The organism is Clostridium frigoris (assembly GCF_018861865.1).
Lineage (GTDB): Bacteria > Bacillota > Clostridia > Clostridiales > Clostridiaceae > Clostridium_AD > Clostridium_AD frigoris.
The window spans coordinates 57,672-115,342 of the sequence record NZ_JAHLDV010000003.1; the positions used below are offsets into that span (position 1 = coordinate 57,672).

Annotated in this window: 63 protein-coding genes (1 of these 63 only partly in view); 15 read left to right on the plus strand and 48 right to left on the minus strand. The window is 29.2% G+C overall.

The window, feature by feature from the left end; all coding sequences use genetic code 11:
- Positions 1-97: 97 nt before the first annotated feature.
- Both KPL37_RS02245 and KPL37_RS02250 read right to left on the minus strand, forming a co-directional pair.
- Entirely contained in the window at positions 98-1,126 is a 1,029-nt protein-coding gene (locus KPL37_RS02245) for an AI-2E family transporter (protein ID WP_216145736.1), read from the minus strand.
- The gene (locus tag KPL37_RS02250; RefSeq protein ID WP_216145739.1) at positions 1,113-1,619 is read right to left on the minus strand and encodes a PRC-barrel domain-containing protein; all 507 of its coding nucleotides are present in this window, start codon (positions 1,617-1,619) and stop codon (positions 1,113-1,115) included. Before KPL37_RS02250 ends, KPL37_RS02245 begins: the two co-directional genes overlap by 14 nt.
- Before the next feature lie 220 nt (positions 1,620-1,839).
- Here KPL37_RS02250 and nagZ point away from each other — a divergent pair, with 220 nt between their 5' ends.
- Positions 1,840-3,117 carry a beta-N-acetylhexosaminidase gene (gene nagZ, locus KPL37_RS02255; protein WP_246578095.1) on the plus strand — a complete coding sequence of 426 codons (1,278 nt, stop codon included), beginning with the start codon at positions 1,840-1,842 and terminating at the stop codon, positions 3,115-3,117.
- A 60-nt stretch (positions 3,118-3,177) separates the two neighbouring features.
- Here nagZ and nifU (KPL37_RS02260) read toward each other — a convergent pair whose 3' ends face one another.
- The 5 genes from nifU (KPL37_RS02260) to KPL37_RS02280 form a co-directional block, all read right to left on the minus strand.
- Positions 3,178-3,561, minus strand: a complete 384-nt coding sequence (nifU, locus tag KPL37_RS02260; protein WP_216145742.1) for a Fe-S cluster assembly scaffold protein NifU — start codon at positions 3,559-3,561, stop codon at positions 3,178-3,180.
- Positions 3,562-3,724: 163 nt separating this feature from the next.
- Positions 3,725-4,801 carry a tRNA 2-thiouridine(34) synthase MnmA gene (mnmA, locus tag KPL37_RS02265; RefSeq protein WP_216145745.1) on the minus strand — a complete coding sequence of 359 codons (1,077 nt, stop codon included), beginning with the start codon at positions 4,799-4,801 and terminating at the stop codon, positions 3,725-3,727.
- Positions 4,802-4,811: 10 nt separating this feature from the next.
- On the minus strand, positions 4,812-5,240 hold the full coding sequence (nifU, locus tag KPL37_RS02270) for a Fe-S cluster assembly scaffold protein NifU (protein ID WP_216145748.1): 429 nt from the start codon (positions 5,238-5,240) through the stop codon (positions 4,812-4,814).
- Between the two features lies 1 nt (position 5,241).
- Positions 5,242-6,426: a cysteine desulfurase NifS gene (gene nifS, locus KPL37_RS02275; protein ID WP_216145751.1), complete on the minus strand. Its 1,185-nt coding sequence runs from the start codon at positions 6,424-6,426 to the stop codon at positions 5,242-5,244.
- On the minus strand, positions 6,419-6,859 hold the full coding sequence (locus tag KPL37_RS02280) for an RrF2 family transcriptional regulator (protein ID WP_216145753.1): 441 nt from the start codon (positions 6,857-6,859) through the stop codon (positions 6,419-6,421). The genes nifS and KPL37_RS02280 overlap by 8 nt, the downstream gene beginning before the upstream one ends.
- A gap of 624 nt (positions 6,860-7,483) precedes the next feature.
- Between KPL37_RS02280 and hisS the strand changes: the two genes are divergently transcribed.
- Together hisS and KPL37_RS02290 are read left to right on the plus strand one after the other, a co-directional pair.
- Positions 7,484-8,803 (plus strand): histidine--tRNA ligase, encoded by a 1,320-nt coding sequence (gene hisS, locus KPL37_RS02285; RefSeq protein ID WP_216145755.1) that lies wholly within the window; start codon positions 7,484-7,486, stop codon positions 8,801-8,803.
- A 94-nt stretch (positions 8,804-8,897) separates the two neighbouring features.
- Complete coding sequence (locus KPL37_RS02290; protein WP_216145757.1) at positions 8,898-10,247, plus strand: aminotransferase class V-fold PLP-dependent enzyme; 1,350 nt, start codon at positions 8,898-8,900, stop codon at positions 10,245-10,247.
- A 63-nt stretch (positions 10,248-10,310) separates the two neighbouring features.
- On the opposite strand, the gene KPL37_RS02295 is transcribed toward KPL37_RS02290, so the two are convergent.
- The 4 genes from KPL37_RS02295 to KPL37_RS02310 form a co-directional block, all read right to left on the minus strand.
- Positions 10,311-10,811, minus strand: a complete 501-nt coding sequence (locus KPL37_RS02295; RefSeq protein WP_216145759.1) for a flavin reductase family protein — start codon at positions 10,809-10,811, stop codon at positions 10,311-10,313.
- Between the two features lie 51 nt (positions 10,812-10,862).
- The gene (locus KPL37_RS02300) at positions 10,863-11,771 is read right to left on the minus strand and encodes an AEC family transporter (RefSeq protein WP_216145761.1); all 909 of its coding nucleotides are present in this window, start codon (positions 11,769-11,771) and stop codon (positions 10,863-10,865) included.
- Positions 11,772-11,903: 132 nt separating this feature from the next.
- The gene (locus tag KPL37_RS02305) at positions 11,904-12,674 is read right to left on the minus strand and encodes a histidinol phosphate phosphatase (protein ID WP_216145763.1); all 771 of its coding nucleotides are present in this window, start codon (positions 12,672-12,674) and stop codon (positions 11,904-11,906) included.
- A gap of 135 nt (positions 12,675-12,809) precedes the next feature.
- Positions 12,810-14,048, minus strand: coding sequence for a serine hydroxymethyltransferase (locus KPL37_RS02310; RefSeq protein WP_425514018.1), 1,239 nt, complete (start codon positions 14,046-14,048; stop codon positions 12,810-12,812).
- Between the two features lie 423 nt (positions 14,049-14,471).
- On the opposite strand from KPL37_RS02310, the gene KPL37_RS02315 reads away from it, so the two are divergent.
- Positions 14,472-15,245, plus strand: coding sequence for a threonine/serine exporter family protein (locus KPL37_RS02315; RefSeq protein ID WP_216145767.1), 774 nt, complete (start codon positions 14,472-14,474; stop codon positions 15,243-15,245).
- Positions 15,242-15,667, plus strand: coding sequence for a threonine/serine exporter family protein (locus KPL37_RS02320; RefSeq protein WP_216145769.1), 426 nt, complete (start codon positions 15,242-15,244; stop codon positions 15,665-15,667). Before KPL37_RS02315 ends, KPL37_RS02320 begins: the two co-directional genes overlap by 4 nt.
- Before the next feature lie 108 nt (positions 15,668-15,775).
- On the opposite strand, the gene aspS is transcribed toward KPL37_RS02320, so the two are convergent.
- From aspS to KPL37_RS02415, 19 genes are all read right to left on the minus strand, one after another.
- On the minus strand, positions 15,776-17,557 hold the full coding sequence (aspS, locus tag KPL37_RS02325) for an aspartate--tRNA ligase (RefSeq protein WP_216145771.1): 1,782 nt from the start codon (positions 17,555-17,557) through the stop codon (positions 15,776-15,778).
- Positions 17,558-17,636: 79 nt separating this feature from the next.
- The gene (locus KPL37_RS02330; RefSeq protein WP_216145773.1) at positions 17,637-19,064 is read right to left on the minus strand and encodes a coproporphyrinogen III oxidase; all 1,428 of its coding nucleotides are present in this window, start codon (positions 19,062-19,064) and stop codon (positions 17,637-17,639) included.
- A gap of 53 nt (positions 19,065-19,117) precedes the next feature.
- Positions 19,118-19,726 (minus strand): MBL fold metallo-hydrolase, encoded by a 609-nt coding sequence (locus KPL37_RS02335; RefSeq protein WP_216145775.1) that lies wholly within the window; start codon positions 19,724-19,726, stop codon positions 19,118-19,120.
- 10 nt (positions 19,727-19,736) lie between these two features.
- Positions 19,737-20,183: a D-aminoacyl-tRNA deacylase gene (dtd, locus tag KPL37_RS02340; protein ID WP_216145778.1), complete on the minus strand. Its 447-nt coding sequence runs from the start codon at positions 20,181-20,183 to the stop codon at positions 19,737-19,739.
- 32 nt (positions 20,184-20,215) lie between these two features.
- Entirely contained in the window at positions 20,216-22,399 is a 2,184-nt protein-coding gene (locus KPL37_RS02345; protein WP_216145781.1) for a RelA/SpoT family protein, read from the minus strand.
- A 116-nt stretch (positions 22,400-22,515) separates the two neighbouring features.
- Positions 22,516-23,034 (minus strand): adenine phosphoribosyltransferase, encoded by a 519-nt coding sequence (locus KPL37_RS02350; RefSeq protein WP_216145784.1) that lies wholly within the window; start codon positions 23,032-23,034, stop codon positions 22,516-22,518.
- Between the two features lie 136 nt (positions 23,035-23,170).
- Positions 23,171-24,070 carry a DHH family phosphoesterase gene (locus tag KPL37_RS02355; RefSeq protein WP_216145787.1) on the minus strand — a complete coding sequence of 300 codons (900 nt, stop codon included), beginning with the start codon at positions 24,068-24,070 and terminating at the stop codon, positions 23,171-23,173.
- A 138-nt stretch (positions 24,071-24,208) separates the two neighbouring features.
- Complete coding sequence (gene secF, locus KPL37_RS02360; RefSeq protein ID WP_216145790.1) at positions 24,209-25,075, minus strand: protein translocase subunit SecF; 867 nt, start codon at positions 25,073-25,075, stop codon at positions 24,209-24,211.
- Positions 25,076-25,079: 4 nt separating this feature from the next.
- Positions 25,080-26,318: a protein translocase subunit SecD gene (gene secD, locus KPL37_RS02365; protein WP_216145793.1), complete on the minus strand. Its 1,239-nt coding sequence runs from the start codon at positions 26,316-26,318 to the stop codon at positions 25,080-25,082.
- Between the two features lie 79 nt (positions 26,319-26,397).
- Complete coding sequence (scfB, locus tag KPL37_RS02370) at positions 26,398-27,762, minus strand: thioether cross-link-forming SCIFF peptide maturase (RefSeq protein WP_216145796.1); 1,365 nt, start codon at positions 27,760-27,762, stop codon at positions 26,398-26,400.
- 61 nt (positions 27,763-27,823) lie between these two features.
- Positions 27,824-27,961 (minus strand): six-cysteine ranthipeptide SCIFF, encoded by a 138-nt coding sequence (gene scfA / locus KPL37_RS02375; RefSeq protein ID WP_216145797.1) that lies wholly within the window; start codon positions 27,959-27,961, stop codon positions 27,824-27,826.
- 69 nt (positions 27,962-28,030) lie between these two features.
- Positions 28,031-28,399, minus strand: coding sequence for a TIGR04086 family membrane protein (locus tag KPL37_RS02380; RefSeq protein WP_216145799.1), 369 nt, complete (start codon positions 28,397-28,399; stop codon positions 28,031-28,033).
- A gap of 102 nt (positions 28,400-28,501) precedes the next feature.
- Positions 28,502-28,792 (minus strand): preprotein translocase subunit YajC, encoded by a 291-nt coding sequence (yajC, locus tag KPL37_RS02385; RefSeq protein ID WP_216145801.1) that lies wholly within the window; start codon positions 28,790-28,792, stop codon positions 28,502-28,504.
- 99 nt (positions 28,793-28,891) lie between these two features.
- Entirely contained in the window at positions 28,892-30,022 is a 1,131-nt protein-coding gene (gene tgt / locus KPL37_RS02390; RefSeq protein ID WP_216145803.1) for a tRNA guanosine(34) transglycosylase Tgt, read from the minus strand.
- A 57-nt stretch (positions 30,023-30,079) separates the two neighbouring features.
- A complete protein-coding gene (gene queA / locus KPL37_RS02395; protein ID WP_216145805.1) occupies positions 30,080-31,105 on the minus strand; it encodes a tRNA preQ1(34) S-adenosylmethionine ribosyltransferase-isomerase QueA in 1,026 nt (341 codons plus the stop codon).
- An 88-nt stretch (positions 31,106-31,193) separates the two neighbouring features.
- Positions 31,194-32,192 (minus strand): Holliday junction branch migration DNA helicase RuvB, encoded by a 999-nt coding sequence (ruvB, locus tag KPL37_RS02400; protein WP_216145901.1) that lies wholly within the window; start codon positions 32,190-32,192, stop codon positions 31,194-31,196.
- Positions 32,193-32,215: 23 nt separating this feature from the next.
- Positions 32,216-32,815: a Holliday junction branch migration protein RuvA gene (ruvA, locus tag KPL37_RS02405; protein ID WP_216145807.1), complete on the minus strand. Its 600-nt coding sequence runs from the start codon at positions 32,813-32,815 to the stop codon at positions 32,216-32,218.
- Between the two features lie 266 nt (positions 32,816-33,081).
- Complete coding sequence (locus KPL37_RS02410) at positions 33,082-33,849, minus strand: hypothetical protein (protein ID WP_216145809.1); 768 nt, start codon at positions 33,847-33,849, stop codon at positions 33,082-33,084.
- 97 nt (positions 33,850-33,946) lie between these two features.
- Positions 33,947-34,942 (minus strand): YbgA family protein, encoded by a 996-nt coding sequence (locus KPL37_RS02415; RefSeq protein ID WP_216145811.1) that lies wholly within the window; start codon positions 34,940-34,942, stop codon positions 33,947-33,949.
- 208 nt (positions 34,943-35,150) lie between these two features.
- Between KPL37_RS02415 and aat the strand changes: the two genes are divergently transcribed.
- Positions 35,151-35,819, plus strand: a complete 669-nt coding sequence (gene aat, locus KPL37_RS02420) for a leucyl/phenylalanyl-tRNA--protein transferase (protein WP_216145813.1) — start codon at positions 35,151-35,153, stop codon at positions 35,817-35,819.
- A gap of 96 nt (positions 35,820-35,915) precedes the next feature.
- Here aat and splB read toward each other — a convergent pair whose 3' ends face one another.
- From splB to KPL37_RS02445, 5 genes are all read right to left on the minus strand, one after another.
- A complete protein-coding gene (gene splB / locus KPL37_RS02425) occupies positions 35,916-36,926 on the minus strand; it encodes a spore photoproduct lyase (protein WP_216145815.1) in 1,011 nt (336 codons plus the stop codon).
- 83 nt (positions 36,927-37,009) lie between these two features.
- Complete coding sequence (locus KPL37_RS02430) at positions 37,010-37,243, minus strand: hypothetical protein (RefSeq protein ID WP_216107090.1); 234 nt, start codon at positions 37,241-37,243, stop codon at positions 37,010-37,012.
- Between the two features lie 107 nt (positions 37,244-37,350).
- Positions 37,351-37,842: an LURP-one-related/scramblase family protein gene (locus KPL37_RS02435; RefSeq protein WP_216145817.1), complete on the minus strand. Its 492-nt coding sequence runs from the start codon at positions 37,840-37,842 to the stop codon at positions 37,351-37,353.
- 139 nt (positions 37,843-37,981) lie between these two features.
- The gene (locus KPL37_RS02440) at positions 37,982-38,863 is read right to left on the minus strand and encodes a methyltransferase domain-containing protein (protein WP_216145819.1); all 882 of its coding nucleotides are present in this window, start codon (positions 38,861-38,863) and stop codon (positions 37,982-37,984) included.
- A 39-nt stretch (positions 38,864-38,902) separates the two neighbouring features.
- Complete coding sequence (locus tag KPL37_RS02445) at positions 38,903-39,943, minus strand: AI-2E family transporter (protein ID WP_216145821.1); 1,041 nt, start codon at positions 39,941-39,943, stop codon at positions 38,903-38,905.
- Positions 39,944-40,196: 253 nt separating this feature from the next.
- Between KPL37_RS02445 and KPL37_RS02450 the strand changes: the two genes are divergently transcribed.
- Entirely contained in the window at positions 40,197-40,457 is a 261-nt protein-coding gene (locus KPL37_RS02450; protein WP_216145823.1) for a thioredoxin family protein, read from the plus strand.
- A gap of 69 nt (positions 40,458-40,526) precedes the next feature.
- Here KPL37_RS02450 and KPL37_RS02455 read toward each other — a convergent pair whose 3' ends face one another.
- Both KPL37_RS02455 and KPL37_RS02460 read right to left on the minus strand, forming a co-directional pair.
- Complete coding sequence (locus KPL37_RS02455; RefSeq protein WP_216145825.1) at positions 40,527-41,243, minus strand: hypothetical protein; 717 nt, start codon at positions 41,241-41,243, stop codon at positions 40,527-40,529.
- Positions 41,244-41,594: 351 nt separating this feature from the next.
- Positions 41,595-42,869, minus strand: a complete 1,275-nt coding sequence (locus tag KPL37_RS02460; RefSeq protein ID WP_216145827.1) for a DEAD/DEAH box helicase — start codon at positions 42,867-42,869, stop codon at positions 41,595-41,597.
- 449 nt (positions 42,870-43,318) lie between these two features.
- Here KPL37_RS02460 and KPL37_RS02465 point away from each other — a divergent pair, with 449 nt between their 5' ends.
- The 5 genes from KPL37_RS02465 to KPL37_RS02485 all read left to right on the plus strand — a co-directional run bounded on the left by KPL37_RS02465 (position 43,319) and on the right by KPL37_RS02485 (position 47,654).
- Complete coding sequence (locus KPL37_RS02465; protein ID WP_216145829.1) at positions 43,319-44,188, plus strand: SDR family oxidoreductase; 870 nt, start codon at positions 43,319-43,321, stop codon at positions 44,186-44,188.
- A 335-nt stretch (positions 44,189-44,523) separates the two neighbouring features.
- Positions 44,524-45,459: a M15 family metallopeptidase gene (locus tag KPL37_RS02470; RefSeq protein WP_216145831.1), complete on the plus strand. Its 936-nt coding sequence runs from the start codon at positions 44,524-44,526 to the stop codon at positions 45,457-45,459.
- 15 nt (positions 45,460-45,474) lie between these two features.
- The gene (locus KPL37_RS02475; protein ID WP_216145834.1) at positions 45,475-46,590 is read left to right on the plus strand and encodes an amidase domain-containing protein; all 1,116 of its coding nucleotides are present in this window, start codon (positions 45,475-45,477) and stop codon (positions 46,588-46,590) included.
- A 43-nt stretch (positions 46,591-46,633) separates the two neighbouring features.
- On the plus strand, positions 46,634-46,933 hold the full coding sequence (locus tag KPL37_RS02480) for a hypothetical protein (protein ID WP_216145836.1): 300 nt from the start codon (positions 46,634-46,636) through the stop codon (positions 46,931-46,933).
- Between the two features lie 274 nt (positions 46,934-47,207).
- Positions 47,208-47,654: an RrF2 family transcriptional regulator gene (locus KPL37_RS02485; protein WP_216145838.1), complete on the plus strand. Its 447-nt coding sequence runs from the start codon at positions 47,208-47,210 to the stop codon at positions 47,652-47,654.
- 36 nt (positions 47,655-47,690) lie between these two features.
- Here the strand turns inward: KPL37_RS02485 and KPL37_RS02490 are convergent, their stop codons facing one another.
- Positions 47,691-47,918, minus strand: a complete 228-nt coding sequence (locus KPL37_RS02490) for a hypothetical protein (RefSeq protein ID WP_216145840.1) — start codon at positions 47,916-47,918, stop codon at positions 47,691-47,693.
- Positions 47,919-48,123: 205 nt separating this feature from the next.
- Between KPL37_RS02490 and KPL37_RS02495 the strand changes: the two genes are divergently transcribed.
- Both KPL37_RS02495 and KPL37_RS02500 read left to right on the plus strand, forming a co-directional pair.
- Positions 48,124-48,738, plus strand: a complete 615-nt coding sequence (locus KPL37_RS02495) for an MntP/YtaF family protein (protein WP_216145842.1) — start codon at positions 48,124-48,126, stop codon at positions 48,736-48,738.
- A gap of 247 nt (positions 48,739-48,985) precedes the next feature.
- Positions 48,986-49,444 carry a hypothetical protein gene (locus tag KPL37_RS02500; protein WP_216145844.1) on the plus strand — a complete coding sequence of 153 codons (459 nt, stop codon included), beginning with the start codon at positions 48,986-48,988 and terminating at the stop codon, positions 49,442-49,444.
- Between the two features lie 59 nt (positions 49,445-49,503).
- Here the strand turns inward: KPL37_RS02500 and KPL37_RS02505 are convergent, their stop codons facing one another.
- The 3 genes from KPL37_RS02505 to KPL37_RS02515 all read right to left on the minus strand — a co-directional run bounded on the left by KPL37_RS02505 (position 49,504) and on the right by KPL37_RS02515 (position 50,921).
- A complete protein-coding gene (locus KPL37_RS02505; RefSeq protein ID WP_216145846.1) occupies positions 49,504-49,923 on the minus strand; it encodes a hypothetical protein in 420 nt (139 codons plus the stop codon).
- Positions 49,924-50,160: 237 nt separating this feature from the next.
- Positions 50,161-50,511 carry a hypothetical protein gene (locus KPL37_RS02510; RefSeq protein WP_216145847.1) on the minus strand — a complete coding sequence of 117 codons (351 nt, stop codon included), beginning with the start codon at positions 50,509-50,511 and terminating at the stop codon, positions 50,161-50,163.
- Between the two features lie 257 nt (positions 50,512-50,768).
- A complete protein-coding gene (locus KPL37_RS02515) occupies positions 50,769-50,921 on the minus strand; it encodes a hypothetical protein (RefSeq protein ID WP_216145849.1) in 153 nt (50 codons plus the stop codon).
- 161 nt (positions 50,922-51,082) lie between these two features.
- On the opposite strand from KPL37_RS02515, the gene KPL37_RS02520 reads away from it, so the two are divergent.
- A complete protein-coding gene (locus KPL37_RS02520; RefSeq protein ID WP_216145851.1) occupies positions 51,083-51,283 on the plus strand; it encodes a hypothetical protein in 201 nt (66 codons plus the stop codon).
- Between the two features lie 192 nt (positions 51,284-51,475).
- On the opposite strand, the gene KPL37_RS02525 is transcribed toward KPL37_RS02520, so the two are convergent.
- From KPL37_RS02525 to KPL37_RS02555, 7 genes are all read right to left on the minus strand, one after another.
- Complete coding sequence (locus KPL37_RS02525; protein WP_216145853.1) at positions 51,476-51,892, minus strand: hypothetical protein; 417 nt, start codon at positions 51,890-51,892, stop codon at positions 51,476-51,478.
- Positions 51,893-52,174: 282 nt separating this feature from the next.
- Entirely contained in the window at positions 52,175-52,915 is a 741-nt protein-coding gene (locus KPL37_RS02530) for a YebC/PmpR family DNA-binding transcriptional regulator (RefSeq protein ID WP_216145855.1), read from the minus strand.
- A gap of 151 nt (positions 52,916-53,066) precedes the next feature.
- Positions 53,067-53,750, minus strand: a complete 684-nt coding sequence (locus KPL37_RS02535; RefSeq protein ID WP_216145857.1) for a YigZ family protein — start codon at positions 53,748-53,750, stop codon at positions 53,067-53,069.
- A 38-nt stretch (positions 53,751-53,788) separates the two neighbouring features.
- A complete protein-coding gene (locus KPL37_RS02540) occupies positions 53,789-54,454 on the minus strand; it encodes a HEAT repeat domain-containing protein (RefSeq protein WP_216145859.1) in 666 nt (221 codons plus the stop codon).
- Between the two features lie 26 nt (positions 54,455-54,480).
- A complete protein-coding gene (gene pdxR / locus KPL37_RS02545) occupies positions 54,481-55,884 on the minus strand; it encodes a MocR-like pyridoxine biosynthesis transcription factor PdxR (RefSeq protein WP_216145902.1) in 1,404 nt (467 codons plus the stop codon).
- Between the two features lie 137 nt (positions 55,885-56,021).
- On the minus strand, positions 56,022-56,918 hold the full coding sequence (locus KPL37_RS02550; RefSeq protein ID WP_216145860.1) for a nucleotidyltransferase domain-containing protein: 897 nt from the start codon (positions 56,916-56,918) through the stop codon (positions 56,022-56,024).
- A gap of 371 nt (positions 56,919-57,289) precedes the next feature.
- A protein-coding gene (locus tag KPL37_RS02555; protein WP_216145861.1) for a hypothetical protein crosses the window boundary here: on the minus strand, positions 57,290-57,671 show its 3' portion. The gene runs 134 nt beyond the window's last position; only the last 382 of its 516 coding nucleotides appear in the window; its start codon lies off the right edge, out of view; its stop codon occupies positions 57,290-57,292.

Genomic DNA, 57,671 nt, shown 5'->3' on the forward strand with positions numbered 1-57,671 from the left:
TAACGTATTTTATCTAAATACCTTATTATATATAAATTATAAGTAATAATCTATTTCTTGTCAATATTTAAGAAAATTTAATAATTGATTTCCATAGCTAAAATAAATAATAATTTAAGTCCTCGTATATAACTTTAATTACTACACCTATTGGAACTGCTAGTATCATGCCTATAATTCCACTCACTTCTCCACCTATCATTAATAATAATATTACTGTAAGCGGATGCATACTTATACTTTCTCCAATTATTTTTGGTGACAATATACTTCCTTCAATTTGTTGAAGTACAAGCAACCATACTATTGTATATAAAGCTGCCTTTGGTGATTCTAGTAATGCAATTAAAACTATTGGTATTACCCCAAAAATAGGACCAAAATAAGGAATTATATTAAAAATTCCATTTATTAATGATAGTATTAAAGGAAAATCAACTTTCATAAACATTAATATCAAAAATGTAGCAATAGTTATAATTCCACACAAAATAAGCTGACTTATAATATATCTACCTAATACCTTATCAATATCATCTATAATTTTTTTTATTATATTTCTACTCTCAGGCGGAAAAATTATTAAGGATTTATTTATCATGTTTTCACTATCGCATAAAAAGTAATATATTATTAAAGGCGAAACCATGTAAGTTATTATATTCTGCCCAAGTCCCATGATAAAATCAAGTAACTTGTTGAATATCAAAATGATTTGTGTATTGGATTTATAATATATGGTATTAATAATACTACTCATTATTTTGTTCGTACTTAATACTTTCATTTTTGTTTTTGCATTAACTAAATAACTACCCAAATCGTTTATTGCTTTGTTTATGGACACACTTTCTCTAAATATTGATGGTATTACCACTACAAATGTTAGTAATATTAAACATAATAAACCAACAATTATTAAAGCAGATGCTGCTTTTTTATTTAATCCTCTTCTAATTAAAACCATATATAATGGTTTTAAAATATACGCTATAATAAATGATATAACTATTAAATTTATTAATTGTTTAATAATTGGTATTCTTATGGCTATAACGATTATGACTAGTACTATAAAAATACTTACTACACATATAAGAAGCTTCTTTTTATTAATTTTTTTCATTAGATTTCTCCTGTACAAAAAAGTTATGAGGCATACTTTTAAAACAATATTGATCATGATTTGGGATATAAAGAATATTTTCTTCACCAAGTATTAATTCATTTATTAATATTATTCTTTTTCCACGAAGTAAATTCGTAATAAATCCAGAAGACACTATAACCCCTTTTACTTCAAAATTATTACCTGTAAAATTAATATCCTCAACCATACCCAATATATTTCTAGATATATCTATTACATCCATACTAATGAAACTACGCAAGCATAAATGTGTACTTTTTTCTACTTTTTTAACCACCATGTGTTTATTAAAGTATACGATGTCTTCTTTTAATACAATCATATTTCTTTGAAAAAAATTATATGGCGATATTAAAAATCCTATTACTTTACCTTTATTAAAATCTATTAACAAATCTTTGATAAACCCTATTTTCTTACCCTCCACACTCAAAACATTCATAAATATAAAATCTTTGCTTTTAAACATATTATCTCCTACATCAAAAGAACTTAATTATTTTTTGTTGTACTTATGTTTTCCAATTAGTATGAAAAATATTACATAAAACATATATAAAAGATTAAAATAATATTTTTGTTTATAAAATCAAATTGAATATATAACTTTCATTTTCTATAAATTGTCATTAATACTATTGCTTATATATATTTAAAATAGTATAGTTAATTAGTAATTTTGAATTTTAATGATTTTTTTATTTGATTTATTTTTAGAAAAGAGGTTAAATTTAATAATGCAAAAATCCATTATAGGTATCCTAATAATTAGTAGTTTATTGCTATCTGCTTGTAATAATTCAGTTCCGAGTCCTATACCCAAGGTCAAGATTAACGATGAAATTCATAATGTAAAAGTAAAACCTATTGATTTAGTTCAAAAAAAGGTTGATTCTATGAGTTTAGATGAAAAAATAGGTCAGCTAGTAATTGTTGGAATGGATGGTTATACAATAAACAATAATATAACTAATTTAATTAAACAGCATAAAGTTTCTGGAGTTATCTTATTTCGCAAAAATGTAGAAAATTCTAATCAACTACTTAGCTTAATTAATTCAATTAAAATCAATAATTCTTTAAATAAAGCTCCTCTGTTTGTCTCTGTTGATGAGGAGGGCGGAAGGGTATCAAGAATGCCTTATGAAATAAAAGAACTTCCCTCAAATCAAATAATAGGCAATAAGAATAATCCCGACTTAAGTTACAACATTGGAAAAATTATTGGAGAAGAACTTAAAACTTATGGGTTTAACATGGACTTTGCTCCAGTACTTGATATAAATAGTAACCCTAATAATCCAATAATAGGGGATAGATCCTTTGGTAATAATGCAAAAATCGTGAGCAAACTAGGAATTAAAACCATGAAAGGCATAAGTAATAATAATATAATTCCTGTTGTAAAACATTTTCCGGGACATGGTGATACATCAGTTGATTCTCATGTAGGTCTTCCGCTAGTAAGTAAAGATTTAAAAACGCTTAATAATTTTGAACTATTACCTTTTAAGGAAGCTATAAAAAATAATGCTGATGCTATTATGGTTGCACATATTTTGCTTAACAAAATAGACAATTCAAACCCTGCTAGCATGTCAAAACTTGTTATAACTGATATACTAAGAAAAAAGTTGAAATTTAACGGGGTAGTTATTACTGATGATATGACCATGGCAGCCATAATAAAATATAATGACATTGGTGATGCTGCCATTAAATCTTTTAATGCCGGTAGTGATATTATTTTAGTATGTCATGAATATAATAATGAGCTAAAAGTAATTAATTCACTAAAAGCTGCAGTCCAGAGTAAAACAATATCAGAAAAAAGGCTTAATGACAGTGTGTACCGTATACTGAAACTTAAAGAAAAGTATAAAATCAATAATGATATGTTAAACACAATAAATACCAACAAAATCAATAGAATTAATAATAAGATAAAATCATTCTCAAATTATTAAATAAAAATGGAACTACATTGATTAGTCCTCAATGTAGTTCCATTTTTATTTAAACTTATACTACCAAAGCTTCAGATTTTGAGACTCTCTATAATTATTTATTGCATTGTGTATAGTTTGCTCTGCAAGTACTGAGCAATGCACTTTTACAACTGGTAGGCCCTCTAAAGCTTCAATAACTGACTTGTTGGTTAGCTGCCAAGCCTCTTCTAATGTTTTTCCTTTTATAAGTTCTGTAGCAATGCTGGATGATGCTATAGCAGAGCCACAACCAAACGCCTTAAATTTAACACTATTTATTATATTGTCCTCTACCTTGATATAGATTTTCATTATATCTCCACAATTAGGATCTCCTGCTTCTCCAATACCATTAGCATCACCTAATACACCCATATTTCTTGGACTATAAAAATGCTCCATAACCTTATCACTATATTCCATAGTATTACTCCTTTCCTTTCAATAAAACTGTTGATAACAGCATCCTAATCGTTACTTTATAATATTAACTATTATTTCTTATAAATACATAGGGATATCTAGTTTTTTAACTAGACATCCCTATGTTATAATCACTAATTAAAGTAACTTCATTTAATTTAATTTATAAAATCTTCTCTATTATTCCTCCGCCAACCACTAAGTTTTTTAAATAAAAAACTACTGATTGACCTTTGGTTATAGCTCTTTGTTTCTCATCAAAAATAACCTTTACTCTATTATTTTCCATAGGAATTAAAGTAGCCGGTTGTGGAATTGCCGAATATCTTATTTTAGCTGTAACTTTTAAATTTGAAGTTAATGTATCAAAAATAATAAAATTCAAATCCTTCGCTATGAGCCCAGTTTTAAATATATCCTCTTCATCACCTACTACTACTTGATTAGTAATAGGATTAATACCACTCACAAATACAGGTTTTCCTAGGGCAATGCCTAGCCCCTTTCTCTGGCCTATAGTGTAGTATACTATCCCTTTGTGTGTTCCCAAAATTTTCCCTTGCTTATCAACAAAGTTTCCTTGCTTTATCTCACGACCACTATATTTTTTAATATAATTTCCATGGTCATTATCAGGTATAAAACAAATTTCTTGACTATCCCTTTTTTTAAAAACCTCAAGCCCAATTTTTTCTGCAATTTTTCGTATTTCTGGCTTAGTGTATTCTCCACAAGGCATTAGAGTACGGCTTAGTTGATCTTGCGTTAAACTATATAAGGCATAGGTTTGATCTTTCTTATTATCTTCTGAATTTTTAAGCACATATCTATCATCTTGCTTTTCTATTATAGCATAATGACCGGTAGCTATATAATCAGCACCAAGGGCTCTCGCTTTTCTTAAAAATTCATCAAATTTAATAGTCTTATTGCATACAATACAAGGGTTGGGAGTTCTACCCTCCATATATTCATCTACAAAATTATCGATAACATTTTTTTTGAATATATCTTTAAAATTCATAACATAAAATGGTATATCTAATACATCTGCAACACGTCTTGCATCATTTGCAGCTGAAATAGAACAACAGCCACCTTCATTTTCCTCATAATCAGGATTATCTGGTGAGAGCTTCATCATAATTCCTATAACCTCATACCCTTGCTCTTGCAAAAGATATGCCGCTACAGAACTATCTACTCCTCCACTCATTCCAATAACTACTTTTTTTTTCATTTAAAATCACCTATTCTTCTGGTATTTCACCATGTATGTCATCGTGTTCTTTATAATCAAATTCCTCTAAACCAGCTTTTTTTCTATAATCATTTATTGCCATATGAATAGCTTCTTCAGCTAGTACTGAGCAATGCATTTTTATTGCTGGAAGTCCATCTAGAGCTTCAGCTACAGCTTTATTTGTTAATGTCCATGCATCATCTATAGATTTACCTTTAATAAGTTCTGTTGCCATACTTGAAGAAGCTATAGCTGATCCACAACCAAAAGTTTTAAATTTTGCATCTACTACTATATTATCTTCAACTTTCAAATAAACTTTCATAATATCTCCACATTTAGCGTTTCCAACTTCACCTACACCACTAGCATTTTCAATTTCTCCTACATTTCTTGGATTAGTAAAATGATCCATAACTTTTGCACTGTAATCCATATTATTTTTCCCCCTTCTTTAAGAAGTCATCATATAATGGTGACATATCTCTTAATCTTTTTATAACATTCGGAACTGTTTCTAATACAAAATCTACTTCTTCTTCAGTGGTTTCATCGCCTATTGTTAATCTTAGTGACCCATGAGCTATCTCATGAATAAGGCCTATTGCAAGCAACACGTGAGATGGGTCTAAAGAACCAGATGTACATGCACTTCCACTTGATGCTGCAATACCCTTTGCATCGAGCATTAACAATATAGATTCACCTTCAACAAACCTAAAACAAATATTTGAATTCCCTGGAAGTCTTTTTTCTCCTATTGGTCCATTAAGCCTTGTGTAAGGTACTTTTAATAGCCCATTCATAAGTTTATCTCTTAAATAAACTAGTTTTTTGTTATTTTCTTCCATGTTTGTAACGGCTAGTTCAAGAGCTTTACCAATTCCAACTACGCTAGCTACATTTTCAGTACCAGCTCTTTTGCCTCTTTCCTGTCCACCACCATGTATTAAATTTTCTATTTTAATACCTTTTCGTATATATAAAGCTCCTATGCCTTTAGGTCCATAAAATTTATGACCCGCAAGTGATAATAAATCTATATTCATTTCTTTTACATCAACCGGTATATGTCCTACCGCTTGAACTGCATCTGTATGGAAAAGTATTTTTTTGCTTCTACATAATGCTCCTATTTCTTTTATAGGTTCTATTGTTCCAATCTCATTATTAGCAAACATTACTGATACTAAGATAGTTTTATCTGTAATTGCATTTTCTAAATCTTTAATGTTAATAAATCCATATTCATCTACTGGTAAGTATGTAATATCAAATCCGTTTTTTGCTAAATACTCACAAGTATGAAGTACTGCATGATGTTCAATAACAGTAGTTATTATATGATTTCCCTTTTTCTTATAAGCAGAAGCAATACCCTTTATAGCCCAATTATCTGCTTCTGAACCACCACTTGTAAAAAATATCTCACTTGAATCAGCATTTATTGCCTTTGCTACCTTGTCACGTCCAATATCAATTGCCTTTTTAGTCTCTCTTGCTAATGTATAAATAGAAGATGGATTACCAAAGTACGTTGTAAAATACGGAAGCATTTCTTCCATTACTTCTGGTTTAACATATGTTGTTGCAGCATGATCCATGTAAATTGATTTATTCATTATCCTTCACTCCTTTAATTAATGTCATTTCATTATAATCAGATACAATATCTTTTAAATTTATAGAAGTAGTTACACTATCTATACTATTTTTAATTTTTTTCCATAATGGCCGAGTGGCACAACAATCAATATTAGTGCATTCTTCATCATGAAGACAAGTTGAAATTTCTATCGGTCCCTCAAGTACATTAATAATATCATAAACAGTTATTTCTTCCGGATCTCTATTGAGTAAATATCCTCCCTGGGATCCCCTTACACTCTTAATAAGCTTGGCTTTTCGAAGTGATGAAAATAATTGTTCTAAATAATATTCAGATATACCTTGTCTTTCAGATATACTCTTTATAGATACAGGGTGTTCTCCATAATTTATCGCTAAATCTACCATGGCTTTAACTCCATATCTTCCCTTCGTAGATAATTTCATTTAATCACTCCTTTTTATCATCCTCTGCGCAGCTATTTATTAACAACTTAAGTGTTATCAATCATCACCTAAGGTGTTATTTATCATCACAGGTGGTGAAGCATTAATGATTTTATATGGAATCTTAGACTCCTAAAGTTTTCACTCTAGATAATTAAGTAATTACTACTTATATCATATAATCTTTCCTTACAAGGTATCATTAAAGTAGAGTGTTTTACTACACTTTCTAAATTTATAATATCAAATCCTAGTAATCTTGTCAACTATAAATTTTTCAAATTTCTTTTATTATATCTATTCATAACCCATATTATCTTATTATTCATTAATAATCAGCCTATATGTCCATAATGCTCCATATTATATATTCATTAAATCATCTCCTGGGTCGCTGCAGATTAACGACTTCAGAAGGAGGCTTATACTCCCACTTATAGAGGTGAGAGACTTTACTTATGAAATGTCGTTAAAATCTTAAAATAACATAAAAACTAAATTTATATTCATCCTTGAAGTATTCAATTATATATAGTATAATTTAACAAGCACTTTAGAGGATGATCGCCCAAGTAAGTACAACACTTATGTCGGGTTTTTTATATTTTTATAGGAGGTATTAAAATGAAAAATGAAATTGTAAAACCATCGATTTTACCAGGCTTTATGGAGTTATTACCCTTAGATCAAATCCAGTTCAATAAATTAGCAGATACAATAAGGAAAACTTATGAAAGTTTTGGTTTTATGCCAATAGATACACCAGTAATTGAAAAATCAGAAATTTTACTTGCAAAAGGTGGTGGAGAAACTGAAAAACAAATCTATAGATTCTCAAAAGGTAGTAATGATCTATCCCTTAGATTCGATTTAACTGTACCACTAGCAAGGTATGTGGCTCAAAATTCTAATTCTTTAACTTTTCCTTTTAGAAGATATCAAATTGGAAAAGTATATAGAGGAGAGAGAAATCAAAAAGGTCGTTTTCGCGAATTTTATCAATGCGATATTGATATTATCGGAAGCAACAATTTAAGCATTTTAAATGATGCTGAAATTCCCAGTATTATTTACTCAATATTTAATAATCTCGGTTTTGAGGATTTCACCATAAAAGTAAATAACAGAAAAATTCTAAATGGATTTTTTGAGTCTTTAGGAATTGAAGATAAATCCGACGTTCTAAGGACTATTGACAAAATAGATAAAATTGGAGCCAGTGTAGCCACGCAGGAACTATTAACAAGTGGATTAACAAAGGAAGTTATAGATATAATTATTGAATTTATTAATGCTACCGGAAGCAATGAGGATATTTTATTATTTTTAAAAAATTTAAATATTTCTAATTCAAACTTTCAAGATGGTATATCTGAGCTTTCAACTGTTGCTAAATACGTTAAACTGTTTGGAGTCCCAGATGACAATTTTAAAATCGATTTAAAAATATCAAGAGGTCTTGATTATTACACAGGCACTGTTTATGAAACATTTTTAAATGAATATCCATCTATTGGTTCCGTGTGTTCCGGTGGCCGTTATGATAACTTAGCAGAATACTATACAAAGCAAAAATTACCAGGAGTCGGAATTTCAATTGGCTTAACTCGCTTATTCTATCAATTAAATGAGGTTGGATTTTTTAAAAATGATATAAACGGCTCTATAACCAAAGTGCTTGTTATACCACTTGATAATAATATTATTGATTATGCGATTTCCTTTGCAACATTCTTAAGAAATAAGGGAATAGTTACGGAAATTTACCTTGAAGATACTAAAATAGTCAAGAAACTTGGTTATGCAAATAAATTAGGAATCCCACATACAATTTTAATAGGTGATGAAGAAATGCAAAACAAAACTGTAACCGTGAAAAATATGGTCACTGGGCTTCAACTAACTGCTAATTTTGATGAAGCTTATGAATTAGTTAATAAATAGATCCTATTTGTCAAAAGTATAATTTTTTATGTATCACCTTTTCCTCGCAAACCTAATACTATGTATTGTAAATAATTTTGCGAGGAGGAGTATCATGTCATTTAAAGGTAATTGTCCAAGCTACAGAGATTTGATACTTGGCATAAATAAAAAGGTACCCCTTATATCTGGAAAAATGGTTACTGCAATTAATTTTGATAATGCAGCAACTACTCCACCCTTCAAATCTGTTATGGAAGATATTATTGATTTTGCACCATGGTATTCCTCCATTCATCGCGGTGAAGGATATAAGTCCCAATTAACTACCAAAATATATGATGATTCAAGAAACATTGTAAGGCAGTTTGTTAATGCTGATTCTAATAATACAGTAATCTATGTTAAAAACTCCACAGAGGCTATTAATAAATTATCTAATTTATTATATGATCCTAACAAAAAGAATGTAATATTAACTACAGATATGGAACATCACTCAAATGACCTACCCTTTCGAGATAAATATATTGTAGAATATATCTCTGTAGATGAAGACGGAAAGTTATCATTAGATGATTTAGAGGCTAAATTGAATAAGTACAATAATTATGTAAGATTAGTTACAATTACAGGTGCTTCAAATGTAACTGGCTATAAAAATCCTATATATGACATAGCTCAACTAGTTCATAAGTTTAATTCTAAATTATTAATTGATGGAGCGCAATTAATTCCTCATGCTCCTTTTATGATGAATAGTAAAAATTCTGAATGTAATATAGACTTTTTGGTTTTCTCTGCTCATAAAATGTATGCACCTTTTGGGACTGGAGTATTAATAGGCCCTAAAAGTATTTTAGATAATTGTGAACCTGATTTAGTAGGCGGTGGTACAGTGAATATTGTCACCCATGATTTCATAAAATGGAATGATTCTCCACAGAGACATGAAGCTGGTTCACCAAATGTTATAGGATCTATAGCTTTGGCCGCAGCTATTAGGACATTAAGTAAAATTGGTATGAATAATGTAGAGTGTGTTGAAAAAAAATTAACAGCCTATGCTCTCAATAAAATAAAAGATATACCAAATGTTAAGATATATTGTGATCCTTCTATGTGCGTTGACAGAGTTAGCATAATTCCATTTAATATCTGCGGAATGCATCACGCGCTTGTTGCAAAAATACTTTCTTATGAATGTGGCATTTCGGTAAGAAGTGGTTGTTTTTGTGCCCAACCATATCTGGTTAAATTACTAGATATTTCTAATGAATTTCTAATTAAGCGTTTAAAAAATCCTTATTTGTATCACCCAGGAATGGTTAGAATTAGTTTTGGACTTTATAACACATATGCGGAAATTGATATATTAGCTTATGCTCTAGAACAGATTTCGTTAAAAAGAGAATACTACATTATTAAATACGAAAATATGAAAAAGACTCTTTTTGACTTTTAATATGTATTTTTTAAAATCAAAATAGTACACATTTTTATGTACTATTTTGACAATATATAGATTCTATTTTTTATAAGTTTCTACAATTTCTCCATAATACAGAGTATGATAATCTCCCATTTCATAAGAACTTTTTACAATATCTTTTAAAAGCAGTTTAGGATCCATTTCTTGTTTATATACTATTTTACATTCATAAAAAAGTTCACACTCACCAATTATTGGAGTGTCTACCTTTTTACTCTTTTCTAATGTTAAATTACACTCCTTAAATTTATCGATATCTCTGCCTGATTTACTTCCACAAACCATTAATGCTTTTTTCATATTTTCATTTAAAGGTATGCTAACAGTAAAATTATTAGTATTTTCTAGAAAGTCAATTGTATATCTCGATTTTCTTACCATAACAGTAAAAATAGGTCTATTCCATATATATCCTACATTTCCCCATCCTATAGTCATTGTATTAATTTTCTCGCCATCTTTTACAGTTAAAAAAGCACCTTGCGTCTTTAAAAACTTCATACCTCTTTCTAAATTATCCGTAAAGTTAATTTCCATTTATAAACCCTCCTCGCAAAATCTTATATAAAACAAATTACTTAAATAAACTTATAAAAATAATATTATAATAGGTATAGTAATACCCGAAACTATCGTAGTTATAAAAACGCATTGAGATGCAAGCAGTCTATCCCCACCATATTTCTCAGCAATTATTGGAGCCATTACAGCTGCAGGCATTGCTTGCAGTATAACACATATAGTAAGTAACAATTCATCCACTTTAAACATTTTTAATATAATATACACAATCATTGGAACTATTAAGAGCCTAATTACAGCCGCATAGTATACCGATAAGTCAGAAAAAGCATCTTTAAAGCGCATTTCTGCAAGCATTGAGCCAACTATTATCATAGATATTGGTGTTGTTGTGGCTCCAACTAATTTTAGTGAATTCTCAATAGGAATTGGTAATTTAATTGAAAAAACAAATAAAATCAAACCAATAAATACAGCTATTAGCGCTGGATTTGCTAATGCTTTCCTCATTGATTTAAAATCTTTTTCGCCTGTAAATAGCATTACTCCTACTGTCCACACTAGAATATTAAAAGCAATATTGAATATTGCTGCATAGAAAACACCTATTCCCCCATAAATACTTTCAAGCACTGGATAACCCATAAATCCAACATTTGAAAAAATTGTTATAAACCTGAATACTTGTTGTTTGTTTATAGGGAACTTTGAAAAAAATACTTTACTAATAAATATTAAACTTATGTGAATTAGAAAAGAATATATAAAAATTTTGCGAGCATTACTAACCATTGCTGCTTCATATTTAATATTAAATGATGTTATTATCATAAATGGTAAAGTTATATTTAATAGTAGTTCAGACAAGCCTTTATCAGAAGCACTATTGAGAAACTTCTTTTTCTTGGCATAAAAACCTACTGCCATAATAATAAATAATACAATAACTTGATTAATCAATTGACTGTTTTGCATTTTCATTCTCCTTAAGTATAGCTTGATAACAACTATTAATAACTTAACCTTTGTAAACATATAACAATAAGTTAATATAAAACGGCAGTATTAAGACTTCTTAATACTGTCTTTTCAATAAATCATAGCTTATTATATAGACATATATTCCATTTTTCTTTTCTTAAAATAAACAGGTCTCAATTTACATATCTCACAAAGTCTTATAGCTTGAGTAAAATAAGCACCGATATTTTCTGAATTATGAGCATCTGAACCTATAGTCACATATTTCCCACCTATTTGTCTATATGCTTTATAAATATCAATTAAATTATTATATGCTTCTCTGTTTTCCAATCTTCTAGTATTAATCTCAATAACTTTTTCGTTTTGTACTATAGATTTAAAAATCGCATTTATATATTCATTAAACTCCTTATAATGTATTTCCTTATCATTATAAGTTGCATATCTAGATATATAATCAATATGTCCTAAACTATCAATGAAGTCATGTTTCTCCACATTAGCAAGCATACTTAAAAAATATTTGTCATAGGCTTCTTTTTTTGTCTTACCTTCATAATATTTGGGGTAGTAAATATCTTCCCCAGCTGATGCATGTATGGACCCAATTATATAGTCAAAAGGATATTTACTTGCAACTTGCCTATTTTCTTCTAAACAGACTTCTTGCATTCCAATTTCAATTCCAAGCATAAGCTTTTCACTTCTATATTTCTCATAATCATTAAAATACTTTTCTATATCAAAAGTCATATCTGCTCCTGCTGGAAATTTTAAATCTAGATGTTCTGTAAAAGTCATACCTATACCACTTTTTCTTGATTGTTCCAGAGCAAACTGAACTTTCATTTCAGAGTCATCTGAAAAATCTGTGTGTATATGTGAGTCAATCATAATTCATCCCCCTAGCTTTTTTCTAATGTTTAACAACCTTAAATTTTATCAATGCCTTTAATTATATCAAAAGTTAGCACAAAATATATAGCAGCAACCTAAGTAAATGTAGGTTACTGCTACTTTTTATTATTTCTATTTATATAATGGGAATCTACTACATAATTCCTTTACTTTTTCTCTGATTGGCACTAAATTTCCTTCTCTTTTTTCTATAGTTTCATTTATTAGTTCAGCTATTATTTTCATTTCTTCTTCTTTAAATCCTCTTGTGGTTACAGCAGGTGTACCAATTCTTATACCACTTGTAACAAATGGGCTTAAAGTTTCATTTGGAACAGTATTTTTATTTACAGTAATTCCAACAATATCTAATAACTTTTCGGCTTCTTTGCCGGTAATGTTTTTATTTGTTAATTCTATTAATAAAAGATGATTATCTGTACCACCAGATACTAACTTAAAACCATATTTTTGAAGTTCTTTTCCCAGTAGTTTTGCATTTTTAACCACTTGTTCAATGTAAACTTTAAATTCTGGTTTAAGAGCTTCTCCAAAACAAACAGCTTTGGCTGCTATAGTGTGCATTAAAGGTCCACCTTGCATACCTGGAAAAATAGATTTATCTATTTGTTTTGCATATTTTTCTTTGCATAAAATTACTCCACCTCTAGGACCTCTCAATGTTTTATGAGTTGTTGTAGTAACAAAATCAGCATATGGAACTGGAGACTCATGTGCGCCTGTTGCTACAAGGCCTGCTATATGTGCCATATCTACAAACATATACGCATTAACCTCATCACATATTTCTCTAAATAGTTTAAAATTTATAGCTCTTGGGTAAGCGCTAGCTCCCACAACTATCATTTTAGGATTATGTTTTTTAGCCAAAGCTCTAACTTTTTCATAGTCTATTGTTTCTGTCTCTAAATCAACACCATAAGGAACGAAATTATATAATATTCCAGAGAAATTCACCGGACTTCCATGAGTTAAATGTCCTCCATGGCTCAAATTCATACCTAGTACTGTATCTCCTGGTTTAAGCACAGAAAAATATACAGCCATATTAGCTTGAGATCCTGAATGAGGTTGCACATTAGCATGTTCAGCACCGAAAAGTTCTTTAATTCGTGTGCGAGCTAAATCTTCTACTTTATCAACTACTTCACAACCACCATAATATCTTTTCCCAGGATATCCTTCTGCATATTTATTAGTTAATATAGATCCATTTGCTTCAAGTACAGCTCTACTAACAAAATTTTCTGAAGCAATTAGTTCGATATGATCCTCCTGCCTTGTATTCTCTTCCTCAATTATTTTGTAAATTGCTAAATCACTGTTTTTTAAATTTTCTTCCATGTTCATACCCTTCCTCTCGTCTTTTAAATTAAACAATCTAATAATATGATTCCAATAATATGATTCCAATAATAATATGATTCCAATAATAATTATAAAAATCAATAAAAATAATACTCTGAAATTTCAGAAATAAATAGTATAATTATATTATAAAATTTTATACGATAATTATCAACTAAAACATGCTAATTTCATAAAATTTTCTGGTTTTTCTTATAAAATAATATTAATATAAGAAATTAATGCTACCTAAATCACATTTTTTAGGCATAAGTTACATATTAAAATCCTCAAAATAATAAATAAGATAACTTAATTTTCTAACTAATAAGAATTTATTAGCTTTATGGTATATACTGATAGAGCAATTTTATTATTATATACTATATAATATCTAAAGTTAAATTTGTTCAGAAAGGAGATTATATGTATACTGACGATATTATTCAAATCGCTGCTGAAGCTGGTAAAATCATTTTAGAAAATGGTGGGGAAACTTATAGGGTAGAGCAAACAATAACCATGATATGTAAGTCTTACGGCGTATTACGAACTGAAAGTTTTGTTACTCCTACGGGTATTATGATTTCTATAACTAATCGTAAAAATAAGACTATTTCATTAATTAGAAGAATTCACATTAGGACAGTTAATCTTCGCAAGGTTTCCATGATTAATAATCTATCAAGACAAGTTGTATCTACCCCTTTATCCATAGTGAATATAAAAAAAGAAATTGAATATATCAATAATTTACAACCTTATTCTGAAAAAACTACTACTTTTTTTTCAGCCTTTTGCGCAGGATTTTTTACGTTACTTTTTGGTGGAAATTATAAAGATTTCTTTGTAGCCTTTATAATCGGAGCCCTTATTAATTATTTAAGTTTATTTTTAGAAAAATTTGAAGTAAATAGTTTTTTAAAAAATATGCTTGGCGGTGCTGTAGCTGCCCTCATAGCACTAATAGCTAACTCACTTCATTTAGTAGGTAATATGGATACTATAGTAATAGGATCAATAATGTTATTAGTACCTGGCATCGCCATTACAAATGCAATAAGGGATACTATTGCTGGTGATTTAGTTTCTGGTATATCTAGATCAATAGAGGCTTTATTTATAGCCGTTGCCATATCTTCTGGCACAAGTATAATTTTTAAAATTTGGTTCTTATTGTTTGGAGGTACTCTAGTATGATCCTTAATTCTTTTTATGCATTTTTAAGTTCTCTATGTTTTGGAGTACTATTTAACATTCGTGGTAAAAACCTAATAATTGCATCACTTGGAGGTGGCCTCGCTTGGCTTACTTACCTTATTTCTGGAAGACTTCAACCATCCCTTGTTTTTTCATTATTTCTTGCATCAATGGTTGGTAGCATATATTCAGAAATAATGGCAAGATTATATAAAAATCCCGTGACTATGTTTGTAATCTGTGCAATCATACCCCTTGTGCCCGGTGGTGGAATGTATTACGCCACCCTTGGAGCTGTAAAAGGCAACTTTACTGTTGCTCTAACCAAAGGCGCTGAGACACTATTTAGTGCAGGTGCAATCGCAGTTGGAATAGTATTTGTAGCTTCAATAAGTACGATTTTCAAAAAAATAAAGAAGTAAAATTTGATATCAAATTTTACTTCTTTATTTTTTTCTATACCTTTAACTTGTCCCTTAATCTTTCTTAATATAACTTAAATATTTTGACTTATTTATCATAAGCATTTATCATTTTACCTCAGCTTTTGTAATACCAAGTTCTTTAAGCTGTTTGTCATCAACCATGTTTGGTGCCTCACTCATTGGACAGTAAGCATTTTGATTCTTAGGAAAAGCAATGACATCCTTGATGTTATCTGTTCCCGCTAAAAACATTATCATCCTATCTAGTCCAAAAGCAAGTCCGCCATGAGGTGGTGGTCCAAATTTAAATGCTTCTAATAAGAAACCAAATCTTTCCCATGCCTTTTCACGGGTAAATCCTAAAACTTTAAACATAGTTTCTTGAAGCTCTGAGCTATGTATTCTTATACTTCCTCCACCTAACTCTTCTCCATTTAAGACTATATCATAAGCTTTAGCACGAACTCTACCTGGATCCGATTCAAGATACTGTAGATCCTCATCCATTGGCATTGTGAAAGGATGATGCGCTGCTATATATCTATTTTCTTCTTCGCTATAATCAAACAAAGGAAATTCTGTAATCCATACAAAATTAAATTCATTATTATCCTTTAAAATTTCTAGTTCTTTAGCTACATGTAATCTTAGAGCTCCTAAACTTTGTAGCGTTATACTATTCTTGTCTGCAACAATAAGCACTAAATCTCCAGTTTTTGCATCTACCTTGTCAAGTATTGCTTGCATTTGCTGTTCACTAAAGAACTTAGCAATAGGTGATTTTATTCCATCTTCTTTACATGCAATCCAGGCAAGCCCTTTCGCTCGGTAAGTCTTAACAAAATCACCAAATTTATCTAATTTCTTTCTTCCCATATCTGCGGCATTCTCAACTTTTATAGCTCTTACTGAGCCACCGTTATCTATAGCACTTTTAAATACTACAAATTCAGAATCTTTTACAACGCTTGTAATATCGTTAATTTCCATTCCAAATCTTATATCTGGCTTATCAGAGCCATATTTACTCATAGCTTCTTTATACTTCATTCGCCTTATAGGAAGTTTGACATCTTCATTCACAACTTGTTTAAATACTTTTTTGATTAATGCTTCGTTAATAGCCATAACATCATCTTCTTCAACAAAGGACATCTCTATATCAATTTGTGTAAACTCCGGTTGTCTATTAGCTCTTAAATCTTCATCTCTAAAACATCTTGCAAGTTGAAAGTATTTATCATATCCAGACACCATTAATAATTGCTTGAATAATTGTGGTGATTGTGGAAGTGCATAAAACATACCTGGATAATTTCTACTTGGAACTAGATAATCCCTAGCGCCCTCGGGAGTACTTTTTGTAAGCATAGGTGTTTCTATTTCTAAAAATCCATTTTCATCTAAAAAGTCACGAACAACCTTAGTTGTTTTAGATCGTATCATAAATATTTTTTGCATATCTGGTCTTCTTAAATCTAAATATCTGTATTTTAAACGTATATTTTCTGCTGCATCTAAACCTTCTTTAATATATATAGGTGGCGTTTCTGATTCGGATAATATTTTTATGTTCTCCCCTTTAACCTCTACAAGTCCCGTTGGTAGATTTTCATTTGGAGATTGTCTTTTAACAAGTTTACCAGTTACAGCAAGGCAGTACTCAGGTTTTACTTTATCTGCCTTTTCAAAAGCTTCTTTGTTTATTTCTTCTCCAAATACTAATTGTAATATCCCTGTTCTATCTCTTAAATCTATGAAAACAAGTCCCCCTAGATTTCTTTTTCTTTGAACCCATCCCATTACTGTTACTGTATTTGATATATGTGATTCTCTAAGATCACCACACATATTGGTCCTTTTTAAACCATTTAATGCTTCTGCCATTTTATTTTTCTCCTTCCTTTTGCTTTAAATATATTACACTTACATCAGTGTTTTTAGTTACTTTAATATTCATTACATTTTAAGTATATAATGTATTTAGTAATATAATCTTTTTATCAATCATTTCATCTACTCTTTTTATGTATTCACGAACATCCTTTACATTTGCGAACCTTTCATGTCTATTTTCATCTAAAAACACGACTTTAGAAACTGCATCTGCACCTAGTGCAATGACTGTTTGTTTTTCTTCAATCATTTGAATATTATAGATTCCTTGTTTAGAAATCGCTGTATATCCTATATTCTCCATATTGCCTATCATATTTTTCTGCTTATACATATAATATGGTTTCATATCAAGTTTTTTGGTTAATTCTACAGTAAGCCCATACATTTTATTTAATTCTTCTTGCCCTGGAACTTCAAACCTATAATTATTAAGCATATTTTCATGGAGCCTTGAAGCTCTTTTTATAGACATACCATGAATTGTAATGCTATCTGGTTTAATCTTAAAAATCTCGTCACAAGTCTTTTTCATATGCGAAATTTTTTCTCCAGGTAAACCTACTATCAAATCCATATTTATATTATCAAACCCTAACTCCCTTGCCATTTCAAATTTTTCAAAAACATCTTCTACACAGTGATTTCTTCCAATTAATTTTAATGTATCATCATTCATGGTTTGAGGATTAATGCTTATTCTATGTACTCCATATTTTTTCATAGTAATTAATTTTTCACGTGTTATACTATCCGGTCTTCCACATTCCACTGTAAATTCACGTATATTATTTTGTGAAACAAATTGTTCGTATATACAATTCATTATAAACTCAAATTGTTCATTATTTATTGCTGTAGGGGTACCCCCTCCAAAATATACGCATTCAATATTAAGCTTCTTTACGCGTACATAATTACCTATTTCTATAATTTCATGAGCTAATGCCTCAAGGTAAGGCATAACAATATTTTTGCATTTACTAATAGGATTAGAAGTAAAAGAACAGTATATACACCTAGTAGGACAAAATGGCATATCAATATAAATACTTATATTATTCTTTTTTTTATTAACAATATTTTGCTCGAACTTTGCAACATCAATACAAAGTTGTGCCTTATCTTCTCTTGTAACATGTTTTTCTTTAAACTCTGCTATTATTTTATCGTCTGTTACTCCCTTTTCTAATAGATCAAGGGCCTTTTTAGAAGGTCTAATTCCTATTATTGTACCCCAAGGCAGTTCCTGAGTTGTTATTTTTGAGAAATATAAAAAAACGGCTTTTTTAACTTCATCCTTAAGTTTATATGAATTATTAACCATATACTCAAAACTTTCAAGCTCACCTTTTATGTCTACTACAGTTTCCCCTACACTAATATTAAAATCATAATCTTCTTCTACAAATTTAATATCCGGAAAAAAGTAGAACAAATTTATGATTTGAAATACATCATCATTAAATTTTTTGTCACTTAATTTTACTTTTATCATCTTAACTCCTTAATAAACATAGTATATAAAATTGTAGTCTATTATACACTATATTATTCCTGTAAAAATGGGTTGTTTAATTTTTCTTTATTTATTGTACTAGCTGGCCCATGACCTGGGTATACTATAGTGTCACCTTGCAGGCATAAAAGCTTTGATTTAATACTACTAATTATAGCATTAAAGTCTCCTCCTACAAAATCCGTTCTCCCAATGGAACCTGCAAAAAGTGTATCTCCAGTAAAAGCACACTTATCTGTTAAAAAGCTCATACCACCAGGTGTATGTCCAGGAGTGTCTACACAAGTAATTTGAACGTTTGAAATTTTTATTATATCCCCCTCACTTAATAATTTATCTGCACCGCCTTTAATAAGAGGCCCAAATAAATACTCTCCTTTAGTTATTAAATCATCATCTTTTTTGCTTATACAAACTATTGCCTTTGTTATTGCTTTAAGTTCAGAAACTCCCGATGTATGATCTACATGACCATGTGTTAAAAGTATATATTTAACTTTGGCACCCATATTATTTATTACTTTAACAATATCACTAACATCACCACCCGGATCAATTACTAACGCTTCTTTTGTGTTCTTATCCATTAATATATAGCAATTTGCTCCGTATATACCCGCTATTATTTTTTTAATTTGCATTCTTACCCTCCTAGAAATCTTTTTTACTCTCTAAAAGTAGAGTTACTGGACCATCATTTTGGATATAAACCTGCATATCAGCTCCAAAAACTCCAGTTTTAACTTCACCTAAGGCCTCTTTACACTGTTTTACAAACTCTAAATATAATTTTTCGGATTGTTCTCCACCAAGGGCTCTCATAAAACTTGGTCTTCTTCCCTTTCTACAATCTCCATATAGTGTAAATTGCGAGACTATAAGAAGTTCTCCACCAACATCTATTAAAGATTTGTTCATTTTCTCATCTTCATTGAAAATTCTAAGATTTAAAATTTTATCCTTTAAGTACTTTATATCATCTATAGTATCTCCATCACATATTCCAACTAAAACATTTAAACCAAAACCTATTTCGCTAACTACTTTTTGATTTACTTCAACCCTTGATGATTTAACTCTTTGAACTACTGCTCTCATAAATGCATCTCCTAAATCAAGTAAACATATTTTTAATTTTTAATCCTATAAACTTCTAATACACCAGATAGTTTAGCAATTTTCTTTTGTAATTCCTTCAAATTTTCTATACCTGCAACTTTTAACTTTATATTTATTAAGGCAACATTGTTTTTTAAAGTTTTTGCATTTATTGAATAAAGTTGAGTTTTAGTTAATGTTATTATCTCCATTATACTAGATAATAGACCATATTTGTCATCCGCTTTAATTTGAATTTCAGTAATATACCCTTTCCCCTCGGAAGCTCCCCAACTTACTTCAACCACTTTATTTACATCATTATTTATTAGTGATTTAGCATTTTTACAATCACGTCTATGAACAGAAACTCCACGTCCCATTGTTATATAACCTATTATTTCATCTCCTGGAACCGGGTTACAGCATTTAGCGAAACGAACAAGTAGATTTCCTTCGCCTTTAACTATTAGTCCTGAATAATCCAATTTCTTTTTATCATCTTTGCTTGTAGTCTTAGTTATTGTTTGCTCAATATCCTCGACAGTCAGATTTTCTTGTTTATTTTTATTCTCATAAACCTCTTTTAATCTATTAACTATAGTTGAAGGCATAATATCTCCCACTCCAACATATGCAAATAAATCATCTAAACTTCTAAAATTATATTTTTTATATATTTTTTCTATTGCTTCACCCTTAGCAATCACTCCAAAATTATATTCTTGTCTTTTGGATTCCCGTTCTAATAATTCTTTACCTTTTTCAATGCTTTCCTCTCTTTTAGACTTTTTAAACCAGGCCTTAATTTTACTCTTAGCTTGATTACTTTTTGTAATATTTAACCAATCAATATTAGGACCCTTAGCCGTAGGTGAAGTTATAACCTCAACTATTTCTCCAGTTTTTAAGTGATATTCAAGCGGCACCATTCTTCCATTTACTTTTGCACCCATACATTTATTACCAATATCTGTATGAATTCTATATGCAAAATCAATCGGTGTTGCATCTAACGGTAAGTTAATAACTTCTCCTTTTGGTGTAAATACAAAAACTTCATCTGAAAATAAATCAATTTTAAAGCCTTCCATAAATTCTTCTGCATCAAAAGTTTCTCCTTGCCACTCAAGAATGTCCTTAAGCCATGATAGTTTAGAATCAAGAGTTTTATCATCGCTTTGATCTGTACCCTCTTTATATTTCCAATGAGCTGCAATGCCGTACTCAGCAGTCTTGTGCATCTCATAGGTTCTGATTTGTATTTCAAAAGGTTTTCCATGTGGTCCTATTACTGTTGAATGAAGTGACTGATACATGTTAGGTTTTGGCATAGCAATATAATCTTTAAATCTTCCTGGAATGGGTTTGTACACTGTATGAACTATACCCAAAGCCGCATAGCAATTACCAATATCATTAACTAAAATTCTAACTGCAGTCAAATCAAAAACTTGATCTATAGTCTTGTTTTGGGTAACCATCTTTCTATATATACTGTAAAAATGCTTTGGTCTTCCATCAAGTTCAGCTTCAATTCCAACAATATTTAAATTATATTTTAATTCCTTCATTATATTGTTAATATTCGCTTCTCGCTCAACTCTTTTTTCAGCAATTTTTCTTACTAAATTATAATATTCATTTGGATTTAAATACCTAAGTGATAAATCCTCAAGTTCCCATTTTATTTTAGACATTCCAAGCCTATGAGCCAGTGGAGCATAGATATCCAAAGTTTCTTTTGCTTTTTGTTTTTGTTTTACAATTGGCATGTATTTAAGCGTTCGCATATTATGAAGTCTATCTGCAAGCTTAATAAGAATAACTCTAATATCTTTTGCCATAGCAAGTAACATTTTGCGAACATTATCAGCTTGTTCCTCTTCCTTAGTCTTATATTTTATAAGGCCAAGCTTAGTAACGCCTTCCACTAAATTTGCTACTTCTATATTAAATTCTGTGCTTACATCTTCAAAAGTATATACTGTATCCTCAATTACATCATGAAGCAAGCCCGCAACAATTGTACTAGTATCAAGCCCCATTTCTGCTAAAATACATGCTACTTCTACTGGATGAACGATATACGGTTCACCAGATTCTCTCTTTTGCTCTTTATGTGCAGCATAAGAAAAATTAAATGCTTTAATAATAAGGTCTTTGTCTACATTATTACAATTATTTTCAATCTTAGATAATAATTTTTCTAACATGCTTATACACTCCTAAAATCAAAGGCTGGTTAAATAACCAGCCAATACTTTTTACTAATATTATATAATAATTTGTAGAATTATGCAATTTTAATTTATTCACTAAATAAACCGACTTAAATGTTATATTTTACTAGAGACATTATGTCATAATCCTTAAGTTTCTCTTTGCCATGAAGATCTGTAAGTTCTATTACAAAATTTAAAGAAATAACATCTCCACCCATTTGTTCTATAAGTTTTGTTACCGCCGCAACGGTACCACCGGTAGCAAGCAAATCATCTACAATAGCTACTCTTTGTCCAGGCTTTATTGCATCCTTATGTATTTCAAGTTTATCAGTTCCATATTCGAGTTCATACTCAATTTGCAGCGTTTCATAAGGCAACTTACCAGGTTTTCTAACTGGTACAAATCCTGCTCCAAGAGCGTAAGCTACAGGGACACCGAATAAAAAACCTCTTGCCTCTGGTCCTACTATAACATCTACTTTTTTATCTTTTAAATATTCAACAATATCATCTATTGTCCGCCTAAGAACCTTTCCATCTTGTAATATTGTAGTTATATCTTTAAAGCTAATACCTTTTTTAGGAAAGTTTTCTATTACTCTTATACTATTTTTAAGTTCCATGTTTATCCCCCTAAATTAAATCATTTTATATAAATACATGAAGACTTTATTATTTTTACTCTTGCCATATACCAAACATTATATACCATATTGTTCATTATATAAATAAACTGTTCATTATATATACAATCCAAGCTTATGTAATTATAGTGTTTCTCTCTAATCTAATGCTATTTTTAAGTTCCTTATCTAAATATTTTGATATCTGCAGAGCTCTATTTTGGTCTGTTGTTATAAATAACTCAACAACAATTTTAGCATTATCCATTTTTCCAACTGGATTAATTGTTGGCATTACTGTCGATGCTAATTTTAAAACCGTCTCTTCATTAATAATATTAATATTATGTATTTTTATCAATGCACAAATTCCATAATTAGTTGTACAATTTAATTGTTTTATGCCTTCTTCAGCAATTATTTTATTTTCACTTTCTAGCTTTTTTTTGCTGTATATAGTACCTATCATTACCAAATCCATATATTTGTTTACAGATTTCATCTTATAATAAGTAGAAATCGCTTGAGCTAGTTTAAATGTCATCCCGCAGGTACATAACTCCTTAAATGGGTAATTACATCCCTTTTGATTTGGATTAACAACTATAGTCTGTGGGACATGTTTAACGGGTTTATGAAAATCAGTTATTATAACATCAATCCCAATACTTTTACATAGCTCTACTTCACTAAAAGAATTAGTACCACATCCGAGTGTTATTATAAGTCCAGGTCCTAAATATTTTATATGACTAGTAATATCTTTTTCAACTAAATCACGTTTTTCACTAAGTTCACCTGGTATAAAATACTCAACATCAGCGTTTACAAACTTTAAAACTAACATCAATAATGATATTGCAGTAATACTATCCACATCATAAAATCCATATAGGACAATCTTTTCCCTATAATTTATCGCTTTTATAATCCTATTTAATGCATCCTCCATTCCCTTTAATAAAAATGGATTATACATATTATATTCTATAAAATCATTATTATTCTTTTGTATGTTTTCAAAAAAATCCACCATAAAAACTCCTCGATATTAATAGAAAATATATAATTATAGTTTTCTATTATGTAAAATAAAAAAAACAAAGAAGTAATTAATACATACTACTTCTCTGTCCTTTGTTTTTAATTATATAAATTGTATCATTAGTTGCGATTATACAGTTACTTTCTTAGTTCTTTTCTTAAGAAATGCCCACATAGGACTTGCTATAAAGATTGATGAATAACATCCAACTCCTATACCAATCAGTAATGGACCAGTAAGATCTCTTATAGATGGTACAAATACCCATACCGAAAATATACAAATTAAAACTGTAAGAACTGTATTTATTGATCTAGCAAGTGTCTGTGTAACACTGGTGTTAGTAATCTCTTCTATAGTTGCTTTTCTCATGATTCTCTGGTTTTCTCTTATTCTATCAAATATGACAATAGTATCATTAATAGAATAACCAACTACAGTAAGAATAGCAGCTATAAATGTTGCATTTACCGCTATTTGAAATACTGCATATACTGTAATCGTGATTAAAATATCATGTACTAATGCAAATATAGCCGCCGATGCAAATTTAAATTCAAATCTAACTCCGACGTAAATTAACATGAAAATCATAGCAACAATTAAAGCAGTTAATGCTTTTGTCTTTAATTCAGAACCAATAGATGCACCAATTGTATCTTCTGAAATTAAACTACTAGATTTAAATTGTGTCTTAATTTCTTTTAACATGCTAGCTGTTTCATCAGCTGAAATCGCATCACTTTTTACAGTTATTTCAATTTCTTTAGCATCATTAACTGTTTTAGATAAATAATCATTCTTTGCATATTTATCAATTATTTTATCTACATCTGACTTATCGAATTTCTGATTCATATTTATAGTAAGTGCTGTACCACCTTTAAAATCTATACCTAAGTTTAAACCCTTAGTTGCTATGAACCCCATTCCTATTATAATTATAATTAGAGATATAGAAAACCATAGTTTAGTTTTTTCAACTACCTTTAGCATATGTTTACCCCCTCTTTACGCCAAAATGAGATGTTTTACTTATTAGTCCCATTTCAACTGCTGATTTCAATAAAAATTTAGTACATGTAAGTGCTGTAAATATACTTATAATTACACCAATTACGAGTGTTAGTGCGAACCCTTTAACAGCTCCTGTTCCCATCATATAAAGAACTAAACCAGCAACTATAGTTGTGATATTTGAATCTAATATTGATGGAAGCGCTCTATGAAAACCAGCATGTACTGAAGATTTTATCGATTTTCCAGTTTTAAGTTCTTCTCTTATTCTCTCAAATATTAACACATTAGCATCTACTGCCATACCAATTGTAAGTAGGAATCCAGCAATACCTGAAAGTGTTAAAGTGGCATTTATAGCTGAGAATGCGCCAAGAACCAAAACAACATATAACAATAAAGATATATTTGCAATAACACCTGGTGCTCTATAATATAAAAGCATAAATAGGAATACAAATAATATTGCGACAACTCCTGCCTTCATACTTTGTGCCATTGCTGCCTCTCCTAAAGTAGCACCAACTGTTTTAACCGAAACAGCTTTTAAAGTTACAGGCAATGCACCTGATTTTATGATTTGTGATTGTGTTGTAGCTTCAGCTAAAGTCTCACTTCCAGTAATAACAGCTTTACCATCTGAAATAACTGCTTGTACTGTAGGACTAGTTAAAACTTCAGAATCCATATAAATAGTAATTGGCTTTCCTATAAATTTTTGCGTAGCTACTGCAAATTTTGTCTTTCCTGAATCATTAAGTTCAAGATTTATAGTAGGTTTATTATCTTCACCTAGAGATGCAGTAGCATCTTTTACATCTTTACCAGTAAGGATTGTTACTTTATCAGGGCCAACAAATTTAAGTTCTCCCGATTTAGCGACAGTATCAAGAATTTCCTTAGAATCAAATTTACCTGGTATCTCGATTCTAATTCGTTTATCACCCTCTTTGGCAACTAATGTTTCACTAATTCCCATTTTATTGACTCTCATTGATATAAGCTCAATCGCTCTATCTAAGGTTTTTATGTCAGGTTTTGCACCTTGAACTTCTTCGAGTACTGAAATTCCACCTTGTATATCTAAACCTTTGTTTATTGTTTGAGTAAATGGTTTAACTCTATAGTCTCCTATTGTAAATCCGTGAAATCCTGTAAATGCTAATAATCCAACAACAAAAACACTGACTAGAAACAGTATTGTGCTTTTCTTCTTTTTCATGTTTATCCCCCTCACTGTTTACTCATAACTACAATTATATTATGATTAACAAATTTAGTCAATCTTACCTAAATATAATTTACTTATTCATAGTTTGTGCTTTTAAAGCTATAGCACATTCTATTCTCTTTTTTTGCATCTTGCATCCAATTTCATATGGTATATGCATATCTCCATTAAAATTATAGTTATTTGCCTGGCATCCACCACTACAATAAAATTTAGCCCAACACTTAGTACATGTAGGTTTATTATATATATGAGCTTCTTTAAATTCTTTAACCATCTTTTTATTAGTAATCCCGTGATATATATCTCCTATTAGGAAATCTTTATTACCAACAAATTGGTGACAAGGGTATATATCACCGTCTGGTGTAATCGCTACATATTCATGACCAGCTCCACACCCAGCAATTCTCTTATAAACACAAGGTCCACCTTGTAAATCAATATTAAAGTGGTAAAATTTAAAGCTTGTCCCATCCTTATGTCTTTTGAGCATATCAGCATATAATTTATCATATTGCTCAAATATCACTGGCAAATCTTCCTCTCTAAGTGAAAGTTTATGCTCAGGTGGAAGTACTACTGGCTCTATAGATATTTCTTTAAAGCCTAAATCTGCCATATGTTCTATATCCTCAAAAAAGTCAGTATTATCTCTAGTGAATGTTCCTCTAACATAATACTGTTTTGACTTATCTCTCATATCAACCATTTTTTTAATTTTAGGAAGAATATTATCATACGAACCACTTCCATCTACCTTTACTCTAACCTTGTCATTAACGGCTTTTCGTCCATCTATGCTAAGTACTATATTACCCATATTTTCATCCATATATTTCATAATTTCATCATTAAGTAATGTGGCATTAGTAGTCATAGTAAATCTTATAGATTTTTTATAAATTTTCTCCTGAACCCTAGCATATGCAACTATTTCTTTTATCATCTCAAAAGCCATAAGTGGTTCCCCACCGAATAAATCTATCTCAATGTTTTTTCTAGGTCCAGATTTTTCTAAAACAAAATCTATTGCTTTTTTTCCAACTTCTACTGACATTGCTTTTCTGGCACCATGGTACTCACCCTCATCAGCAAAACAGTATTTACACCTTAAATTACAATCATGAATTATATTTAGACACAGTGCCTTTATATATGGTTCTTCTTTTGCACCACTTAATGCAATTGATTCGTATAAATCTCCTGTGTACAAAGTTTCTCCCTGAACTAGGCTTTGAATTTCATCATATACTTCGTTAATATCTTCTATTGAATATTTGTTTTTAAAATCTTCTATTAAATCTTCTTTTTTTCTAAGTTCATTCTCATCTAAAAGATCATAAACTATTTCATCTACCATATGTAGTGCTCCAGAATTTACATCAATTACATAGTGTTCATTATCTTGAATAAATTTATGAATAAGTGACAATTTTCTTCCTCCTAACTAAATTTAAAGCAGTAACCCTAAGTTACTGCCCCCGTTAACATTATTAGTTTTCACAAGCTAAGTTAGCTACTGTACAAGAAGTTTTACATGCTGACTGACATGAATTAGCACATTCCTTGCATCCTGGTTTTTTTAAACTTTCTTTGATTGTTGCTGAATTTATAGTTTTTATATGTTTCATTTTTATTCCTCCATATCATAAAGTTGACCTATACATCATATCATAACATTCTAGCTAAATAAAGTAATTTTATAAATTTATTCCAAGCATTCCTGACAAAGTACCTATACCTAAAGCGAGTAAAGCCCTTACAATTTCACGCATACCGATAGCAGAACTTCCACCACCCAAAACCTTAACTAAGTACAAAAGTAACATGTAAGTTGTAGCAACCATAATACCCATTAGCCAACCCTTTTCCCCTGCTTTTTTAGCAGCAAATATAGATCCGTAAAGTACGCTCACAAGCGTTATTACAATATAAAAAACAGATGTAACCTTCATACTAGCTGGCAAAACAGTTGTCACTATAGAATAAATAACTAATATAATTAAGGTTAAAATTGCAGCCCTAAATACTCCCTCTCCAGCATAAGAATACTTTTTTTTATTTCCCATGTAATTCCCCCCCTTTTCTATAAATTACAATAAATAACTATTTTTTTATTGTAATCTATAATATTAATTATGATTTGAAAAGGGGTTTTATTACATAATTCACTACTTTTTCTCTACTACTTCATCAGTCTTTAAATTTATAACTGTACCAATTCCACTTTTTGATAACTTAATTCTAGTTCTGTCTGGACCACTTTCTAGTATAATATACTCATCTTGAATGTTGATGATTTTTCCCATCATACCGCCTTTAGTCATTACTTCATCATTTACTTTTAAATTGTTTAAAAGTGCAGCATATTTTTTCTTTCTTTTGTTTTCTGGTATAAATATTACTAGATAAAATACTGCTAGCATTAATACCATAGTAAACACACCTGATAATTGTCCCATCTATATTCCCCTCCTTTCAATAATTGTTTCTCTAACTTATAATAAAATAATTTTCCTATAATGATATATCTTATAGGCTAATTATATTATAGTAAATAATTATTTTCCTTCATTCCACTGCGCAAGTTTCTCAGCTTTAAATTCTTCAAAGCAATCATTATCAATAGCAGATCGTATATCCTCCATAAGTTTGTTATAAAAATATAAATTATGAAGTACACAAAGCCTCATTGCGAGCATCTCTTTTGCTTTAAATAAATGCCTTATGTAGGCTCTGGTATAATGTTTGCATGTAGGACACTTACAACCCTCATCAATTGGACCAGCATCTAGTTCAAATTTAGCATTAAACATATTTATTCTACCATCTTTTGTAAACACATTTCCATGTCTTCCATTTCTTGCTGGCAATACGCAATCAAAAAAGTCTACACCCCTTGATACCGCTTCTAATATATTACTCGGGTAGCCTACTCCCATAAGATATATGGGCTTATCTTGCGGTAAATGCGGAACAACTGCATCAATGATTCTATACATTTCTTCGTGGGATTCTCCAACAGCAAGGCCACCAATAGCATACCCATCTAGATTCATTTTACTAATTGTTTTAGCATGCTGTATTCTAATATCCTCATATGTTCCACCTTGATTTATACCAAATAACATTTGTTTGTTATTTATAGTATCGCTTAAAGAATTTAATCTATCCATTTCAATCTTACACCGTTCTAGCCACCTTGTAGTTCTTGCAACTGAATCTACAACATATTCTTTGGTAGAAGGATTAGGTATACATTCATCAAATGCCATAGCTATAGTCGATGCTAAATTACTTTGTATTTGCATACTCTCTTCTGGACCCATAAATATTTTCTTTCCATCAATATGAGAATTAAAGTAAACTCCTTCTTCTTTAATCTTTCTCATTTTTGATAAAGAAAACACTTGGAAACCACCCGAATCTGTAAGAATAGGTCTATCCCAATTCATAAATTTATGAAGTCCTCCCATTTTTCTCACAACCGTGTCTGTTGGTCTTAAGTGTAAATGATATGTATTAGACAATTCTACTTGACAGTTAATTTCTTTTAAATCCATAGTTGATACAGCACCTTTAATTACGGCTAGTGTACCCACATTCATAAATACAGGTGTTTGAATAGTACCATGAGGTGTTATAAACTCACCACGTCTTACTTTACCACTTTTCTTAAGTAATTTATACATAATTAACCCACTTTCTATACAATAATTACGAGTTAGCTCTTTATTGACTATTATTCATTAATGTAAAAACATTGCATCTCCAAAACTGAAGAATCTATACTTTTCTTTAACCGCTGTTTCATATGCTCCCATAATTAACTCTTTATCTGCAAAAGCACTAACTAACATTATTAGTGTAGACTCTGGCAAATGAAAGTTAGTTATTAATGCATCAACTATTTTAAATTTATATCCTGGATATATAAAAATGTCTGTCCATCCTGACTTTGCACATACTCTTCCATTATCATCTGCGATACTTTCAAGTGTTCTATTAGACGTTGTACCCACAGCAATTATTCTTCCACCATTTTCTTTTGTTTCATTTATTACCTGTGCTGTTTCACTATTTAACATATAGTGTTCAGAATGCATTTCATGTTCTTCGACTTCCTCAGCTTTTACAGGTCTAAAAGTACCTAAGCCTACATGTAATGTTACAAAAGCAATTTTAACACCTTTATCCTTGATTTGTTCAAGCAACTGTTTCGTAAAATGAAGTCCAGCAGTTGGAGCTGCAGCTGATCCTTCTTCTCTTGAGTATACGGTCTGATATCTTTCTTTATCTTTTAATTTTTCAGTAATATAAGGAGGAAGTGGCATCTCTCCAAGTTTTTCTAAAATTTCTTCAAAAATTCCATCATATTCAAATTCTACGATTCTACTTCCACCCTCCGAATCACTAATAACAGTTGCTTTAAGTTCTCCATTACCAAAAACAAATCTAGCCCCTATCTTTGCTTTCTTTCCAGGTTTAACTAAAGTTTCCCAATGATTAATATCTATTCTTTTAAGTAATAGGAATTCCATCTTACCACCAGTTTGCTCTTTAGCCCCCATTAGCCTTGCTGGCAAAACTCTAGTATCATTTAATACTAAACAATCACCTGGATTTAAATAATCTATTATATTTTTAAAATGTTTATGTTCTATTTCTTTTTTAGCCTTATTGATTACCATAAGCCTTGACTCATCCCTTTTCTCAAGTGGATGTTGCGCTATAAGTTCCTTTGGTAAATCAAAATAAAAATCCTTTACTTTCAAAATATTACACCCTTTCTTTATGCAAAGATAATTTAAATTTTAGGTCTATCATAATTAATATTATGAATTATTTAAGTTTATTTGCTTTTTATGTCTTTTGTGGTCTATTTAAATGTTGATATGCTTTTTTAGAAGCTATTCTTCCCCTTGGTGTTCTTATTATAAATCCTTTTTGAATTAGATATGGTTCATAAACATCCTCAAGTGTACCTATTTCTTCTCCTACAAAATAGGCTAAAGTTTCAATACCTACTGGCCCACCATTAAAATTATCTATAATAGCTTCAAGCATTTTGTTATCTATCCTATCAAAACCTTCGTCATCTATTTCAAGAAGCTCTGATGCAGATTTTGCTATATTCAAATCTATAATTCCATTTCCCTTAACATCACAATAATCCCTTACTCTTTTAAGCAAACGGTTTGCAATTCTTGGAGTACCTCTGGAACGTCTTGCAATTTCAGCTGCAGCATCTTGAGTAATAACTACTTTCAAAATAGATGCTGAGCGTATTATTATTTCTTGTAACTCACCTTGAGAATAATATTCCATAGAACTTAACACTCCAAATCTATCGCGAAGTGGTGCTGTTAATAACCCAATCCTAGTTGTTGCACCAATTAGCGTAAATTTGGGAAGATCAAGTCTTATGGATTTTGCAGATGCCCCTTTTCCTATAACAATATCAAGTGCATAATCTTCCATAGCAGGATATAAAATTTCTTCTACAGATCTGTTAAGTCTATGTATTTCATCGATAAAAAGCACATCATAATCACTAAGACTAGTTAAAATAGCTGCCAAATCACCCGCTCTTTCTATTGCTGGACCAGAAGTTACTTTTAAATTACCTTTCATTTCTTTCGCAATAATATTCGCGAGTGTTGTTTTACCAAGTCCAGGTGGTCCATATAAAAGCACGTGATCAAGAGCTTCATCTCTATTTTGAGCTGCTTTAATAAATATACTTAATTTTTCTTTTATTTTGGTTTGACCAATATATTCTCCAAGCTTTTGGGGTCTTAGCGAATACTCAGCATCCATATCTTCTTCTGTTATAGAAGAAGTTATAATTCTTTCCTCAATATCATCCATAGTATATTCCCACCTTAGTTCATTAAATATTTCAAACAATCTTTAATTATATTTTCAAGTGATTGTTCGTGACTTACAGCACTTATAGCCTTTTCTGCTTCTTTTTCAGAATATCCAAGTGACATAAGGGCACCCAAAACCTCCATAAGTTTTCTATCTTCTATTAAATTCATTCCTGAATTTCGAGATAAGTCCTTCGCGTCTGACTGCTCAAGATGTATTTTTTCTCTAAGCTCCAAAATTATTCTTTGAGCAATTTTCTTGCCTATACCTGGTGCACGAGTTAATGTCTTTTCATCCCCAGATACAATAGCATATTTTAAATTTGTTACGCTACAAATAGAAAGTAATGATAAACCAGCTTTTGACCCAACTCCATTTATACTAATTACAAGGCTAAACATCTCTATCTCATCTTTTGTTAGAAACCCATACAACCCAATAAAATCTTCTCTAACAATTTGTTTTATATATAATAATACAGTTTCATTTGTTTTAGGCATCTTAGCCATAGTACTTCCAGAAGTATATATTTTATAACCCATACCGTTGTTGTCTAGCACAATATAGTCTTTATTAAAGCCTACAAAAATGCCTTTTATATATTCGAACATAATACTTCCTCCTTGCTACTTTCTTTAGAATATTAATTATTAATTGTTATCCTTCTATTTTTATAGCAACATATATTACTTTACCACCTAAACGTTATTAATTCAATAAATAAGAGGTATGAAAATAAAAAAATATGGTAAAAAGCCTTAAGAAATATAATTCTCAAGGCTTTTTTATTAGAATAATACATTTCTTAAAGTTTTATCCTTTTAGAAAAGATACTTCCTAATGACATATTACATATTTCGTTATTCAAATTAATTTATCAAGACTTTAGTAACCCCATTGCATAATCAAATGCCTTTGCTGGAGATTTAAATTCTCCTTTTTCGTATTCGTCGCTATCTTCAATATTATTTTTAGTATCATCATCTTTGCTGTATTTTCTGCCACGAATAAGATCTTCCATAAGTCCATCTTTTTCTTTCAAGTCTATTATTTTAACATGTTGTAATTCGCCTTTATCTACAGCTTCAAAATCATATTTTTGTTGTTTCCCATCTGCCGAATAAACATTAGCATTAAATAGTTTACTGGCTGCTATGTTTCCATTTTTATCTGTTTTATATATTGTCACCATGTTATCATACACACCCAAGAAATATCTATTAGCCTTATAACTGTACCTATTACTTTTATTAACAAAAACTATTTCATCATTACCCATATTAAGAACTGAATAACCTTGATTTTTAAAATATTCATTTAGTTCTTCTTTAGTTTTTCTAATTAATACCTTTGAGCTATTAAAATACTTTTCAAGTACCATATTTCTTACTACATTGTCTTTATATTTAATCTTAAAAACAAATTTTGTGTCTGTTGCTACCCTATCCGAATTAGTAGTCACCGATGTTTGTAGTGTGTTGTCATTATCAATAATTTTGGATGTAAATTTTAAATATGGCAAATTACCACAAGTTTCAAGTTTTAAACTATTTTTATTCATATAATGTGTTAAAGAATAATTAGCACAAATAAAAGCTATAAAGATTATTGTTAAAAGTGAATATAAAATTTTTTTATTTTTCATATTTCCCCTCCTTATTTGGAATTATGTCCAAACGGAGGATTATCATTCAATAAATTAAAAATATATCACAATTGTACATAACATTTAAATTGTTTTATTATTTATCTAGACCTTTTCCAGAATCAGTAACATTATCTAATTCAAGCGGATAAGGTTCAAAGAAAGTTTGATTAATAAGATTTTTTTCTTCAAAACGTATAGCATTTGATTTTATAACATAAAGCGGAACACTAAAAGGTACTTTACTTTCTCTGTACTGCTCTATTGTATTTAAAATAAATTCTTTCTCTCTATGTGTTAGCTTATCTGAGAAATACCCCATAGATTTTATAAGTACGTTTATATTAGATGTATATCTCGGTAACTTGTTAAGTGCAAGGTTAAGGTTTATTGCATATTCTTTATAAACTTGTTTTGCACTTAATTCTCCATGTCTACCTATAATGCCTCCGAGTATTTTAAGTTGCTTTTGATTATATGACATAAGAAGAAGTTTATTAGTACTATGAAACTCAACTAGATCTTCTATAGACATACTTTCTTCTATAACTCTAAAATTTTTCATAATGTATAGTTTTGTTAAAAAATGCTGCCGTATATTGAAATTTTTAACCCTTCCATCATCCTCGATTACGGCACTAGGAAATTTATTCATTACTAGCTCGCCAAAAAGTCCTTTTCCTTTAACCGATGATGAACCCTTTTGTGTACCTTTATAAATTTTAACCTCCTTTATGCCACAAGATGGTGATTTACTTTTTAGTAAAAAGCCATCAACTTTCGGAAGATTTTTTAGGAATTCCTCTCCAAATTCAAACATTTCATTACTTAATTCCCTTTCAGTTACATGTTGCACTAATTTTATAGGTGATTTTTCATCTTCTTTTACAATCCTTATAGCTTCCCTAGGGGTATCTAACCCTATTTGAACTTCAGGGCAAACTGTTATAAACTCCACATAATCATTTAATTTATCTACTAAGTGGCAACCATCCATCTGACCATTATATCTACACGCTTCAAAACCTAAGCATCTACTCACAACAACTACTGGTTTAACACCACTTATTCTTTTTTTATAAGACAACTTCATATAAAAACATCCTCTCAATAATTTAGTATAATTTTTCATTAGATTATATATTTATATTACTTCAATATTTATTTTAGATTTCCTCTTTTTTATACTGCTCAATAATTTTCTTTTTAATAAATTTTTATATTCATCAATGTAAAACATGTAAGATTGCTCTTGGTAGTATATAATAACTTTTATAGGATATATGCTGAAAGGAGTTATTATGACAATTTATAGATTATCAAATGAATTAATATTCCCTCACCCATCTCTTTCAGATGATGATGGATTACTTGCCATTGATGGAGATTTATCGCCCGAGAGACTATTACTTGCATATTCTAATGGAATATTCCCTTGGTACTCAGATGATGAGCCAATACTTTGGTGGTCACCGAATCCAAGATTTATTGTTTATCCAAAAGATATAAGAACTTCCCACTCTATGAAAAAAATACTTAATAAAAATATATATAAAGTTACCTTTGATACTCATTTTAGGGATGTTATATCTAATTGTTCAAATTTAAGGCGTAAGGCTGGAACATGGATTACAAATGAAATGATCGAAGCTTACTGCCGCCTCCATGCACTGGGCTATGCACACAGCGTAGAAACTTGGTTCAATGATAAATTAGTTGGCGGACTATATGGCATAAGCATAGGAAAATGTTTTTTTGGTGAATCAATGTTTTCTACTATGGATAATGCTTCTAAAGTTGCCTTTATTACCTTTGGCAAAATACTAAAAGACAAGGAATTTTCAATAATCGACTGTCAAGTTCATACAAATCATCTTGAAAGCTTAGGTGCCGTTTATATGCCAAGAGAAAAATTTTTAGAACTTGTTGAAAAAGAGATATCAAAATTGCCTTTAAAATTATCATTATAAGCTACACAATATTAAAAATACTAAGTATAAAAATAAGTAAACATGAAAACCCAGTGCTTCATGTTTACCTGTTTTTATACTACAAAAGTTTAAATCCTAAGTGAAGTATTCAATTATTGCCAATTCAAAATTATTATTTATCAATTCTGAAATGTATTTTTTCATATCCTCGCTCTCTGGCTTCTTATATACATACTTGAATTTTCCATATGGTCCCCATTTTAACAACCTTTTTTCTTCATCCAAATCAAGTTTAGTATTTTTAAATCTCTGCACTATAAGTTCCTTTGCAGCTTTTGTAAATCTATGTTGTATAAGTTCAAAACTTACTTCATCATTGTAATCCGCAAGTGCTATTTTTAATGTTTCAAATAGTTCTTTATACTCCACCCTCCAATTATCATATATCATAATAGGTGCAATTATAAATCCTATTGGATACCCAGCTGCAGCTATTTTTTTGACTGCGCCTATTCTCTCTTTAAAACTTGAAGTATTATGTTCGAAATTATCTATTACATAAGGCGTGTTTAGAGTAAATCTAAATTTTGTATGTTTATTGTGTTTTAATGTTAAAAATGAATCAACATCGTCAAACTTGGTTACAAGTCTAAGTCTTCCTTTTTCACTTCTCCCAAAAAACTCTATACATTCTTTTAAATTTCCACTTAGGTGCTCAAGTGCAATTGGATCAGTTATACTTGCGCATTCAAAGGACGTTATACTAGGCATATTAGTTTCTATATATGTTTGTATATTTTCTAAAATTTCTTCAATATTTAGGAAAATTTTCATGAAAGGCTTCTCACCTTGAGTAGTTTGGAGATAACAATATTCGCAATTTGCAGGACATGAACTTGAAAGCGAAAATTGGTAATCTGCTGATGGTTTACAACTCACTAATTTTTTTTGACCATTTGTTGTAAAAAGAACGGTTTTTTTAGCTGTAGCATAGTTTTCCTCAGGAGACCCAGAGTCTATTACAACTTTTTTTGAATTAACTATGGGTACTTTTAACTTTTCTAAATATTCTATTGTTTTTTTTGATTCTTTGTATTTTAATATTTTTGGATCTATATATGCAATATCTGGTATAAATAACTTCATTAAATTCACCTCATAGGTATTGTTTTATTAAACAAAGTTATTTATACACTTTATCCTATTCATAAAATTATATACTTAATACCCTATCTAATATTGTATTTATTAATTACCTTATTTTTTAGTTTTTTACCCAATGTCTCACCTAAAAATCTATCAATCATATCGTCCTTAGTAGCCTTACCCTCTATAAATATATTGAATTTTTTACAAAGCTTGCTTAAATCACTTTTACTTATATCATAAGTTTTAATAAAACTTTTTGCAGTTTTAATACTAGTCATAGCTATTATTCGTTTATACATTTCATCATTAGTCATGATAACACCTCTAATCTTTTATTTAATAAATACATTATATCATCTTAAACGCAATCAATAAATCATTTATAATTAAACAATTATAATTGATTTATTACTTCTTATATTTATCCATTATTTTGTTTTTTGTTATCATGCAACACTTGGTCAATTACTATTACCATCGCTAATACAACCGCATAATCTTCTGATTCATTTATGTCTATCTCATAGGTATCTCCCCATGAAACCCACTTTTTGTTTATTTCTGCAATGGCATTACCATTTTTCACAATTGAAAAATCATGTGCTAAAAAATCTCCTTCAATCTCATAATTGCCAGTATTACTTTCTATATGAAATCTATTACTAAAAAAAGTAAATTCTTTCTTCACTTTGGCGATATAATTTCCATTTAAATATATATTGTATTGCGGCAAGAATTTAAATAACTTCTGTTCAATATATACAATTTCATTATGATTCATATCATACATTCTAAGCTTGTTTCCTATTGAAAAAAATTTCCCTTCTACATTAAATACATCATTACCTGAAACATCCTTTATGCTAAAATTGTCACTTATTGAAAATACCTTTTGTCTTATATAAAATTTCACACAAAATCCTCCTTTTGAAAAATTCATCCTGATATATTTTATTATACATTATAAATATAATACTACTAATTTATAATTATATTTTAAAACAAAATAATTGGGTACAGGATACTCCTACACCCAATTATTTATTATAATTTCACAAACATTTCTCATATACACTTATATTAAAATGAAGTGCCGTTGAAAGTTTAGAAGTCTCAATCGCTTTTTCTCTCATAGCATTGTCAAAGGTCCAATAATAAGGAGTCATTCTTATAAGATTTTTTACACTTTCTCTATCTTCTAACTGAATGTTATACTTAACTTCTGATTTCTTTATTAATTTAAAACCCTCAAAAATCGTTTCTTTTTCCTGATGCTTTCTGGCATTTACATATAATATCTCTTTTAAACCATATAAATGCTCAATCCCCGGTGTTACAACTACCAATTTCCCATTATCTTTTAGAACCCTTTTAAGTTCTAAATCATCAGAAGGTGCAAAATTTCTAATAATAACGTCTATAGTATTCGTCATTATGGGTAAATTAAAATTACTGCTAACTATAAAGTTTATTTCTTTATCTCTCTTAACTGCATAAGTAACTGCTGATTTCGATATATCTACGCCAAAAAAATTAAACTGCTTACTTAAAGGACATTTAGATTCATTTGCATAAATAGTTTCCTTAAGTCTTGATAAAAAATATCCTTCTCCACACCCAGCATCAAGTATATTTATATTTTTTTCACTCATGTTCGATATTATTATCTCATTAAGTTTATCCGAAAAAATGTGGTAATAACCTCTATTTAAGAAATCTTTACGACCTTCCATCATTTCTTTACTATCTCCAGGATCTTTAGTTTTCTTTTGATTAGCTAATAAAAGATTAATATATCCTTTGCTAGATATATCATAACTATGATTATTTAAACATACGCATTGTTTTTCATTTTTTTCAAGACTTAAATTGCAAACAGGACATTTTAATAAAGAATGCACATTTTCTATTACCACGAAATCACTACCTTCCAAAGAATAAACTAAAGTATTTTGTATATATTTCTTACATAATTAATCTTCCGTAATTTTAGGACTACTTTTTTCATTAAGATCCACGCCTACTAAATCTAATACGAATATAACTATTGGTATACCTAGCAAAAGACCCCATATACCCATAAAATGTTCTGATATTATTAAAGTTGTAAAAGTAAAAAATATTGGAAGATGTGTAGTGTCAGACATAAATTTTGGATTTAAAATATAGCTTTCAATGGCATGAATTATAAAAATCATAATAAGCACAAAAATAACTTTAACTAATCCACCTATTTTGAAGGCAATTAAGCATAGTGGTATTAGAGAAATAAATACTCCCGCCACAGGTACTAAACTTAAAACAAATATCATAAATGCAAGAGCAAATAATTGTGGAAAACCCATTATAGTAAGTCCTATAATTGATAATACTGTATTTGTAATTGCTATCATTATTTGAGCCTGAATTACTTTACCAAAAGAATTTAAGAAGTTGTTTCCAAAATAACTAAAATAATTATATGCACCCGATACTCTACTATGTTTAAACTTGTGTACAAAATTTAAAATCCCATCTTTTTCTAATATAAATACTAAACTTAATAGGAGTGCCATAAAGAAATTAATACTCCATTTACCTAAATTTGTTACAAAAAGCATAATACTTTGAATACCTGATTTGGCATAACTTGCTATATCAATTTGATTAAATATTGGTGACAGATACGCCATAACCCCTTTTGTGTTCTTAGCAAAATTTATATACTCCATTTTGTCTAAAATAAGTAAACTCTCTGATACTGCTATTGGTATATATTTTGCTGCTAGGAGCACTATACTTACTGTAATAAACATATATATAATTATAGTAATAATGGTGGGACTTACTTTTATAATTTTGTTAATTTGGCAAACTAATAAACTTTGCATACTATTCACTAAATAAGTAATCATAAAAGTTAATAAAATTAAATTAAAAATAGACCTTATTAAATACGCGAATAATACTATTATTGCAAATAATATCATTTTCATAACTGACTCTTTCTTACACAACTGTTTTATCGTTTGCATTTAAAATACTCCTTTATTTTCTTTTATTAGTTACTTTCAATAGATATTACATTCTTCTCCATTTATATCAGTATAAGATGTTATTTTTCAACTAATTCATTATAGCAAATTTTTTAACTTATTTCTATTAATTACTCTTAATAACCTTAATTTTATAATTTACCATAAAGCACTACGTATAAGAAAAATAGTGTATACTATTAATGCATCTAATAATATTATATCCTAAATAGAAAGTTTGGTGGTGAAATAAATGAAACCAATAATTATGTTTGTAACTGAATGGTGTCCCTACTGTAAAAAAGCACTTGGTTGGATGGAAAACATAAAAAAACAAAATCCAGAATATGCTGATATAGAAATTAAAATAATCGATGAAGAGCTAGAGCCTGATATAGCAAAACAATATACTTATTATTATGTACCTACTTATTATGTAGATGGCATAAAGGTTCATGAAGGCGTTGCTTCTAAAAATATTATTAATAGGATATTTGAAAAAGCTTTTAAATAAAATAGTTCTTAATAAGTTATCAATACAAACATTAGGAAGAAAGTTTCATAACTATCTTCTTGATGGTTTTTACATTCTATATTTATAAATCTCTATTCTAAAAGTATTTTCTATTTCTTTATAATTCATAATACTTTCAATCTTTATAGTATATAAATCATTTTTTTTTGACATGCTTATAGTGCTTTTTCTTATTTCTGATAATGCTGATCTATAAATGTTTATTTTCCTATTATATCTATCTATACTATTATTGAAATCATGTCTCTCCTTTTGTATTTTATTTTTTCTTTCATCACATTGTTTTATTTTTATTTTTATAATTAACTCATTAGAATAATTGGTATAAACTTTTTTATATTCGCTAAAAATTATTTTTTTGATAACTTTAAATTTTTCTCTACTCAAAAAAATTTCAAGTGCTCCATGTAATGCCCTCCCTTGTTGCTTCTCGTCATTTAAAATAGTTTCTAATTTCTTTATATTGAATTTTATTTCTTTAATATTTTTCTTATTAACTATAATTTTATCTCTAAGTTCTATTTTATTTTTTTCATTATTTCTCATTCTAAATTTATTTAAATTTATACTATCAGTGAGTATTTTTTTATTCAATTCTAAAGATTCACTATTGAACTTTTGCATCTTAAATAGTTTGCATATGTCTATTCTAGAATTACTAAAGTTTTCAATTAAATCTTCTAATTTTCCTACATTAGAATCATATAACTGAAATTCTTTTACTATAGAACTAAATATAAAATTATCTTTTGATGTCAAAGTCATTATTTAAATCCCCCTTTGAATTATTAATTATTTATTTTTATTTTTTAAAATTGGTGTATACCTTTCTAATCCTTGGATATACTATTATTGTAGTCGACAAACAAACATTAAACTTATAGTAGGGAGATGTTAGTTATGTTAAATAATAAATTATTTGTAATTTTACGCGCAAGCAGTATTGCTAGGGCTAAAAACGGTGACTACTAACTAATTCTGTATGAAAATTAAAATACAGAATAGTAAATTCATATATTAATATGGATTAGTAAAGCCAATGATTATTAATATGGATTAGTAAAGCCAATGATTATTATAAATAATCATTGGCTTTATTTTTTTATCCTATATTATTTATCTTGTTGTTCGCGTATTTTTATGAGGATTTTGACCTTGTGCACTTCTTCCATTTCTCCTAGCATAGCCATTAGAACGAGATTTTCCTGTAGAATTTTTTTTAACATCCCCCTTAGTAACTATCGCTACAACATTACTTGCAGGATAAGGATGATCCTCTATTACTGGTATTGATTTAGATATAACCTTCTCAATATCCTTAAGAAAGGGCTTTTCTTCAACATCACAAAACGATAATGCAACTCCACCTAGCCCTGCTCTGCCAGTTCTTCCTATTCTATGAACATAAGTCTCTGGAATATTTGGTAAATCAAAATTAATTACATGAGATAACTCATCTACATCTATTCCTCTTGCTGCAATATCGGTCGCAACTAATACTCTTGTTATTCCTTGTTTGAAATTATTTAAGGCAAGTTGCCTTGCATTCTGCGATTTATTACCGTGAATAGCTTGAGACTCTATTCCTTCATTATTTAAGTCCTTAGTAATTTTATTTGCTCCATGTTTCGTTCTTGAAAATACTAAAGCAGAAACTATAGATTTATCTTTTAGCAAATGAACAAGCAATGATTTTTTATCTTTTTTATCTACAAAATATACTGCTTGCTCAATAAGTTCTATAGTTGATGAAACAGGTGTTACTGCTACTTTAACTGGATCCACAAGAATATTATCAACAAGCTTTGAGATTTCATTAGGCATTGTTGCTGAAAATAACATAGTTTGTCTAATCTTTGGCAATTGTGCTATTATTTTTTTTACATCACGTAAAAAACCCATGTCAAGCATACGGTCTGCCTCATCAAGTACAAACATCTCAACATGATGTATGTTTATGAATTTCTGCTGCATAAGATCAAGTAATCTACCAGTTGTTGCAATTAAAATATCTACTCCACCTTTTAAAGCATCAGTTTGTTTTTTTTGTGATACTCCTCCAAAAATAACAGTACTAGTAAGATTCATGTATTTACCATACGATTCGAAACTTTCTCCAATTTGAATTGCAAGTTCTCTCGTAGGTGCAAGTATTAAAGCCTTAATATTTTTAGGTCCTTTTATAACCTTTTGTTTTCCACAAAGAGTTTGTAGTATAGGAATAGCAAATGCTGCAGTCTTTCCAGTACCTGTTTGTGCACATCCTAGAAAATCTTTACCTTCTAATATGCTAGGAATTGAGGCCTCTTGTATAGGCGTAGGTTCCTCATATCCCTCATCTTTTAATGCTTTTTTTATTGGTGTAATGAGATTTAAATCTTCAAATAACATTTTTTCTCCTTTGGAAGTGGCTGTCTTTAACTTTAAATGTCACAAATCATTAATATCCTGTTATGAATCTTCTTGAAAATTGGAAACAACAACTTTCTTCCATGATTATATTGCATCTAAGAAACCACCCTTTATTAGTGATATGAGTATATTTAGGCTGATTAATCTTCATTTAACTTTGACTTTATAGGTCTTTTATATATAAATAAATATGTTTCTCTTTTATCAACTTCAATTTTTCAATTTAAATGTTCGTAACACTCATATTTTTTAATTATAACATATTTCTAGTCTTCTAGCTATTATTCTGATTTTTACAACCCTATAATAAAGAATCTAATAAGTTTTTAATTTTTTTTTCATATACTTAATTTTAAGCGAATATTAATTGCGAATTACCATAAACTACAGCTATAAAATATATTTTATTTACAAAAGGAGACATTTTTATGAATGAAAGCTTTAGTTTCCCCATTAACATACCTAAGCAACACCAAGACCAACAACCAGGTTTTGAAGTACTAATGAACCCAAAACCTATTTTTGAGGATCCAAATTGCATAGGTTCTGGAAAGTTACTCAATAAAGTTACCCTAATCACAGGTGGAGATAGTGGAATAGGTAGAGCAGTTGCTCTTGCATATGCAAGAGAAGGATCTGATATAGCAATAGTATATCTTAATGAACATGAAGATGCGACAGAGACTAAAAGGCTTATTTGCGCAAAGGGTAGACGGTGTATATTGATTGCGGGAGATATTGGCGACGATACTTTCTGCGTAAATGCTGTCAACAAAACAATAAAGGAATTAAGTAAAATAGATATTCTTATAAATAATGCTGGAGAACAGCATCCTCAAAACAGTATTGAAGATATTACAAAAAAGCAACTAGAAAGAACTTTTAAAACCAATATTTTTGGAATGTTTTATATGGTTAAATCAGTATTACCATATTTAAAGGATGGCGCCACAATTATAAATACATCCTCAGTCACTGCTTACAAAGGACATAAATCTTTAATTGATTACTCATCAACTAAAGGCGCAATAGTTACATTTACTCGTTCTCTCGCTCTTTCCCTAGCAAGTAGAAAAATACGAGTGAATGCAGTAGCTCCAGGCCCTATATGGACACCACTTATACCTTCTTCTTTCAGTGAAAGTGAGGTTAGTGAATTTGGAAGTAATACTCCTATGGGAAGACCTGGCCAGCCAGTTGAGCTTGCCGAAACCTATGTGTTCTTAGCATCAAATGGTGCCTCATATATAAGTGGCGAGACTATTCATGTTAATGGTTGTACTGTTATCAATGGATAATACAACCTACTAAGCAATTAGCATATTTGATATCATTTTTGTCCTCAAAAAAGGTTTTAACAAAGTAAAAAATAAGCAAATAGGCAGCAATGCATTGCTGCCTATTACTATTAAATATGTTATTTGAATTTTTTTCCTTAATCATTTACTTATTACATATAGAACTATAGACATATTTCTTTATATTTTGGAAAATTCATATATATTTTATTAATATATCCACACATATAATAATTGTTCATAGGCAACTATATATAGCAAAAGCATTATTAAAAGTAATTTAATTTTTATAAATTTGTAATATTAAGAATACTTATAAGGAGGAAAATTTTATCATGAGAAAAATGTTTATTGTTACGCTTATTGTAAGTTTGCTTCTGAATACAGAAAACATAACACTAGCTTTGGCTACAACTGATACAAACAAACAAGAGAAAAACAATATATATAATGTAACAATGAAACAAGATATTTTATGTTTAATGATGGCATATCCTGAATATATTAAAAATATAGAAGAAAATAACGGATATGTATATCTAATTATGAAATCAGGTAAAAAACTATGCTACGATGACAAAAAAGTAAAAACTATTCAAGAAAAGCTTATAAACCCAGACCTGCAAGATACTTTAGAGCAAATTTATCCCTTATCTCCTACTAAGGAAATCATGATATCAGATTTTGATCCAGGACGTTATAGATCTTATGGATTACTACATGAAGTCTATGGTGAATCAAAAGAAATCATAGAAAACAATCTCACAAAAGTTAATATTATTTATAATAATTATCAATTTAATAAGAAAAATAAAGCATCTAATTCACTAAAAACAGTTATGGAAGAAATAAACCCTATATTAAAAATGGATCAAAATTTGAGAAACTGTCTTTTGCCTTGCAGTGGTACTTTTAACTATCGAGTAATTTCAGGTACTAGTAGATTAAGTCCACATTCTTTCGGAATTGCTATTGATCTTGCCAGTGACAAAAGAGACTATTGGAAATGGGCTACCAAAGATGCTGGTGAAAAAAGATTAATGTCATACTCCTCTGAACTTGTAAAAATATTTGAAAAAAACAATTTTGTTTGGGGAGGCAAATGGTCTCACTTTGATATTTTACATTTTGAGTATAGACCTGAAATTATTCTAAAAGCTCGCTATTTCTCAAATAATAAAGTTCTAAAAAAAGCATGGTATGAAGGCTCTCCGATACAAGAAACAGCTACAAAAAATGCAATAGATGAAATCGATTCATTAATAAAATAATAGGAGTATAATATTATGAATTTACGTAAAATTGAAAAGTCACAATTATTCAAACTTAAATTATTTATATTTGTTATCCTTCTTTTATCAATGCACGTTTATAATGGTAATTATGCAAATGCTATTACTGATGAATCCAAAAAAGAAGTAACAACTTATATAACCCAAATTTTTAAAAACAGAAACAAAGCAATATTAAATGGAGATTTAGAACTAATACAATCATTTTATAATATGGACACAAAATATGGGACCTGGGCATATGAATATGAAAAGAAAAAAATGGATTACATTAATAATTGGGCCGAAAAACAAGGAATTAAATTTACGGATATTGTTCCAACTTTAATTATAAAAAGAATTAGAGAGAACAATGGTAATTTTTCAATATATTTATTGTGCTCTACTGAATACAAATATATATACATGGATCAACCAAAACTAGAAAACACATCAAAAATCGGAACATACCACAACTTGCAACTTGTGAGTAAAGATGGTTCTTGGGTTATCTCTAAAGAATGGTATAAAGATCCTTTCGCAAATTCTTTAGACCTAAATAATATAAAAGCAGATTCCATAAAAAAATATATATTACTTCAAAAACCAAGAGATTTAAAATTTATAGACCAAAGACGAATAAATGCTGTAACTTACGCAGATAAATATTGTGGTGCTGCTAGTGATGGTTTGTATAAATACAAATATAACACTATTTATCGTGACTATAATCCTCAAGGTGGAGATTGTGCAAATTTTGCATCACAAATTCTTTTTGAAGGTGGAAAATTTAGAAAAAATTCCACATGGAATTCAGATAAAAACGGAGCAACAAAAGCTTGGCTTAATGCTGATAGCTTTAAAAGATATATGATATATAGCGGGAGAGGCTCAGTAATTGCCTATGGAAGTTATGACAAAGTGTATAAAGCTAGTTATAAATTGCTTCCAGGAGATATTGTTGCTTATGAAAAGAAAAACGATATTACTCATATTTCTGTTGTTACAGGGGCTGATTCAAGAGGGTACTCTCTAGTTAGTTGTCATAATTCTGATAGAAGTAAAGTGCCTTGGGACCTTGGATGGAGTGATAAAAATATTAGATTTTGGTTAATTAGTGTTCATTTTTAATAAAATATATTTAAGCAATAACTTATAAGGAGGTGAGTTTTATATGAAAACAGAAGAACAAATCAAATCAGAAGTAACAAGACAAGTTATAGATAATATGAAAACATCCTTAAATGATGAATTAACTGAGGTTGAAAAAGAATTTGAAGAGACTTATAAAAGTAAACTTGAGCAAGAAATACAATATACTTTAGAACTCTCAGAGACTGGTCTCGCACATAATTCAACTAAAACAATAAAAGTAGAAAACAAAAAGCTGCTACAACAATTAGATAATATAAGGAGTGATAAAATTAAAGTTGAGAACAAAATAAAAACTTTAAATGAATTTGAGAATATATAATTTTAATTGTATTTTAGATTTAATTACGCATAAGCCTATAAGGTTTATAGGCTTATGTGTTTTTTCACCAAATTGAAGTATAAAAACTGTATTAGTTGTAATACTCTCGTTAGTAAAAAATTATTTATAAATTCTGAATTTACTACTAAATTATAAATATTCCTTTGCTACGCCAGTTGACTTATGCTTTTTAATATAGTATTATTTATTTTAGTAAATAAATTATATTATGATATATTTATATTTTATAATTGATAAGGAGAATTAACTTACCATGAATATTTCTACTAAAGGAAGATACGGTTTAAGAGCAATGGTAGATATAGCTGTGCATTCATTTGGTGACTATATACCATTAAAAATTATCGCTGAAAGACAATCAATTTCTGAAAATTATTTAGAACAAGTTTTTTCAATACTTAGAAAAGCTAAACTAGTGAAAAGCGCACGAGGATCACAAGGTGGTTATACTCTTTCAAATGAAGCATCAAAAATCACAGTAGGTGAGGTTTTAAGAATCCTTGAAGGTGACTTAAATATCGCAGGTGATGATGATGGAGATGCAGGTCTTGATAATAACATTAAAGTTTGTATAGACACTATAGTATGGCAAGAAGTTAATAAGCAAATTAATAAAGTTATGGATTCTGTAACTTTACAGGATCTAGTAGAAAAATATAATAGTCTAAACGCAGAGTATACCTTAGACTTTATAATATAAATAAGGAATAATAGTACCTTTATTACACAAGTGCTATTATTCTTTATTTATGTCTATGAACATTTCCCAATTTATCTCTACTTCAAAAAACTCTTGATCAATTGTTACTATACATCGATGTTGTGGTGAAATATTTTTTAGACCTTCTTCTATTTGCTTAAGAATAATGTTATTATACTCTTCGCTATAATAACATCTATCTACCACCACATCATAAATTAATGTTTTTTCTCGAACATCTCCTATTACTCTAAAATCATGCATGTAATGACACCACTCCCTTATTCAATATTTTATATCTATCCTATTTAATTAAAACTACCACTATTATTATGCAGTTATAGAGCTTAGTGATTTTTTATTTTGCTAATTATATTAGTTCTTAAATTTAGACATGATTAAATGTTTAATCACCTTATAAGGTTGCATTTCATATATTGAAATGCAAATGATAAAAAGGGAGAACTATATGGATTTAATTTTATCTGCATTATCATTTAGCTTATCATCTAACCTAGATAACGTAGTTATAGGAATTGCTTATGGAATAAAAAAGGTAAGAATAGGGATAATTGCAAATCTCATAATAGCAATTGTCACATCTACAGCAACATTTTTATCTATGTTAATTGGGGCTTATATATCGAATTTTTTACCTCGCACTGCATCTAATGGATTAGGTGCTATTGTTATTATTATTTTGGGATTGTATTTTGTATCCCAAAGCATAATAAAACTTCTTAATAATACTAAGTCAAAGGAACTTGCTTTAAAAGATATTACTGATATGATAGAGTATGCTGAAAAGTCAGATTTAGATAATTCTGGTGACATAAGTAATAAAGAAGCACTCATTATAGCATCTGGACTAACCTTTAACAATTTAGGGACAGGGATTGCCGCAAGCATAACAGGGGTTAGTATCCAGTTTACAGTTATATCAACATTTATATTAAGTTTTCTTGCAATTAAATTTGGTGAAGCTGCAGGTAATCATATCTTGGGTAAAATTTTAGGTAAATTTGCCCCATTATTTTCAGGTATATTGCTAATAATACTTGGTATTATTGAATTTATTAATTAATATTTTCAATTTTTGGCATGAAGATTATTAGTAAATATTATTTGAAATGATTAGAACACAAATATACCTAATACAATATAAGATATTCCTATGTTGTATTAGGTATAAATTAGATTGTTGAATCTATTATATATATTTACAAATTTAATTTTATTATAAATAAGTAATAAAAAATATGGATAATTCCTATTATTAAGAGTAAAATTAAAATCATAAACATTTATTGTTAAATAAGGGAGGAATATTTTTGGATATAAATCAAATATCACAATTATCACAGATCATGGGTATTTCAGGCACACAATCATCTACAGGAGTTTCAGGAAGTGATACTAATACCTGTTTTGAAACTTTGCTTAAGCAAATAGTGGACAATTCACAAAAACAGACTTCAACTAATATTGGGACAAGTGTTCCTAGCATTGACGATAAAACTAGCAGACTAGATAGTTTATCACTACAATCACAAAAGGCTCAACAGCTTCAACAAATGATGCAGATTATGACAACTCAAAACGCAGACAGTAGTTCAAGTACAGGTACAAAACGAATTAACGATAGTTCAGAAAGTCTCTTTCCAAGTACAAATAATAAAAAAGACTTATCTCAATTAATACAAACTATAATGCAGCAACAAAATAATACAGGTAGTAGCAATAATAATGCGAATTTAATAAATACTGTTCTAAGTAATAGTATTTTATAAATTAAAAATTTACATATTTTATTAGTAAAATAAAAGCACCCTTATGGGTACTTTTATTTTTACTTTATGCTTATTGCTTCTTCATTTAGTTCAAATAAGTCCTGTAAAATCCCATCGATAATATTTTCATCAATAAATGCTTTCAATTTCGGATTACGTTCTTCTGTATTAATATACTGAAGAAAATACCCACCTACTTTTTTTGCAATGCTTAATTTAATAGATATATTTTGCTCTATTCCCTCATTATTAAATAAACTAAATGTAACGTTATTATCCGTATATTTTATTTTAACCTTTTTATAATACCTAATATCTATATATTCGTTTAAATCTGTTATTGCTCGAATATTCTTTATATTATACTTATCCAAATTTTTATTAAAAACATCTACAAAGTTTTGCATTGCTTTGCTAATTATAGTTTTATCAATAGTCATATTCCTAAATTGCAAAACCAATTCTTCCTTCCAATTCATCTTATCACCCCCCCTTACCAAACATATACCTACTAGATTTGAATAATTTAAAATGTATATAAACATGTACAATATATATCCTCCTATTAAACTATTCATAAGAAATAAAAAAGATACTGTATTTGTGTTCATTTTACTATATTTTCATAATGAATATACCCTACAGCTTAGACATTTCCTTGTCTACCCTATAGGGTATATTTTTAATCTTCATTATCTATTAATGGCCTAACAATTTCACTCACATGGATATATATAATTAGCTGCAGTACGAACTTCTATTTCATCTGGATCGCTTAAATCGTCATCTGGAAGTACAAATACTAATTTTCGTTCAATTGTACCACACTCGTTGCTACTACATTCATTTCTACATACTATAGTAATAAATCCTCTAAAAGCAAGTATTCTATGGAACTTATCATATATAATACATGCAATAGCAACTTTTTTATCAAAACATACGTTATTTACTTGTATTCTTACAGTTAATAGTCTAGCACCATGCTTTTCCATATCTACTGGATCCGCATTAATAACATTACATAAATCACATGAGCATTTATTGCACTTATCATTTTTACCCATTTAATAAAACTCCTTTTCATATAAAATTTTACACATATCGCTTCAATATTTTTTCAATATAACCTTTTACATTGATATATGTTCTCCTAAATCAGATTAATATCCTAAAATACCTAATTTATATCGAGAATTAGTTTAATTAATGGGTTTATATATAATTTTGATAATGTATACTCTACGCTATAATGTATTCGGTAGTAAATATTTCTGTGAATTAAATCAAAGATAAAGAGCCCAAAGGAGTTCCTCTGCGCTCATTAACTATTTTTAAAATTAATAATTACTACTTCACTACACTTTTTACATACTAATACAGCACTTCCATCGTTACAGTTTTTAAATTCAAATTCTGTAATGGGTTTATCTGTTTTTAAGTCTTCAATATTTCCACATTTGCACATTAACTTCATTCTAAATCCTCCATTCACTCAAACATCCTTAAATTATTGTACATCAAATCTTACAAAATATCCACTAACGAATAGTTAATGCATTCCTAATTTTTTGATTTTAAGTATCAATTTAAATAAAGCAACATATTATATAATGACAAAAGTCAAGGAGTGATGTTATGTCAATGCATGAAAATAGACAACCTTATACTGATTGTTGTAGAGATTATTATGGTAAATGTGATTGTTGCGATCCATGGAGTGATCCTTGGAGTGATCCTTGGAGTGAACCTTGGAGTGAACCTTGGAATAACTTATGGTGTGATGATAATTGTTATAAAAAAGAACATTCCAATAACTGTTGCTATAAAGAAAACTAATATAATAGCGGAGTTGATATTTAAGTGCAACTCTGCTATATTAACATAACATTATTATTCAACTCACAAATGATTATATAATAAATATGTCTTTTTAAGAACTATGATAAAGATTGTTTTAGATGTTGATAATCCTTTTATACACCTTAAACAAAAAAGATTTGGCCTAAGCTAAACCAAATTTAATATGAATTATTCTTTATATTTTTCAATGTATTCTAAAAGTGCCATACTAACTAAATCCATACTTTTACAATCCTTATGTTTTTCTGTAAAATCTTTAAACTTATCCCAAACATATGAATATACTCTAATAGTATTGGTAGTCTTAAATTCTTCATCAAGCATATCTTCATCAATTTTTAATTCTTGTGACTTTGATGTATCAATTATAATTTTATAATCAGTTTTTTGCTTTTCTATTTCAGTCTTATCTGCTACTTTTTTCTGTTCTTTTATAAAATCATAAGCTGAATCAATTGCTTCCTCTATGCTATCAGAATTAAAGCTCATACTTGGAATTGCATCATCTAATGTTAAACAAAACTTAGAACTTGATTGGATTTTCACCTTAAATCCAGCATCTATTAATTTCTCAAGTTTATTCATTCTTTACACACCCTTACTTTTATATTTGGTTAAAATATTTTTTTATAATCATAGTACATTTTTAATCAATTTATGTTACTTATAAATTTAGTATGCCATTTTTTAATGTATATTATTCTAATATTTAAATGTATCATTTATTAACACAAAAACACCCTAGTATATTGATTAATTATCAATACAACAGGGTGTTTAGCTTATAAATTCGTAACTTAAAACAGTACCTATACAATCATTGTCATTTGGATTTTTTTGAAAACGCTTACTCCCAATATGAGCACATTAACCCTCAAATTCCTCTGGATACTCTGCATTGTGATACACATCTTGAACATCTTCGTTGTCCTCAAGTGTATCTATTAAATCCTGAACCTTAACTGCGCCCTCCATGCTAACAGGAGTCATGTTATCTGGGATCATTGTAATCTCAGCTGACGCAAATTCAAAACCTGCTTTTTCTAACTCTTCTCTTACCTGTCCAAATGTTTCAGCAGTAGTTATAATTTCAAACATTTCTTCATCTGCATTAAAATCTTCGGCCCCAGCTTCAAGAGCTATCATCATAATTTCATCCTCATCCATAGCTTCAGTTCTCTCTATGATAATTTGACCTTTTTTAGCAAACATCCAACTTACACATCCAGCTGCTCCCATATTTCCATGATGTCTATCAAAAGCATGCCTTACAGTCGCAACGCTTCTATTTTTTTTGTCTGTTAGCGTTACAACTACTACAGCAACTCCTTCTGCTCCATATCCTTCATAAACTATTTCTTCATAATTTACACCTTCGAGTTCCCCAGCACCTTTTTTAATTGCTCTAGTTATTGTGTCGAGCGGCATATTATTAGACTTAGCCTTTGCAACTACATCTCTAAGATGAGCATTAATTTCTAACTTAGACCCACCATTTTTAGCTGCCATTATTATTTCTTTACCTAATTTCGTAAATACTTTACCTCTTATAACATCAATTTTACCTTTTTTTTGTTGAATATTATGCCATTTTGAATGTCCTGACATTTGAAATCCCCCCCAACTGACTATTTTAATGTGGAATATTTCTAACCGTTCTAATAAATAGCAATAACTCTATGAATTAGTTATAAGTACCTTACTTTCATATTATATCATAGAAATAAAGCACTTTTCAAATAAATAAGAAATGTATATTTTACTTATCTTTGTCATTTGAAAGTGCAGAATTTATGATTTCGCTATCATATAGTCTATGTTCTAGCTTAAAGTACATTTTTCCCTTATCTTCTTCAAACAAAGCCTTTCCTGAACTAACCTCGGTTAGTTGCGACTTTAATTTTTCTAATTTATCATACTGACAGAGTATTTTGATTTTTACAATGTCTGTATACTCTACATGTTCTATATAAAAGTTGTCTTTAGCACAAACATGTTGCAATTTTCCTAGTAAATCATATTCAATTGTTATTTCGAGTGCAACACCTTTAACTTTTTCCACTACCCCGCCCTCTTTAATAGCTAAGGATGTACCTTTAGAATATGCTCTTGCAAGCCCTCCAGTTCCTAGTAGAATTCCTCCAAAATATCTGGTTACTACAACTACTACATCAGTTATATCACTTTTCTTTAAGACTTCAAGCATAGGAATTCCTCCAGTGCCTTGAGGTTCTCCATCATCACTATACCGTTGTATTTGTTTTTTTTCACCAATTATATATGCATAAACATTGTGCCTTGCTTGTTTGTGCTTATTTTTGATTTTTTGAATAAATTCCTTAGCTTCATCTTCATTTTCAACCCTTTTTCCATGACCAATAAATATTGATTTTTTCTCCTTAAATTCAGCAATTGATTCGTCTTTTATAGTAAAATAGCTCATTTCAATTATCCCACCTATGATTTACTGTTACTCTATCTTTATATCTCTATTTGCCCCATCAGCAATAAAAAACTCTGCGCAGAATTAATTATGTATTGTTTGTCTGTGTTTTCATATATATACATTATTTTCACAATAGCTTTTTCACTCTTTATTTTACCCAGCGACTTTATTGCATAACTTATAACTTGTGGATTTTCATCCTCGAGTGCTCTAAGTAATGCTCCTTCAGCTCTTAAGTCGCCTAACTTCCCCATAGCTGAGACTGCCATTCGTCGTACATTTATAAATTTATGCACGGATGCTTTAATTAAGATATTTAAACAAGATATTTCATTTAATTCCCCTACAATCCAAACAGCAACCTCTTTGTCCCTCGGATGCATCTCCACATAATTTGTTTTGATTAACTCAATTAATTCGTTTTTATTATCCTCACCTATTGAATTTAAAAAATAGATTTTATCGTCTTTTCCGGCTTTAGCAATAATCTTAAAAAGTTCATCAGCATCATTGCTATGCACTAAAAACCTATATTTTATTTTACCATCTATAATATGTTTTTGTACAATAGCATTGTCCAAATTTCTAATTTTACATATGGCTTCCATCGTTTTTCCCTCTAAAAACAAAAAGTAGGATATCTCCTCATTAGAATATTTACTAATGGATAACCAGTCAATTTCAACTAATCCCTTTTTCAAAAACATCGCTCCTTACCTTATAGTTATTATTTACATAATATCTCTGATATAATTTTAATTCCCTCTTCTATTTCAGGCTTTTTTATTTCCGAAAAACTCAACCTAAAATAATTATTTCCTTCTTTAGCATTTTTATAAAATAATACCCCTGGTGTAATTAAAACCTTCTTATTCATACATTTATAAAACAATTCCATTGAATTAACCTTTAACTCAGTAGCTATTTTAAAGTAAAAATGAATTCCTCCTCCAGGAGTATAATAACTAGCCTTAGCACCCAAATATTTTTCTATGCATTGCAACATAAAATTATATTTTTCCTTATATGCCATATTTAGACGGCTTATATTTTCTTTCCAGAGATCTTTATTTATATATAAATCTAAAGCACGTTGCATAAGACTAGATGTTGATATGTCTGTATTAATTTTTGAGTTTTGAATATACTCCTTACATTTTTGTGGTGATATCATATATCCAAGCCTTATTCCCGGCAGAAATATTTTTGAAAAACTCTTTATGTAAATAACTTTATCATTTACGTCTAAGGTCTTAAAACTACTATATTGCTTATTATCATATATTAGCTCAGATAAATAATCATCTTCCACTATATAAAAATCATACATTTCTGCTAGTTCTAATATTTTTACCTTTTTCTCCAAACTATAGGTGGCTCCTGTTGGATTTTGAAAATAACTCATTGCATAAAAACACTTGATTTTATTCTTTTTTAATATTGCTTCAAATTGGAGTAAATCTACGCCATCTTCTAATATATCAACTTCAAATATATTAGCTCTTCTCCATTTAAAAACCGTTAATGCACCACCATATGTTGGTTTTTCTACAATTACATTGTCATGAACATTGATTATAGATTTTGAAACTATATCAATTCCTTGTTGTGCACCTGAGAGTATCAATATATCTTCACTACTCACCTTATTATTCCAAAAGAAAGTACTTATGCTATTTCTAAGTCCCTCATAACCAAGTGATTCCTTATAAGCAAAAGCCTCAGTACCATCTCTATCTAATACCTCATTTAACACGTCTTTAAAAACCGTTACAGGGAAAAATTCACTGCTTGTTATTTCCCCTGTAAAATCTACATAATTTTTTAGATTTTGGCCAGATATTTTTTTTAGTGTATTAGAGTAGTCTTTTTTAAACTTAATATTTGTGTCTCTTCTTTTAGCATAAGTACCACTTCCCATCTTTTGATATGCATACCCCTCAGCTTCAAGTTTTTTATAGGCACTTACTATGGTAACTTCATTAACTTTCAATAACTTAGCTAGTTTCCTTATTGAGAGTAATTTTTCGCCATCATCAACATTGTTTTCATCAATTAGTTTTTTTATATGCTTTGATATTTCTAGATACTTAGGAATATCATTACTAAATTTGATTTCATATCTATACATATTTTCACCTACTTTTTTCAAAGTGTTAAATCACATCTTGGGTCGCTGCAACAGCTTCGAAGAAGATGCATTGACGACTTCAGAAGGAGATGTTACTCACACTTATAAAAGTGGGAGACTTTTCTTCTGAAATGTCGTTAAATAAAATACACATTTTGCTTAATTAATATATTGTCCTTATCTACCTTAAAATCTCTACTTTCCTTTTTAATAATATCTCTTTTCCATAGTTTATTAAGAACTTCTTCCATATCTATATCAAATTCCTTAAACAAATCATCCAACATAATTTCTTCGGCACTTACAAACTTATCTTGCTCTCTCATATAGTTCAAAAGCAAATTGCAATTGTCCTTAATACTTAAGTCTATACTCTGTTCTAAAAATGTCATTGTTTCTTGAATTGTCTCTTTTATGTGTGATTTTTCAAAAAACAATTTATCAACGCATTGTTTAAACTCTTCATTTAAATTAAGGGCCATAGTCATAACGTCCTTGCTAATCATATATCCAGACGAATTAACAAATAACTTTGAGTACTTTTCTATACATCTTGTAGAAGAACTGTAAGAAGTATAGATAGCATCACTCCATAAATATTTTTTACATACTCCCATTTCTTTTAACAATTCGCCTAAAAAACTCATGCCCCAACGTTCTCTATCAACATCTGGAAAAAGTCTACCGCCATCATACCTTACTGTTATATCCATATCTTTTGAAAATATTAACCTTGAGGACGAGAAAATTCTATGTAAATATCCGCCCTTTAAATTGTTAGAATAAACTTGAATAAATTTTTCCTTACCCATAAGTTTAACATGAACTGAAATACCCTCCTCCTCAGAATATAAGTTCCTAATTTCATCATAATTTTTATCAACAATTACGATAAAATCAATATCTGATTCTTCCCATAAATCACCTGTTACCATACTTCCAAAAACCATTACAGATAAAACAGATTTATCAATTTTCATTCTGTCAACCACACTATTAAAAGCCTTCTGATATTGCAAAATAGTTTTTATCATTCTATCCCCCCTAATTTTTAATATAATTTATATTTTGTTAATAGCTTTAATATATTTTATGCCGCAATTCCTAAATTTATATTTTATTAATTATATTTTTATTATAAAGATTATAAGTACATCATTGATATATACAATAAATTATTGTGTTATTCCTTATCGTTAATTATAGCACTACATTTTTTAAAATTACAAATATTCATTTTTGGATTATTATTAGCAGAACATATTTTATCAATTAAATTATATGAAATTTATCTTTACATTATCTTTAAAATCTTATATTGAAAACAGAAAATAAATATCTAGTTAAAAAATAAAGAGAAACAAGTTTAATTTTAATTAAACCATTCTCTTTATTCTCATAAAAATTATTTACAATCATACTTTGATAAATTCAGCATATTATCAACTTTACATTTTAGTACTTTAATTACATCTGAAGATATCTCATCAACACTATTTGTTAAATCAAGAGCATTTTTAATTTTTGAACTACGTCCAAAACTCGTATTTGTTAAACTAACTGCAGTAGCAGAAAAGTCAAGTGATGAAAGTGATAAGGTATATAAAGTATCTATCAATGGCTTCACATCATTTTCGAAATAAGCTCTTGCTTTAAAATCAAGCGGTAGTCTATCTAACTCAAATCTTAAAATGTTTATATCTACAACTTTATCTGTCAATAATTTAATGCAAGAATTAGTAGCTGTATCTGTCGAACTCGATGTTGACTGACTAGCAGTAACTCCA

Coding starts and splice junctions, on each gene's coding strand:
- KPL37_RS02245 (WP_216145736.1), bottom strand. CDS start 1,126: ATGAAAAAAATTAATAAAAAGAAGCTTCTTATATGTGTAGTAAGTATT.
- KPL37_RS02250 (WP_216145739.1), bottom strand. CDS start 1,619: ATGTTTAAAAGCAAAGATTTTATATTTATGAATGTTTTGAGTGTGGAG.
- nagZ (WP_246578095.1), top strand. CDS start 1,840: ATGATTTTTTTATTTGATTTATTTTTAGAAAAGAGGTTAAATTTAATA.
- nifU (WP_216145742.1), bottom strand. CDS start 3,561: ATGGAATATAGTGATAAGGTTATGGAGCATTTTTATAGTCCAAGAAAT.
- mnmA (WP_216145745.1), bottom strand. CDS start 4,801: ATGAAAAAAAAAGTAGTTATTGGAATGAGTGGAGGAGTAGATAGTTCT.
- nifU (WP_216145748.1), bottom strand. CDS start 5,240: ATGGATTACAGTGCAAAAGTTATGGATCATTTTACTAATCCAAGAAAT.
- nifS (WP_216145751.1), bottom strand. CDS start 6,426: ATGAATAAATCAATTTACATGGATCATGCTGCAACAACATATGTTAAA.
- KPL37_RS02280 (WP_216145753.1), bottom strand. CDS start 6,859: ATGAAATTATCTACGAAGGGAAGATATGGAGTTAAAGCCATGGTAGAT.
- hisS (WP_216145755.1), top strand. CDS start 7,484: ATGAAAAATGAAATTGTAAAACCATCGATTTTACCAGGCTTTATGGAG.
- KPL37_RS02290 (WP_216145757.1), top strand. CDS start 8,898: ATGTCATTTAAAGGTAATTGTCCAAGCTACAGAGATTTGATACTTGGC.
- KPL37_RS02295 (WP_216145759.1), bottom strand. CDS start 10,811: ATGGAAATTAACTTTACGGATAATTTAGAAAGAGGTATGAAGTTTTTA.
- KPL37_RS02300 (WP_216145761.1), bottom strand. CDS start 11,771: ATGCAAAACAGTCAATTGATTAATCAAGTTATTGTATTATTTATTATT.
- KPL37_RS02305 (WP_216145763.1), bottom strand. CDS start 12,674: ATGATTGACTCACATATACACACAGATTTTTCAGATGACTCTGAAATG.
- KPL37_RS02310 (WP_425514018.1), bottom strand. CDS start 14,048: ATGAACATGGAAGAAAATTTAAAAAACAGTGATTTAGCAATTTACAAA.
- KPL37_RS02315 (WP_216145767.1), top strand. CDS start 14,472: ATGTATACTGACGATATTATTCAAATCGCTGCTGAAGCTGGTAAAATC.
- KPL37_RS02320 (WP_216145769.1), top strand. CDS start 15,242: ATGATCCTTAATTCTTTTTATGCATTTTTAAGTTCTCTATGTTTTGGA.
- aspS (WP_216145771.1), bottom strand. CDS start 17,557: ATGGCAGAAGCATTAAATGGTTTAAAAAGGACCAATATGTGTGGTGAT.
- KPL37_RS02330 (WP_216145773.1), bottom strand. CDS start 19,064: ATGATAAAAGTAAAATTAAGTGACAAAAAATTTAATGATGATGTATTT.
- KPL37_RS02335 (WP_216145775.1), bottom strand. CDS start 19,726: ATGCAAATTAAAAAAATAATAGCGGGTATATACGGAGCAAATTGCTAT.
- dtd (WP_216145778.1), bottom strand. CDS start 20,183: ATGAGAGCAGTAGTTCAAAGAGTTAAATCATCAAGGGTTGAAGTAAAT.
- KPL37_RS02345 (WP_216145781.1), bottom strand. CDS start 22,399: ATGTTAGAAAAATTATTATCTAAGATTGAAAATAATTGTAATAATGTA.
- KPL37_RS02350 (WP_216145784.1), bottom strand. CDS start 23,034: ATGGAACTTAAAAATAGTATAAGAGTAATAGAAAACTTTCCTAAAAAA.
- KPL37_RS02355 (WP_216145787.1), bottom strand. CDS start 24,070: ATGGTGGATTTTTTTGAAAACATACAAAAGAATAATAATGATTTTATA.
- secF (WP_216145790.1), bottom strand. CDS start 25,075: ATGCTAAAGGTAGTTGAAAAAACTAAACTATGGTTTTCTATATCTCTA.
- secD (WP_216145793.1), bottom strand. CDS start 26,318: ATGAAAAAGAAGAAAAGCACAATACTGTTTCTAGTCAGTGTTTTTGTT.
- scfA (WP_216145797.1), bottom strand. CDS start 27,961: ATGAAACATATAAAAACTATAAATTCAGCAACAATCAAAGAAAGTTTA.
- KPL37_RS02380 (WP_216145799.1), bottom strand. CDS start 28,399: ATGGGAAATAAAAAAAAGTATTCTTATGCTGGAGAGGGAGTATTTAGG.
- yajC (WP_216145801.1), bottom strand. CDS start 28,792: ATGGGACAATTATCAGGTGTGTTTACTATGGTATTAATGCTAGCAGTA.
- tgt (WP_216145803.1), bottom strand. CDS start 30,022: ATGTATAAATTACTTAAGAAAAGTGGTAAAGTAAGACGTGGTGAGTTT.
- ruvA (WP_216145807.1), bottom strand. CDS start 32,815: ATGTTCGAATATATAAAAGGCATTTTTGTAGGCTTTAATAAAGACTAT.
- KPL37_RS02410 (WP_216145809.1), bottom strand. CDS start 33,849: ATGAAAAATAAAAAAATTTTATATTCACTTTTAACAATAATCTTTATA.
- KPL37_RS02415 (WP_216145811.1), bottom strand. CDS start 34,942: ATGAAGTTGTCTTATAAAAAAAGAATAAGTGGTGTTAAACCAGTAGTT.
- aat (WP_216145813.1), top strand. CDS start 35,151: ATGACAATTTATAGATTATCAAATGAATTAATATTCCCTCACCCATCT.
- splB (WP_216145815.1), bottom strand. CDS start 36,926: ATGAAGTTATTTATACCAGATATTGCATATATAGATCCAAAAATATTA.
- KPL37_RS02430 (WP_216107090.1), bottom strand. CDS start 37,243: ATGACTAATGATGAAATGTATAAACGAATAATAGCTATGACTAGTATT.
- KPL37_RS02445 (WP_216145821.1), bottom strand. CDS start 39,943: ATGCAAACGATAAAACAGTTGTGTAAGAAAGAGTCAGTTATGAAAATG.
- KPL37_RS02450 (WP_216145823.1), top strand. CDS start 40,197: ATGAAACCAATAATTATGTTTGTAACTGAATGGTGTCCCTACTGTAAA.
- KPL37_RS02455 (WP_216145825.1), bottom strand. CDS start 41,243: ATGACTTTGACATCAAAAGATAATTTTATATTTAGTTCTATAGTAAAA.
- KPL37_RS02460 (WP_216145827.1), bottom strand. CDS start 42,869: ATGTTATTTGAAGATTTAAATCTCATTACACCAATAAAAAAAGCATTA.
- KPL37_RS02465 (WP_216145829.1), top strand. CDS start 43,319: ATGAATGAAAGCTTTAGTTTCCCCATTAACATACCTAAGCAACACCAA.
- KPL37_RS02470 (WP_216145831.1), top strand. CDS start 44,524: ATGAGAAAAATGTTTATTGTTACGCTTATTGTAAGTTTGCTTCTGAAT.
- KPL37_RS02475 (WP_216145834.1), top strand. CDS start 45,475: ATGAATTTACGTAAAATTGAAAAGTCACAATTATTCAAACTTAAATTA.
- KPL37_RS02480 (WP_216145836.1), top strand. CDS start 46,634: ATGAAAACAGAAGAACAAATCAAATCAGAAGTAACAAGACAAGTTATA.
- KPL37_RS02485 (WP_216145838.1), top strand. CDS start 47,208: ATGAATATTTCTACTAAAGGAAGATACGGTTTAAGAGCAATGGTAGAT.
- KPL37_RS02490 (WP_216145840.1), bottom strand. CDS start 47,918: ATGCATGATTTTAGAGTAATAGGAGATGTTCGAGAAAAAACATTAATT.
- KPL37_RS02495 (WP_216145842.1), top strand. CDS start 48,124: ATGGATTTAATTTTATCTGCATTATCATTTAGCTTATCATCTAACCTA.
- KPL37_RS02505 (WP_216145846.1), bottom strand. CDS start 49,923: ATGAATTGGAAGGAAGAATTGGTTTTGCAATTTAGGAATATGACTATT.
- KPL37_RS02510 (WP_216145847.1), bottom strand. CDS start 50,511: ATGGGTAAAAATGATAAGTGCAATAAATGCTCATGTGATTTATGTAAT.
- KPL37_RS02515 (WP_216145849.1), bottom strand. CDS start 50,921: ATGAAGTTAATGTGCAAATGTGGAAATATTGAAGACTTAAAAACAGAT.
- KPL37_RS02520 (WP_216145851.1), top strand. CDS start 51,083: ATGTCAATGCATGAAAATAGACAACCTTATACTGATTGTTGTAGAGAT.
- KPL37_RS02525 (WP_216145853.1), bottom strand. CDS start 51,892: ATGAATAAACTTGAGAAATTAATAGATGCTGGATTTAAGGTGAAAATC.
- KPL37_RS02530 (WP_216145855.1), bottom strand. CDS start 52,915: ATGTCAGGACATTCAAAATGGCATAATATTCAACAAAAAAAAGGTAAA.
- KPL37_RS02535 (WP_216145857.1), bottom strand. CDS start 53,750: ATGAGCTATTTTACTATAAAAGACGAATCAATTGCTGAATTTAAGGAG.
- pdxR (WP_216145902.1), bottom strand. CDS start 55,884: ATGTATAGATATGAAATCAAATTTAGTAATGATATTCCTAAGTATCTA.
- KPL37_RS02550 (WP_216145860.1), bottom strand. CDS start 56,918: ATGATAAAAACTATTTTGCAATATCAGAAGGCTTTTAATAGTGTGGTT.